We start from the raw sequence: 57671 nt of genomic DNA, 5'->3' as shown, positions 1-57671 counted from the left end.
GCGTAGGCATCTGCCACGGAGCGGCTTCATCCGCAGATGCTGGGCGTCCTTGACTAGGTACCGCACCGCTTTATGAACATTCCGCCGGATCGTTCGATCACTCCGCAGGATCATGCCGATACCACGCCCGTCTCCGTACTTTTCCTTGTCGTGGTTGCAGCTATCGAAGTAGCCCTGCCCCCTAGTGATTCGCTCCCATAACTCACCAATCTGCTGGGCCTTGTAGACGTCTCCACGCACTTCGTTGCCATTGAAGAAGTAGGCCGCATGGATGTGGTACCCCCTACCATCATTTCGATCCCCCTGTTCCATCGCACAGATGTAGCCAATGAGATGGCTGAAGATCGGGTTGCGCTCATGCTCCGCAATCAGTCGATCCAGGTCGTCGAACACGTGCTCGACGCGTAACCTAGCTTGAGCTTCCGCACGGTAGTAGAGATTGATCCTGACGATGATGGTGCGTGAGTAGCGATCAACCACAGCGTCGGAGTAGTCACAGACTCGGATCTCCTGCTTCTTAGCCTGGAGGCGGAGGTCATCCTTCCTGCGGAGATACCATCGCTCACGAGTCAACTGACGGATCCGGGCGACCAGGACGTTCATGCTGCGGTGATGGTCGAGATAGGCCGTACCCTCTTCATTCAAGCAGACAGGACCGGTAGGGCGACGTTCCAGCCCAATGTCCTGGCATGCTTCCCTAAACGCTTGCAGGTGCTCGCTGTAGCGGTATTCAACTCGGTCGTCGAACAAATCCAACATCTGGCGGATGTGAGTGAAATACCTGGAGAGCCTGGTCTCCTCAACTCGTTCATAACCTGCACGGGTTTGTCTGAACCTGAATGCTGCGCTGTCATGCTGCTCGATGGCCTGGACGAGTCGCTCGATCTGGATGGCGGTGTCGGACTGGGAAAGGTGGGTATAGGTATTGCGCTTGGTCATGATGATGTACCTGATTGGTTGTCTGCATATCAGGTAGGTGCTCTGTGTACTTTTTAACTGATGACCTATCGCTAGCTTGAGGTAGGTACTGCTTAGCCTAGATAGATAAAACACACTTAATAATTACTTATTGATAGATAATAGCTATATAACTAGAAGCACCTCACCCCACGGCGTCCGATCTCGATCAGGCTTGCCAATGCTGCTCCCCAATGCCAAGTCTGCCGAGAGATTGACCCATTTGAATCCTGGGGGAGTTAGCTGAGAAAACAGTGTTATCGCCAGCGCAAAATTGTCCTAGTCACCGAAATTCTGATGCCCAAGCTCCTACCTTGTGAGCCATTACCAGTGCTGCATTTTTGCCGATTGGTTGGATCAGCGTGGCATCGACCACTGGGTTAATTCGGCGTCAGCGCCAACACCCACCTCGGTCTAGGTCTTTCTTGCTACCATCTCGCATCCTAGATTTTAGATGGAGCATGGGTGGATGGCCGTTAGCGAGAAAACGATAATTATCGAACGGATATTCGATACGCTTTACGACGAGGGGACCAAGACGTTTTCACGCACACTCGTTAGCGCAGCTGACGTCCAAGACGCGAAACGCTACTGCGCAGAGCACCACGGCATCAAAATGAAGCTAGACGGCAACCCGTTTAATTTCATGAAGGACATTGTCAGGGGTAAAAGCGCCTCGAAGATTTGGCCGCAACGACTGAAGGATTTGGAGATCGGCGGGGTCCAAAGGACAGGTGATGGAGCAATTTTCGAGTTTGTTCACGGGATAGCTGGTGCCCTTGACAGCCTCGACGAAGATTTTCTTCCATCTGACTCTACGCCAAGCTTCCCGGTGCAAAGCCTCAGCCTACCTCTGGCGTCGAAAGCGCTAGGTCGTACAGATGAATCATGGCTGCTTCAAGTAGCCGTGAACCTACGAATCATCGAGAGCCACTTTGCTAATGCAGCGAGCAGCCAGATTGATGCGTTGGAGCTCACGCACCTTCAAATGGACATCAAACTGAGAAAGGTTCAGATAGATGCACTATTCCGAGCGCTGCGCGCCGCACCTGATGGAAAACAGTCTGAAGTACTCATTACCGTGGAAGCTAAACAAGGTAATCAACGCATTTTAACTGAACAAATTGGCCGTCAGGTGATAGCCGCTTTCGAGTCGACTGATACTGATCTCGTCATCCCTGTAGCCATTGCAGCGATCAGAAACAAAGGGATTTATGTGGTCGAATTCGCAGCAGTGACCAGGGATTCGTTAGGTCAGTTTAGCGTCCCAACATTCCATCGAGACGCTATGTTCGTGCTTCAGCCGAAGGTAAAGGGCATTTAACTACGCGGGCTGAGTGACTGACTGCCTAGGTTTTGGCGTTCCCTTGCGATCTCGCTGCTTGATTGGAACATTGATTTCGAAATGGCGAGAGGCCTGCCCCATGTCCATGGAAAGCAGTCGCTCATCCCCCATCAAAATAGCCCCGGTAGGACTGGAGGGTACCCAGCCAATAGCGTCAATGATACTTGCTGCGACTGCTCGAGCCAGTGGAGGAGGAACAGCGTTCCCGACCTGTCTCGCACCATGCCATTTCGTTACATGCGTGCGAAACCAGTCAGGGAATCCATGTAGACGAAGCATTTCTCGCACGGTGATGCAGCGCGGGTACTTATAGTGGATGGGTCTAGGGCTTGTGAATGCGCCCCGGGCAGAATCAGTGCCCGCACGAAGCGTGTTAGACACCCCGTTAGCGTGCAGCTTAAAGAATCGAGAGGTAGGCTCTACTTGGCCCATCTCTGTTGACGCAAATCGAGCACGAGATATTTCAGAATGATTCGTGCGAAGGCTGCTTGTTAGTAGCTCTTTGTTCCAGTTTCTTTTGTAGCCGTAGTAGGTCGACTCGGCAACCATGTCGCGAAGAACTTTGGCATAGGCACTCGGACGTCCCCACTTGACGGCTGTTGAATCACTTTCGATTAACGCATCGTAGTCTTCTGCATCAGGAATATCTCCCAAAGCATCTTGGCAGGACGGTCCTTCTGGCAACTGTGCATCGAGTAGCAGAGAGGATCTAGGCGATCTAGTTGTCGGCTCCGGGTACTCAGGAAGTCTTAGTCCGCGCTTGGCCCCAATCAGAATCAAGCGCTCTCGTTCCTGCGGTACGCCATAGTTTGCTGCATTGAGTACTCTCCAGGGCAGAACGTCATAGCCGTTGCTCTGAAACTCCTCGATGAGCTCAGCAAGAAACTGTTTATGTCGGCCAACCGTAATGCCTTTAACGTTCTCAAAAACAAAATATGAGGATTCCAGGCCTACGACAATACGAACAAAGTCTTTGACCAACGAGTTACGCGGATCGTCAAGGGCGCGCTGCCCCATTAGGCTAAAGCCTTGGCACGGCGCGCCACCAAAGACGATATCTACGTTTCGGCGGCCGATGTTCGCCGCATCACGAATATCCTCAGCAGTTAACGAGGATACCGACTGAGGAATCACCACACAGTTGGGGAAATTGTAAGAGTGGACGGCAGCATGGATTGGGTCGATCTCAACGGCAGCTACCACGTCAAAGCCTGCCTGCTCGAAGCCCAGGGACATTCCACCAGCCCCGGCAAAGAGATCTATTCCAATTGGTCGTGTCATCTGCATTCCTCCCTCGGCGAGAAAAACCTTCGCCTTCATACGAGGCGTGGAATTTACGCGATTCTGGATCAGATGTCGATCGGTTTTTTGCAAGGACCAAGGAACGCCGACAAACGACACCGCAAGGAGTGAAGATCCTTGAGCTCGCACTGCCATACGGTCAAAACGTCCCACCCCCTGAGACGAAGGGCATCCTCGGTACAGCGATCCCGGTGGCGATTACGATCAATTTTAGGTTCCCAGTACTCCAAGCGGCTTTTGGGTAGGCGTCCCTTTGGGCAAGCATGCCCATGCCAAAAGCAGCCGTGAACAAAAATGATCTTACTTTTTTTCGCAAAAACGATATCTGGTTTTCCGGGCAAATCCTTCCGGTGCAACCTGTACCGATAGCCCATGGCGTGGAGGACTCTACGTACGACCATTTCCGGGCCGGTGTCAACGGTTCCGACGGATTGCATGATTTTGCGTCGCTGTTCTGTGGAGCGGAGGTCGACCATTGATCCTCCAGATATCCCGCCTATGCGTAGGTTAGAAATATTTCGACGCCCCTTGGCTCGTATTTACAAGCACCCCGTGCTGCAACGGAACGTTGTGCACATAAGGGGCGCTAGCCACATCACATCAATTTGACGCCGCGCGAAGCTCCTCAAGCCCAAATATCGCATTCGGTGGAAATAGGCCCACCCGCTCAATTGCAGCACGAGCTTGAGCGACCTCTGGAGTGAAGATTACAACCGCCAAATCCTTCACTGCACGGGAACAGCAAACATAGAAGAGCCTTCGCGTACGGTCCAGGACTGAGTCAATTCCGGCTTCAATGTTCTCCTCGTCCCTCTCAGATAGGGGAACAAATCCAAAGTATTTTCCATACGAGAAATGGCTATGCGAGCCCTCCTCCTCATCCAAGATCACAAGGACACGCTCGAACTGCGCCCCCTTCACACCTTGCTGCGTCGCGAAGGGAGACTCCTCCTCGATATATTTTCGATACCCCCAAAGTTCGGTTGCTCTACATTCTAAGAAAGCGACCAAATTTTTGAATCCGCTGCTACCGTCATCGGCTGGCTCTGGCTCAAGAAATGGATTGAATCGCTCATCTAGCAAGAGCATTTCGCTCCCTCTAACGTGAATCAGGATTTCCTTGATTGTCGCGTTCGATTCTTCCCCAAGCATATCGACTAGGACATTCACACTGTGTTGAAGCGTTTGAAGAATTGTAGGGGCATCCTGGTTACGAATGCGTTCGGGTTGCAGCAATGGGCACTCTGCCTTCAGGTAATCCATAATCGTAAATTGATCACCTGCCCGTGCCGCTAGGACTATCGGGAGTATGATCTTTAGCAGCGTTCGGAGAGGCCACGCACTGCCGTCCTCAAGGCCACTTTTCAGACTATCGGGCGCCTGATCGTGCAGCGCAGCATAGAGGTTGTGGAACCCCAAGCGTGCAGCAGCCATTCGATGGACTAGAACAAGCAAACGGACATCCGCGTCAGTATTGTCACTCAACCATAATGGATCATCGGTAGCCTGTCGCAACCACCGTCGGATAGCGTCCAGGCGCTCAGTCCGGTGTTCATCTGCTGGAAGCACGAAAATCTGGGCCGACCCGACGACAGGCTGAAATACTCCATCCACTTCGATAGTCCGACCGCGAGTTTGCTCAAGGCCATCACCGGATGCGCGAATCGCATTCACAACATCAAGAACCGAGGTTGGGCATCGAAAGTTCTCAGGTTTGTTGATCTCGCGCCAGCTATGTTCAAGTACTATCGGTCCTGCGCCAGTCATGTAGATTTTCTGCATTGGATCGCCAAAAAAACCAACACAGATATTTGGTTGCTCGACAGCGATACACCTTAATGCCTCAACCACAATCGGGTTGGTATCTTGACTTTCATCCACGAAAATATAAGGAAAGCGGTTAGCGATAAGCTGGCGCAAGAGCGGATGAGTTTCGATGCAGGCAGGAGCCAACTTCAGAATATCGTCGTGGCCCAATACACCGGCAACGTAGTCACTTCCCATTCCGTAGGTAAACTGTGGCACCCGGTCTAAACAAGCCATCTCAACTTCTAGCTCAGCAATCTCCAGAATAAGGCGGTCTTTGGTTCTTTGTTGTGTTCTGGGCTTATCGTGGTGTTCTTGTTTTACCGAGATTTTTTCGCGAATTCGATCAGCAACCCAATGCCGAATATCGACCTGAAACTGACTAATTACTGACCACAAAAAGCTATGGATAGTCGAAACGTGGAAAAGTGGCGCGTTTCCCACATCTCCCCAGATCTCACACACTGCGACTTCGGTGTAGGTAACGCACGCAATTTTTTGACCCGCTCGACGTAAAGCTGATCCACGGGTGACAGCAAGATGTTGGAGCGCTTTTATTAGTGACGTGGTTTTACCAGCACCAGCGCCGGCGACCATGACGAAAGACCTCGCTGGCTGTTCATCTAGGCAATCACGGAGCTCAATGTCAGCCTGAGTGTCAGGCTTTCCTACACGGCTAGTCATGCTGCACCCTCTTCCGCAGCATCTCGTTCAACCTCATTCTGAGCGTCCTCTACTTGGGGGGCTATTTCACTTTCAAGCCAAGCGAGCCCCTCAGCAATATAGGTCGGGACCTGCCAAGTGTGAGGGTCCTGAGCCAATAGTCCGAGTGCGAAGTCGGTCTTGTTGAAACTGTCACCCTTTACGCGCTTATGTATACGTTCGACCAAAGAGTTCAAGTCTTTATCGGCGGCACGCGGAATCCTCAGCTTCAAATCGTTTCGGGACTTATCCTGGCACCAAGCAAGGTTTTCCAGAGCAAACGCCTCTTCAAGCGTCCTTCCAGCTAACGCCTTAGTCTCATCTCTCCATGTGACATTGATACGGGATTGGTAGGCCACACGAACCAATGAAGTGCTCTCGTCTACTCGCTCCTGAGTCTTATCTTCTGGACTAGCGGCAAAAAGCTCAGCAATAGTTCCGCATTTTGGTAGCCACTGAATCAACGTCTGATTTGAAGTCACTGCATCGGGATGCCCCGCGATACAAGCTTTGCCGGGTTTAGGAGCCGCGCCCTCAATTTGATCCTCCTCCTCAAGGTCTTCTACCTGATTATCTTCCGCGTCCTGATCGCCTCCATCATTGGCAGCCTCAAGCACTGCAACCTGCTCGGGAACAACCTCCTCAGCCTCAACTGCCGCAGGACCAACAACACTATCAAGATCAGTAATGATCAGTGCAGTAAGCCCTAGAAAGTCGATCAACGATTTGAACCGGTAACCAAATGCGCCGCCAATTTCGAGAATGGTGAGGTAGGTTGACTGAAGCCGAGGTGCAGCGATCTCAATCATCTGCGGGAGAAGCAAGCGTTCGACATTGCCCTCGACCAGCACTGCTGCATCGGCAAAGAACAAATCGCAATGAGTCAACTTGAGGTAGCGCTCCAGAAAATTCCGAACCCCGTCATCGGTCTGCTCGTAAAAAACCGACAGGTTCAGTACTTCCGAGCGATCCCCAGCTTGGCCCCTACGCCGGAAATATCTTATCGGTCGAAAGCCGCGCTCGTACAAAATGTGAGCCGAATGGGTCGTCACCACGACTTGGCTGTTGCAGTGAGAAGCGTCCTCTGCACTGAGTTTTAGGATATCCAGGACCTTGCGGATAAACGCCTGTTGTAGCTGTGCATGAAGGTGAGCCTCCGGTTCCTCAATGAAAACCAAATGCAATGGCGGCCGATTTTCCTCAATTGCCAACCATTGCGCATGAAGATCCAACAACTCAACGACCATGAAAATAAGGTTCTTGAAACCTAGGCCGTTGTAGCGATCTGGAAGCGTTGGTGGCTCAATACCGTTCTCCAAAGCTCCTAGGGCGTAGTGAACCCGAGCACCATCGCGGCTATTCATGATTACGGAGGGATCGAGTGCGGATTTAATAATTAGCCGCGGGTTGCTCAGGCCTGGGTAGCCTAGTTTCGATAGGCTTTCTAACGTCGGCTCGAAAACCCGCTGAAGGTGCTCATTAAGCATACTCTCGGAGTTTGCGAGTGCTCTGAGCGCATCGACATCATCCGCCTTCTGCTCAAGATTCCGACTATAGAAGCGGCTGAGAACCCGTGAGAGGTCCTCTGCCCGCGCACCTCCTGGACTGTCCGAAAGATGGCGTTGCGCATGGAGGAAGTCCACTTGGATAAGTGAGCTCAATATTTCACGACCACTCCGGCCCTTTCCAGGTATTAGCGCAACGGGTTCATAGCCTGGCTCAGCGGCCATATGTGCATCAAAACGTGCCGGATCAAGCACGAAGTAGCGCAACTCATACTCGTCATTAAGCTTATCGCGAAGATAGTCTTGCAAATCCTTGGGAAAAGGATCGAAGGGAGCCTCTACACGCTGCTCTTTGGCGACAGCTGCCAAAGCGCGTTCTCTGATCTCTCGGTACTTGGTTTGCGTTACCTCTGGATTGATCGGAACAAAGGCTACACGCAAGCCGACAAGAGAACCCTGCCATGCCAAGCTGGGAAGCAGGTCGATGACGCGGTGAACATCAGCCGCACCGATTTCAAGCCAGATATCAATCGACATTGTAGGCAGGGCCGCATTCGCACGCCCCTCGCCGAACGCAACAAAATGCGGCCAAAGATCGGAACTGAAATCGTGGAGCGAAAACTTGCCCTTACCCGTAAAAAGCTGGAGAGCGTGACCGGCCGAAGTCTTGCCGCTATTGTTCGCTCCAACAAAAATCGAAATATCGGATGCGAGATCGATAACAACGTCGTGTAACCGACGAAAATTTTTGATGCACAGCTTCTTCAAGTACATTGGTCGCCCCCTGCAACTGTTGACGGCTCGGTTTGGAGCCCTAATCCCTCAAATCGCCTTTGCTTGCGACTGTGTCAAACTAGCTGATTAGGCATGAGAACGGAATAACAGAGGTCTCAATGACTGTCGCCGAAGCACGCAGCCTGAAAGCTCAGAGTTGCAGCAAAAAAACACGCGCCCCCAGAATGGGGGGACAATTGGGGGGACAGAATAGTTAGCAGCAGGAAAACCCAGTAAAACCTAGGAAAATATCAAAAATAACGCCGCCCACAAGCCGGCTTTTTAATTGTCCGAAATAATCCTATTCCATCTGAGAATCCTGCCGATAGCCTAGCTATTACGGACGCTTCAAGCATACCCCTGTCCAATGGCGTTCAACGCCATTGGACCTCATCCGACGATGAAGTGGGGGGGACAAGAAGATCAACGTCGTTCACCGCCAGCGTTTCAACTTCCCCAAGCCCCATATAAGCTTAGCCAGCAATCGACCAATCGGATCACGCTCAAATCCGGTATGGCGCTGCGGGCGTTCTACTCTGTCGCCGCAGCCGATTTCATCAACCCGCGTCAGATGCCCACCGAGGTTTTAGCTGAAACGTCGTGCCAGATTATCGGTGCGTTTTTCTTCGATCATTCGATCCGAGGCGTCGTAGACAAATTGGTACGCGGCGGTGTTTTCATTGACCATGACGGTCAGGCGAATGGCTTGTCATACCCGTAGGCCCTTGGCGTCCCGTGGCTACTCGCCAAACCACGTGCAGTGCGTAATAACCGAGTAGTCTGGTCTTTGCCGTCAGTGTGCGTGAGGACCTGTGAGGCTGATATTGACAAATACGACTGGCCATTTAATTAACCTCGGCAATTAACATGCTCACACACGCTATTTTTGTAGCTCTCCACCTAAAAACTGCCATCTTACTTAATCGTAAGTTATGACGCCCTTCATGATAGACATCGAAAGTCTGCCCGCCGATAAGGATCAACTGATAACGTAGTAAATTCGCTTTTCTTTATCTATTGCTCTTATCATTGCGTAAATCTTCATAATTTTTTTAAAGCTGGCCATATGCACTTCTAACGCCTCCTTATTAACCTTAAACTCTTTGGAGGACCAATTAGCATCATTTATCTTCTCTTCTAGGTCACGAAGTATTTGCTGTCTCTCTTCATTCTGGGCGATGAGTAATTTGGCGACTTTGGGAAAGTACTCCGCCAGCCTATCCAACCCCCCCATAAACCGAGATGCAGACTCGGTAATTTCTCTAGCGATAGCATAGACAGGTTCGATTTCTGCGAGCTTTTTCTTTTCTATCTCTATTTGCCTGCCAAGATCCCTATACGCATCTATATCATCACTAATAATTTTCGTCGTATTTACGCAAAGAGCGATTATACCAATAACTAATATGCCAATTGCAACCTTCACTGCGAGGGTCACGACGGTTTCTTCAATCGGCGTTTCTCTCCCCGTAAACTCACCTTTCACATCTATGGGAGACGACTCATTTTCTTTTACAACCGTTTTGCCTTCGCGCAATTCTACATCAGCCCAAATCCTATGAACCATGCTGGAAAATCCCTTATAGCGCTGAGATCGAAGGGTGGCGAGCTTGTCACTTATTGCTTTTGCCTCGCTCTCCAGCTTTAAGGGAACCGTCGCCAAAAGCGAAGTCGAATTATTGAATTCTGTTTTTGCGGTTTCATATGAGTCTCTCAAGTCAACACAAATATCTTTAAACGTTTGATCAGTAAGCCTTTCCGTCAAAACATTAGACGCCTTGGACAAGAGCCTCATTTGATTTTTTAATTTAACAACATTAACCTCATTATACTTACTTTCACACAGATAGCACACATCCTTATAAACAAAATCAAGCCTCTCTGAGATATAAGTCTGATATCCGGTAATTAAGTTTTTAATATCTTTTACGTCTTGCTTATTATCCTTTACCGAAGAATTTGACCAGCTTTTAAGCTTCTCAATCTCCGCAATCATTTTTCTGATGAGAATAGGCTGCGCGCCCTCAGTAATCTGCCTTAGAGAAGCCCCAAGTAAAGTCATGGAAGTTTCAACAACCTCATTGTACCCCTCTGCAAACATGCTCAGCGCCTCAACATCAATCTCTGAACCCAACATGTCATCACCCTCGCTTAAAGATATTGCACTCACCTATTAAGCAAGCTAGCACCACTTACAGACTCAGCACTATTATATTTAATAGAAATCGGTCCATGCCTGAACGTCAAGTAACCACAATATCTGCCAGTAACCTCTGCAACCAATAGGGCCGGGCTTCGGCATTAAATAGCCTCGCGTAGTCCGGGTGACTGTGTGGTGTAAAACCTGCACGCATGTTCACTCGATACTGCTGAGGTGAAACGCCAATATATTTACGGAACATTCGAGCTAATTGCTGACCATCAAGTAAACCACCACGACGAGCAACCTTATCTACCGGCAGATTGCTGTCCATTAATGCCTGACGCGCCATTTCCAATCGTAGCAACAATAGAAAGTAATACGGTGAATAGCCAACTTCAAGCTTGAATTGTCGACGAAAATTTCGTTCGCTCATGCACAGGTTTCTCGCCGAAAGGTCCATGCTCAGGTCTTGGTCCAAATGACCCAACCACCATACACAGATCCGATAGGTAATAGAGTCAGCACGTATGAGCAGCGCACTTAACATAGTGAGGAAGCTGGACTCAGGAAGCGCGCACTGGGTGCCCAGCGTATCGAACGCCTCCCCAAAGAATTCTTCGCGCAGGAGAAGCAACGCGATGTCGCGAGTATTAATGCACTCGTCCGTAGTATGGAAACGCCCATCTACTTGCAGCCGTCTACCCGACTCCACTTTAACAGCCGGGTAGCGCACGCGTAACGTCGCCGCCAACGCTGAATGTGTCGTGACCCGCCGCTGATTCAATAGCCCCGCAGCCGCCAACCAGAAGACGCCGGCCCCCAACGCCACGACTTGACGTGCATGGGGGCATGTCCGCTGCAACCATTGGAGCACTGGCGGTGGCAGTGAGGACACTGAATCCGGCGACCCATGAGCAACGATCAACATGTCGATACCCGTGGGCACATAGTCGCAGACAGCTTGAGTTTCGACTTTTACCAACGATGTAGAGGGAGAAACCAGCGTCCCGCCGGCCAGGGAGTAAACCTGTGTGACGTAGGTGACTACACGGCTACCGATCAAGGAGCGTTCGTTGAAGAAACAAAGGGTTTCCAGCAGTTTGACTACATCACCGACAAAACAACCGGGGTACGCCAGAATGACCACTGACCGAACACCTGTATCGACCGTAGACCCCATCGTTAAATGGCTCGGCTGGATCACGCTGTGTATCAAGCTTTTATAGAGCATTCCATTAGCTCCAGATCTCTCAGGCCCAACGGGGCCGAGGTGCAAATGACCAGCCCAAACGCATGGCTGGTTAGATTGCATACCGATTGAGCTGATGTTTATCAGGACGATGAAAACTAGATAACACTCAGCTGGAAGGCCCATGCTTCAACATTGAACCATTGAAATGATAAGCCCTAGAACAAAACTAGCGAGTGGCTTTTCTCGTCATGCTCATATCAACTTATCGCGTTGATGGAGTAGTTACTCCCGCACCTATACGGTGAAACGACTGAACAGATTTATGATTACAATCATCGTCGTTACGGATGCGCTTTTAGCGCGACTCGTTTGACGGCATTCCATCATGCGCGGCCACCTCATCTTTCTTATTTCAGCCGGCACTTCATGAATGACGCTCTTGATTGTACACAGACAAAATAAAGCATATTGAGTTGTTCGGTCAAGCAGAAAAGAGCAGACAGCCAATGTACGCTCATCGTCATGAACTATAAGACTTAAGCGAGGTCCAACGATTGAATTAATAATTAACAGGCAAGGCGCAAGCCCAACACTAACATTTTCAAACAGTTAACTCACCGCATAAAAAACACCCGCATTGCATTATAGATAAATCAATTAACAAAAAACATTCCCCCTCCACCCTGTGAATAAAATCCTTCTCGATCAAGAAGCCGAATTATTCGTAGCCCACTCAGCTTATTGGCTGATCTGTTTTTTTGCAAAATCGCCAACGAACCGCGTCTTGGCTATTTATGCAGCTACCCTGGCCAGATATGCAGGGGTTTAATCCTTCCTGTAAACCCGCTCGCGCATAACATAGACGAGGGAATTGGTGGTTAACCAAATCCCTTCATCCTCCCCAGCGTTTTCAGGAAAAACCATGTCCAGCAAACTTTTCAGCAATGTCGTAGCCGTCTCGGCGCTCGGTATCAGCGCAATGCTTTCCTTCAATGCGAACGCTGCGACGGCGACAAGCAACATGGCCATCACTGCTACCGTCGCCGCAGCCTGCACCGTATCAACCGCTCCATTGGTTTTCCCTGTGTACACCGGCGTTGACGTTCCTGGTACTGCGGACTTGACGGTCACTTGTACCAATGAGGCACCCTATAACATTGGGATAGGTGCCGGAGCCGGTGCCGCTGCAACGACCAGTACTCGATCCTTGACCAACGGTGCGGACAGCGTAGCCCTGAGCTACGGTATCTTCCAAGAACTGGCTCACACGACCAATTGGGGAGAGGTTATCGGCGACGATACGCTCCTTGGCGCAGGGACCGGCACCGCACAGACGATTGCGGTCTATGCCCTGATTCCAGGCGGCCAGACCGCTACAACGGTCGGCGATTACACCGACACTGTGCTCGTCACAGTCAACTATTGATACAACGCCCAGTGCCCACGACCGGACGCGTCACCCTGTTTTGGGGGCTGACACTCGCTGGCCTGTGCAGCCTCTGTGCACAGGTCCATGCGCAAGCATTGGAAATCGTACCCATCAGTCAACAATTGGCTCCGGGGCAGCGCGCCGCCAGTTTCACCCTTACCAACCGGGCCGATAGCGAATCAATCATCCAGATACGCAGCTTCGGCTGGAGCCAAAACGCGCAAGGGGACGCACTGCACTCTATCGATCAGTTGATTGTCAGCCCGCCCTTCGCGCGAATCGCTCCAGGCCAATCGCAAATCGTGAGGATAATGTTGCGCCAGCACGTCGGTGAGACCGAACGTGCCTACCGCATCGTCTTCGATCAGCTTCCCGGAAAAATCAGCGGCGGCAAGATCGAAATGACCCTGCGATTGACCGTACCGGTATTCGCCAACGTCGTGGAAACAGCCAAGCCGGATTTGCGGTGGCGCATTGAATTACTGGCCGGCATACCCACCTTGATCGCCGTCAACCACGGCTTGCAGCACGGCAAACTGGTGGGTCTGGAATTGAGCAGCGCCAATGGGCAACACCTTAAATTGCTGAATCAGGGTTTGCCCTATGTCCTGGCCGGCGTAGAACGCCACTGGTCCATCGCCGATGCGCTGCATCAACTGAGTGTCGGTGCCAGGGTGCGATTGCGGACATCCGGCCCAGGAAGGCCTCATGAGCAATGGCTGGTCGTCGGCGGCACCATGTGAACTCAGTACGCCTGGTGGGGTTGATGCTATGTTTGGTCGGACTACTGACCACATTGCAAGCCAATAGGGCGAATGCCGATGCAGGACTCTCATCACAACGGCAGAGTCTGCTGCTTGATGTGTTCATCAATGGCAGTAGCCGCAAGAGCATCCTGGAGTTCATTCAGGTTCAAGGCAGCCTATTAGCCAATACCCAGGAGCTCCAGAGCCTGGGTTTGGTTCTGCCCGATCACGGCCAGCAGGGTCTAATTGACCTGACCCGCATTCCCGGCTGGTCTTACCAGTTGGACCTACCGGGCCAGAGCATTCAGCTCCACGTGCCCGGTAGCAATATGGTGCCACAACGCCTGACTCATGAGCAGAGCGTCTTCAGCGATCTGCCACTGCGAAGCGATTTGGGGGCAATGCTCAATTACGACACCCAAGTCACCCGTTACGACGACCAGATCAGCGCGAGCACCTTGGCGCAATTACGCTTTTTTGGTGATCGTGGCGTATTTGAGACCGGCGTCCTGCGCAACAGTACTCCCTATAGGAAAAGCACCGTGCGTTTGAACAGCACCTACACCTATTCCGATGTGGCCAATTTACGAACGTATAACGCTGGCGACTTCATCAACGGCGGTTTGCCCTGGACACGCCCCGTACGCATGGCGGGTGCACAGATAACCACCAACTTCAGCCTGCGCCCGGACCTGGTAACGTTCCCCTTGCCTGGCATCAGTGGCGAGGTGGCGGTTCCTTCATCCGTCGATGTCTTCGTCAATGGTTTGCATCGACTGACCAGCCAGATCGATTCTGGCCCTTTTGAAGTATCTCAATTGCCGGTCGCCAATGGCGGTGGCGACATTTCGCTGGTGGTCAAGGACGCCAGTGGTCGCCAGGTCAACCAGACCTTGCCGTTTTATGCCAGTACGGCCTTGTTGCAACCCGGACTGAGTGCCCTCTCGGTGGAACTGGGCCGCGTGCGTCGAAACTATGCCAGTGAATCGAATAATTATGTCGATAGCGCAGGCTCCGTCAGCTATCGACATGGCATGACCCCAACCCTGACCCTGGAGAGCCATCTTGAGAGCACCTCCGGGTTGGTCATGGGAGGCGTCGGCTCCAACGTTCTAGTCGGCAGTCTCGGTGTATTGTCCGCCACTGTTGCCGCCAGTGATCATGCAGGAAAATCAGGCTTGCAGTATGGGTTGGGCTTCTCCCACTCCGCGCCCGCTTTGAATTATGGCTTGAGTATCTTGCAGGCCGACCAACAGTTTTCCGATATTGCCTCGGTCAACGACGATGCCATGTCCCGAACGACCCTACGTGCAAACCTGGGCATTCCGTTGCCTGGGATCGGATCACTCGGGTTGGTTTATGCAAGAAAACTGGTCGATCTCTACGAGCAGTATGACTTCGAGAACGGGTTTATCGCCCAACCGGAAAGCGTCTATAGTTCCACGCTTTCCGCGAGTTTTTCAACCCGCCTGCCTTGGCGGACCTTCGGTTTTGTCACCGCGTTTCATGACTTCGAAGGCACCAGCGGCAATGGATTGTTCATCGGCATTTCCATTCCCATAGGCCTGCGAGCCACGGTCAGTGCCAGCAGCAGTGTCAGCGGCGGCAGCGCCTATCAAACCGTCCAAGCCCAACAGAGCGCCGTACAACAAGGTGATTTTGGCTGGCGACTCGCTCAACAAACCGGGGCCCAGAATCGCCAGAGCCTGGGCATGGAGTACAAAACACCCTGGGCACTGGTCGGCGCGCAAACCGAAAGAGGCAACGACGGTGATGCCTTTCGTGCCACGGCGCGGGGTGCTATCACCACCATGGACGGACATTTGTTTGCGTCCAACAGTGTCAGCGACAGCTTCGCCATTGTCGACACAGACGGCCTGGCCGGCGTGACGGTCTTGCGAGAAAACCGTCCCGTCGGTCGCACCAATGCCTCTGGATTACTGTTCGTCGAGGATCTTCGCGCTTACGAGAGCAACCTCTTGACCATCGACGCCAACGACGTGCCCATGGACTCATCACTGGCCAATGTCGACCGTCGCGTGCGACCGCGAGACCGCTCCGGTGTCGTGATCAAGTTCCCGATCTCACGCAGCTATGGCGCCACCCTGCGGCTGGTGGATGAACAACACCAACCGCTGGCACTTGGCAGTCAGGTCAGCCTAAATGGCAACGCTGCCCAGGGCGTTGTCGGCTACGACGGACTGACTTTTTTCGAAGGACTGGGTGCGCACAATGAGTTGCTGGTCCAACCTGCGGACAAGCCCTCATGCCATGTGGCATTCGAGTACCAGCCACAAACTGACAGCATTCCTGAAATCGGTCCCTTGATCTGCTTGACTGGAGCACGCCCATGAATCCTTTCGCTTGGCCAGCCGTCCTCATCATCGTCCTGTGCAGCCCGCCTGCCCTTGCCTACACCTGCTCGATTGCAGTGAGCCCATTGAACTTCGGCGTGGTGGAAGGCGTCGCCGAGCGGACCCAATTGAGCACAGCCACTATCACGGTAGTTTGTCAAAGCGACGCCAGTGCGGTGAGTGTCAATTACCAGATACTCCTCGAAGGCACCACGGGCGGTGCAGAGCGCCACATGACTTCGGCGACTGGCAACACGAACTATCAGCTTTATACCTCCAGCACCTATCAGCAGGTCTGGGGCAGCGGTGGCGCGGTCAGCGGCACAATTTCCGACGGTTATGGGCTTGGCGCCCGCTCAAGCGTCTCACGCACTTACACCGTTTATGCACGAATGCAACCAGAACGTTACGACAGCCCAGGCACCTACAGCGATGTCAAGGCGGTGCGACTCATCTACTGATTCTTGTTATTGCCTGGTATAGGCTGGGGAGCCAGGACTCATCGGCCCTCGAAAAAGCACACTCGAATTGCCAAGAAAGCGTTCATGAAACCGGGCAAGCACCGACCGCGAAAAGTACTTCCCTTGAAAGAGATCTAAACCCAGGCTCCACCAGCAAGCTTGCGCTCTGATCAATACACCGGCGTCAAAGACTCGCCCTCGTATTTAAGTCCCGCGAGCATTCAGGAGGCAGATCCTGGAGTCCTTTGAGGGCGAAACGATAGATGTTCGCCCCGTGTGGCTTAAGCTATTTTGACGGTGGCAACGCTCAAGCCCAAGACGTCATTTATTCGAGACGCTTCGCGCCAGCGCTTGGCGGTAAAAACCGAAACCAACCCTGCAATCCACCCCATGGACCCTACCGATACACTCCTGTCAACAGCGTCCCATATGGCTATCCAAGCGCCGCAAGGGCATTGAAATGAGGCTTACAGCCGGGAAGCTCGCGAGCCGGACAACCATCAGCTCCGGGTTTTGAATACCCGGTCTACTCCCCCTCTATAGTCACTTTGCTTGAGAAGTGCTCTTCGCTTTCGAACAAAAGCAGCACAATCTCCAATATCGGAACACCGTACCAAAAACAAAAAAACAGTCACTTGTTCTTCATTGAGGAACGGTGTACCGTATTTTTGCGTAAGCGCTCCACCCAAACTGAGTGCATTGGACGCCTATAAGAGGAAACAAAAATGACTGAACCGATGACCGAAGAAAAAGAAATCTCCTGGGAACGCTGGACAAAAAAAAGGACGTTCGTGCGAGGCCTTGAAGGCACCTATGGCGAACTGGTGGCCGAGCTTTTTAGCCAGCCTCGTATCTATCCGACCCAAGATCTGAAGTGGAAAGGCGGACCTCAGAATTTCGGCAAGAAAGTCATCAACCCGCAAGCTACGAAAATTGCCCAATCGATCGAAACCCATGTTGATGCCTTTTCGCCAGGGGGTCATGGTCAGAAACACGGCCATATGAATAGTGCCGTATTTTTCGTGCTAAAAGGCAAAGGTCATGACATTCATGACGGGCGCCGTATCGACTGGGAAGCCGGCGATGCACTGATCGTCGAGAATGGATGTGTCCACCAACACTTTTCCGACGACGCCGAGAATGAATCGATTTGCCTGATCATGAAAGCAAAACCATTGTTCCTGTTTATGCACCTCATCTTTCAAGAAGTAGTTGAATATCCACCAAAGACGCCTGTTCCCGGGCAAGAAAATTATGCTCCGCCAAGCTCTTTGTAAGCAGCCTATAAATAAACGCCCAATAATAATTTCGTGAGGAATAGAATGAGCACCGACACCCCTTTTGTTTCTGACATCGAACGTCAGCGTGCACGCACAGACCTTAATGCCGACTTTTACGCCAAGGCCCTGGAAGCGTCAAAAGAATTTCGCCGCGAATACAAAGAACGAAAAAACGTAGTCAAACACAATGAAATGCCCATGGAGCGCAGCGCCGACGGTCTTATTAAGCATATTATCAATGAAGGCATGAATACCAAAGAATGCGCCCTTGATATCTACATGCAATTTCTGCCTGCCAACGGTTCGACAGGCACTAGCCGCCATCTGTCTGAAGAGGTAGCTTTTGTAATCGAGGGTACAGGTTACGATCTTCACTATGACGTCCGCTTCAAATGTGAAGACGAATTCGTCTGGGAGTGGGAGACCGAACCGAAGAAATATGAATGGGGCCCAGGTGATTTTATCTATATCCCGCCTTATTGCGCGCACAAACGCTTTAACACGGACGCCAATACCGAAGCCCGAGTAGTGGTCATCAATAGTCGAATGATGAAAGCTATTGGCTTTGACTGGTTTGACCAATTGGAACCGGCAAAGGGCTTTGAAGATCTGTGGGTACCGCCGACAGAATAAACAAATAGCCATTCGGCTCCGCTGTCGAAGGCAATATGATGAAGCAGGCTCATATAAGTATAATAAGTGAGGAACGCCATCGTGTGGATGTTAACCAAAGTGCTGGCAAGCATGATTTTGCTGGCAGGCATCATCGTATCAACAGGGTGCGGTCCCGGCTCCCGTCAACGCAGCGAAGCCGATTTCTCCAAAGGTAAGAACATTACTTATATCGTCACCACCGGCCCAGGTGGAGGCTACGATGTCTATGGTCGTATGACGGGCGGTTTCATGCAGAAGTATATTGGAGCCGACCATGTTGTGATCAGAAATGTGCCGGGTGCAGGGCACATCGTCGGCACAAATACCCTTTGGCAGTCCAAGCCGGACGGCCTGACGATAGGTACTTTCGATACCGGTCTCATCTACGGCCAGATCATCGGCCGCAAGGCCCAGGAGTTTGATCTTAAAAAGTTCGAGTGGATCGGAAAAGCCTCCAGTGACGCTCGGGCAATCGTCGTTTCTAAAACGTGCGACATCAAAACAGTAGATGATTTGCTGAACGCGAAAAAACCGGTGAAATTTGCCGTCGCGGGTATTGGCTCGGCCTCTTATGTGGATTTAAAGCTCGCCGCTGAAGCGTTGAATCTGAATATCGAGCCCATCGCCGGCTACAACGGTACCGAAGGTGAGATGTCGATGATGCGTGGGGACACCTGTGCAACGCTCGGCTCCGCTAGCTCGATGGCAGACTTTGTCAGTGCCGGTAGTGCCTCTTATCTGCTGACGATCGGCGACAAGATGGAGGGAGTTGCCGATGCAATGGATTATGCCAAGACCGACGAGGCTAAACACATCATTTCGATGATCAGTTCCATGGCACAGCTCGGACGCGTTACCGCCGCCCCTCCCGGGACGTCTCCCGAACGCGTCGCCGCGCTTCGTGCTGCCTATAAGAAGTCGCTGGAAGACCCAGGGCTTTTGGCTTACGCAAAGAAGATGAATCTGCCAATAAAACCTGCGTATGGAAATGATGTTAAAGCATTAGTGACCGCGGCACTGGATCAAACTCCCGAGACCGCGGCGATCATCGCCAGAGCCGTCGAGGCCAAGTAGCTATTACATTATCAACTTTGCGGCATCAGAAATTGCCATCCGACTTATCGGTCGGCGGCGCTGGCATCTTCCCAAGCAAGTCAAGGTGAGTTATGGATATTGGCGGCATACTCAACTCGTTATGGGCATTATTGGGATCACCCCATAACCTTCTCATGCTGATAATTGCAGTCCCTATCGGTATGTTCTTTGGCGCAGTGCCGGGGCTCGGTGGCAAGCTCGGCATTGTCCTTGTGATCCCTTTTGTCTTCGGCATGGATCCAACAGCTGGAGCAATCTTCCTGCTAGCCATGCATTCCGTGGTACATACCGCCGGAGCGATTCCAAGCATTCTGTTTGGAGTGCCTGGCACTGGCGCGGACGCCGCTACGGCTGTCGATGGTTTTCCGATGACAAAAAAAGGTCAGGCAGGACGCGCTTTGGGGGCAAGCCTGGGAGCCTCCGGCCTGGGCGGTATTGTCGGGGGACTGTTTTTGTTGCTTGCCACCCCTATCGTTCGGCCACTGGTGCTGGCAATTGGTCCTGCCGAGTTTTTTCTATTGGCTCTATTTGGCATTACCTTTATCGCCATGCTCTCCGGTGAATCTCTGATAAAGGGGTTACTGGTAGGATTCATGGGCTTGATGTTCTCGTTCGTCGCACTTGATCCGCACACCGGTACGCAGCGTTATACATTCGATATGTTGTTTCTGTGGGACGGCGTCGACATCATCACCGTGGTACTGGCTATATTTGCAATTCCGGAAATGATAGCCCTGGGGGTGGCCGGTGGTTCCACCTCCATGATTGCGAAGAAAGGTCCCAGCTATGGCTTGGGCGAAGTTCTCCAAGGTGTTCTGGATGTGTTTCGCCATTGGGGCCTGGCGCTGCGCACGTCGCTGATTGGCGCCTTCATCGGCATGGTGCCAGGTTTGGGCGGCGACGCTGCTAGCTGGATCTGTTACGGGCACGCCGTTCAGTCCTCAAAAACCCCGGAGCGATTCGGCAAAGGAGCCGTGGAAGGTGTTATCGCGCCTGAGGCGGCTAATCACTCGAAGGAAGGGGGCTCGTTGATTCCCACGTTGTTCTTTGCTATTCCTGGCTCGTCTGGCATGGCCATCATGCTCGGCGCCCTGGTCATGCTGGGCATTCAACCAGGGCCTGCGCTGGCACTCAATGGGATGGGGTTGGTCTGGACACTTTTCTGGGCAATGATATTTGCCAATGTCCTGGCGTGTGTCATCTTCCTGTTTCTGGCCCCTTCGTTTGGCTATTTAAGTTATATCAGAGGCGCACTGTTAATTCCGTTTATTCTAGTGTTGACCTTTTTGGGTTCGTATCTAAGCCACCGGGCATGGGAGAACCTGGCATTACTGCTAGTGTTAGGCGTATTTGGCTACTTCCTTAAAAAATACAAATGGTCACGTCCCCCATTCGTGATTGGTCTCATTCTCGGCCCCATTACCGAAGACTCCTTTCACAAATCAATGTCACTTTGGGGGCCCAGCTTCCTGTTGCATCCAGGCCCTATATTGCTGGTGGCGCTCATTGCTTTTAGTATTTGTTATTACATATGGCGTGCAGTGAAACAAAAACGTAAGGAAAAGGAAAAAATTTATGCGCCTCAGACGGACATATAATGGGCAAGTGTTGACAGCGTTGGCTATGGCAGGGTTCTTTCTGGCAACTACTGCCATTGCTTTCAGCTTCCCGCCCCAAGCTCGCTTGCTACCATTGATGGTCGGCGTGCCAGGTTCGATTCTCGGTCTGGCGCAGTTGTACCTCGAGCTCCATAAGGTGGTTGCGCCGACAGACAACAATGCCAAAAAAGACATGCAAAAAAAGGAAGCGGAGATGTTTCTGTGGATTTTCACTTTCTTTATCGGCATTCTTTTTTTCGGATTCGTTTATGCAGCACCTGTCCTGATTTTCGGCTTTCTCTATCTTTATAAGAAAGAGAAAGTCAAGGTAGCAATCGTGAGTGCTATTGGAATCTGGCTCTTACTATTTGGTTTATTTGAAAAGCTTTTCGAAATCCCGCTTTTCCCTGGACTCATTCTAGAATGGCTCATCGGTTAACCGGATCAGGACAGGGGCAGGCGGCAGATATCTCCATCTCCTGCCCTGGGCTATATCGCTCAGGGCAGGTTTCGGCGGTATGACTACGATGAGTCCAGTCCTTTCTGGAAGCACATGACCCACCCAAGGCACCTTGCCGGTCATGGCACTGACGTGTTCGGAGTTTCCAGTGTTCCAGACCTTTAAGAAATCGCCAGGTCATCAAGACGCTATCAATCAGATAAAAGAATGGGTACGCAACACGTTCAGTCTGTCAAACCAGGCGGTGATCGCCGTGGCGGAGATCAGTTGCCAGGTTCCGGGGTGCCCTCCCGTCGAGACCATCATCGCGTTTTGGAACGATGATAATACTCGCTACCGAATCAAGCTGTTCAAACCGCTAGAAGAGGTTTTAAAAGAGGATCTCCCCCTTAGCTGGTTGCTTCCTTCTCTACAGGACGACAGTGAGGGCGGGTGTGATTGTTGTTAGGGTCTGTACGAAAAGGCCAGGCGAGCCGGCTTCAACGCCGCACGGGCGAGCGCCGATACATTTCGTACAGAACCTGGGACATCGACCGGGTATGAGACGCACATCGCGCGCGCCTACGCTGTAGGTTTCCCGAGAGGCCGACCGGGTTACCTATTTGGACTAATGTTGGTGATCGCCATGATGATGGTGATCATGCTTGTTTGCGCGCTCGACCGGCTCACTGTACCCCTCCATCAGGGCCTCGATCGTGGGCCTTAACGTGTCTGCGCCAGGAGGAAGTTGTCCCGCGAGAAAACCAGCCAGACGTGCAAAAACAATTGCCTGCCCAGCAATCACATCCATCCGCTCGCCTTCCGGCAAACTATTCGCATCGTTGATCGCTCGGGTCAAACCGGCCTGGAATAACTGGGTCATGTAGCTATTCCTTGCTTCCCGCCCCGATAGCCGCTGGGGAGTATGGGTACCGGCTTCGCCAAGTTTGACGCCGTGCTGGCTCGCCAGTTGGAGCAAGCGCGCGAACAAATACTCATCGATTAAATCTTCGTCGTCAAACTCTCCACACATCTCAAGTTCCTTATAGTTGGTGATCAATCAACGCCAGTGAGCGCAAATTTCTCCATATGATAATTCCAGCACTTTTCGTACAACCCTCGCTTAGCAAGCCCCGCTCTACAGGCGTCCGCTTCTTGCGCTGAAAAGATATAGCCACCCCCCAACGGCATCGCCAGAACCTGTCGTTCGGCATTGAGCTCCATATAGATAGCCATAACCGTGGCCTCCAGTACATCTTTCGCCACCAGGACGGAGCCGTGTGCCTTGAGCAATACCGCTTCAGCGTTCCCCAGCGCCCTTGCCACCGCATCGCCAACGGCAGGCTTGTTCACCGATACAGGAGACGGGAATATTGGCACATCGCCAACAAGCGCGCCTTGCGCTAGCACCACACGATATGGGTGACCCGCACTGGTCAGAAGGGTCGACCATTTTGGGTGACCGTGAGCGATCACCTGGACATCCGGTCGAGCCTGGTAGATCGAGACATGTAGAGGCAGTTCTGCCGGCGGACGCGCCTGACCTGCGAGGAATTCGCCATTAGGACCCACAATAGTGAAATCGCTTTCAGAAATCGCGCTACGCACCGAGTCGCCGCTATTAATCAGAATACGACCATCACTTAGACGGGCACTGAAATGGCCGTTGAAGTCGATGATACCCAATCGCTCAAGTATCCTTATTCCATTGGCTAGCTGACGGCGCAGTTCAGGTTCGGTATAGACGAGATCGCTCATGATAAATCCTGTTTGACTGGAATAAAGCCATCCTGGCTGGCCGATAAGACCTATTACGCAATGAATGCGCTCAAGCTCGTATAGCGCCTAAAGTTTCAGCCAGGGACGTTTCGTCGAGGCCAATGACCAGGGAGAGCACAAAAGGACGAATTTGATTCACTGTCCGCCTGATGACTGCTGGGTCTGCCACTGTTTCAAGCACGACTCCCGCAGTCATCAGGTTTCTCTTGAAGCATCCATGCCCAATAACTTTAGCCACTTCGGCAAAAGCCCCACTTTGAGCAACCATGACTACAACATCAACATCATCAAGCTCATCGGGAAGATGGCTGCTATCGCCCTCGGGAGACATCAGCAGCAAGTCGCTTTCTACCAACCCACCCTCTTCCACTTCAAATTGGCGGACACTTCGGAATCGAGCTCCATTCCATTGCCGCCTGGAAAGTATCGCCAGAGACAACTCGCTGGGTTCATCCAATGCAATAACCAAACAAGAGCGCGGTCTGGAGTTGGGGCGGTTGATCCGAAACTGGCTTTCGACCGTTGTTGTCGCCTTGGAAGAAAGGCTAACCATAGTCACCTCGTCTCTTGATTCGTTAAAGACCGGGAGCGGCATGACTGACAGCGGCTAGTGGCCTGTGTGGTCAGTTCTATGAGTCAATTTCGGCGCCCTAAATTCCTGGCCTGCGTTGCTGTTGCGCGCCATAGCCCGGCTATGACTCGTCACAGCGCCTTGGCCATGGACTTATGGCATCCGAACTTGAGCTAACGAACTCACCGTACAGGCCACTAGACCGAGGTATGCGCAACCCCTGCCCTGGCTTGCAAATACTCTTTGCAGGCCTCGTCAAACGCCTCATCCGGAGGCAATACGACGGCCACAGAGCGAACCCGATGATGGACCGGATCCACTCCAGGCGGCTGAACACCTTTTTCCGTCAGGGCGGTGACCGCCTTGCGGAGCATTTGCCGCGCCATGATGATGCCGTTATCCGTCGAAACCAGATTCTCTTTGGTGCGGTCGACAAGCGGTCCCATACTTTCCTGCAATGAAGAGTCCTGAATAGCAATCCCTTCCACACCGCTATAAGTTCTACCCTCCTTTTGGGCCAGACGATCAATCAGGTAGTCATTATCTTTATTGGCCTTAGGCCGGAAGGTGCCTTCCTCATATTCACAATGAATACCCTTGCCGGCTTCCATCGCTCCACGTTCCTCCGGGGTCAATGCCCTGTTGGGGTGATAATCAAAACTCCAGGCCCAGCAGTTTTCATTGTCAATCGGGATCCAGAAGTGGCCATGTAGCGGATGATCACCACGTGGTGGAACCATCGTGAAGCAAGGCATCACCCATGGGGTGATGCGCCAATAGTATTTTCCCTCCTCAGCATTTCGGCGGGCGCCGATATAGAGCCCTCCGTCATGTTTGACCACTTCGAAGAAGGGCATTCTGTCGCTCAGGTTGTACTGGTTTCCGCGGGCGCCCTTGAAGAGGGGGTCTGTATTCAGATTTCCACTGTGAAGGAACGAGACATGACTTGAGTCGATACCGCCCTCCATGGCCTGCAGCCAATTCGACTCTTGGAGCCGCTTGGAGGTAAAGGTCTGGTCGGCAGGTACGTTGGCGAACTCGAATTGAGGAAGAGGCGGCTGATGCTCCTTGGGACCCATATAGGTCCAAAGAATGTCACCGACCTTCACCATGGGATAACTTTGCAACTTGATCTTTTGGCAAAATCCGCTCGATTCGGGCTCGGAAGGTACGTCTACACACTGGCCGGTGGTGTCATATTTCCAGCCGTGATAAGGACAGCGAAGGCCACCCTCCTCGTTGCGACCGAACCACAGCGAAACGCCGCGATGAGCGCAAAACTCATCCATCAGACCATACTTGCCTTGCGTATCGCGAAACGCGATTAGCCGTTCGGAGAGAAGCTTGACCCGCACGGGCGGGCAGTCATCCGCAGGCAACTCGTTTGCCAGCAACGCCGGAATCCAGTACCGACGAAACATATCTCCCATTGGTTTGCCAGGGTCGGTTTGGGCCAGCAGGTCGTTTACTTCCTTACGCAGCATGTCTTCGGTCTCCGAGTGAGCGCTTTTTCTATACCGACGATTGATGAGCCTCTCCATCAGTCCATCGGCCTCTCTTGTCTTGCTGACTTGGCATTACGGCGATGCAGTCGGGCGATTGGTTTTGTTTTGTCATGCGGAACGCCGTTCTTGATTTTTTAAAATTTACATGGCAAGAATAGCGCCGTCAACCAAAGGAGCAGCCGATGAGCGAAACCCCTACAAAACGCGTCCGGATCTGTCGCACCGATGAGGTCGAGCCAGGGAACGCGCTTTACGTCGAAGCCGGCGATCTAGAGCTGGCAGTGTTCAATATTGACGGAGAGTTCTACGTCACCGATGACCGCTGTACGCACGGACCGGGCTCTCTTTCAGAAGGATATTTGGATGAGTGTGTGATTGAGTGTGACTTCCATAACGGTAAGTTTGACGTGCGCACGGGCGAAGTGCTCGCCCCTCCCTGCATGGTGCCACTCAAGACTTATCAGGTGGTCGTCCAGGGCGACGTTGTGCTGATTGAACTCTAGATACCCTCAGGTCAGTGTTTCGATATTTTGGACGGTTCATGCGTGCTTGGTTTATGATTATCGTTTGTTTCCATAGTTTTACAGGATGTCCCTGTGGAACATTTTTTACGGTAATCACTCATGAACCCACTACACAACATCAAACCAACCACTGGGAAAAGCGAAGGCGAAAAAGAGGTTGAAGGTGAAAAAGAAGGCACGCGCTTGTCTTCCGTTACCGCGGCTATTCGCCTTCTAAAACAATTTTCCGAAGAGAATTCAGAGATGGGCATCAGCAGACTTTCCCGCAGTCTAGGAGTCTCGAAGAGTACAGTTCATCGTTTGGCCTCAACGCTTCTGGCTGAGAATCTTCTTGAACAAGATCCTGCTACTGAACGCTACAGACTGGGGCTTGGTTTGTTTTCTTTGGGGGCACTGGTTCGGCAACGGCTGACAGTTACTGGCGTATCAAAGGAGTTACTGACGGAACTGAGAGATGAAGTACGTGAAAATGTCGAGCTCGCCATACTCAATGGACGAGACATTACGTACCTCTATGATTTCGAAAGCCCGCAAGCCGTTCGGTTACGCTCGCGCCTTGGTGTTTCCGTACCCGCCATAGATGGCGCATTGGGAATGGCTATAACAGCTTTCCAAAGCGATGAGACAATCAATGAATTCATCAAGAACTCACAAAAACCACTCTCGGCTGCAGAAAAGAAAGCCATTAAGGATGAGATTCAGCTAATTCGCACGAAAGGGTTTGCCGCCGAGAAAACAAACAGCAAGATCGGAGCAGTCTGCGTTGCAGCACCTGTCCGTGACGCGATGGGCAGTGTCACAGCGTCGATTGGTGTAACCGTGCCACATCAGCGGACCGATGCGAAGACGATGAACATGCTCTCCCGTAGAGTGCTTGAAACAGCCGCGGAAATCTCGCTGCGCCTGGGTTACATCTCGGAGCAGGCCAGTTTATATACCTAACCTGGAGAAAATATAACGATGCCAACAATAATAATCGAGGGGCAGAACAAAGACTCATTCGCTTGCCAACCCGATGACAGCATTTTGCGGGCCGCATTGCGTGCAGGTATGGGTTTTCCCTACGCCTGCAATGTCGGGTCTTGTGGCAACTGCCGATTCGAGCTTTTGGAGGGAGAAGTAGAGCATGCGCGAAAGGACTCTCCCGCGTGGTCAGAGCGCGACCTTAAGCGCAACAGATATCTTGGATGCCAGGCCCAGCCCAAAAGTGACTGTCGCATCAAAGTCAGGTTGGATAAGGCTTATGCTGGCGCAATCAGGCCGGTAAAAACATCGGCGACCTTGATTGGTAAATTTGAAATTATCCACGATATCACCGAATTCGTATTTTCCCTGCGGTCTGCCAAGCAATTCCTGCCGGGACAATATGCTCTCATCAGCCTGCCGGGTGTCGCGGGTATCCGAGCTTACTCTATGTGCAACACTCCTCAAGAGGGAGGTGAATGGAGATTTCAGATTAAACGCGTGCCCAACGGCGTCGCCACCACCACCCTCTTCGACAAAATCAAGATCGGCGAAACAGTTGAAATCGATGGCCCATATGGCACCGCTTATTTGCGAGAGGATGCCCCCCGTGACATTCTTTGCATAGCGGGCGGTTCAGGACTCTCACCCATGATTTCAATTACCCGCACGGCAGCCATCAGCGAAAAGCTTCGTGACCGTCAGATCGATTTTGTATTTGGTGGGCGAGCGACACGCGATCTTTGTGGCCAGGAAATGCTGGCGGAGCTGCCAGGCTTTGGACAACGGTTGCACTTTCATCAGGCTATTTCCAGCCCAGGCCTTGATGATGCCAACTGGGATGGACATATCGGCTTTGCTCACGATGTTGCGCATAATATTTTCGGACTTGGAATTAAGCAGCGCGAAATATACTTTGCTGGGCCGCCCTTAATGTCACAAGCCATGCAAAAATTACTATTTGAATTAAACGTTCCTCCAGAGCAAATCCACTTCGACGAATTTTACTAAGTCCGGCACCCTGCTCGAAACATATTAGATTATTGAGCTGGCGTCCATACGCCGACGCTTTCTTTCAATAAGCCCGATTTTCTGTTAGAGCCCGACAGCTAAATTAACCTATACACATAAACGTGGGCCAACCAATAATATCCTTAGTTAGCCCACGAGGTATATTTAAACGCGGCAGCTATAGAGTTAAGCCGTCAGGCCAAGGGTCGATCGAGCAAAGACGTCCTCCAGCTTTATCGTTTTACGTAGAATTTGCTGACGAGTAGCGTGCGCGATCAACTCTTCAAGTACTGCCCTATTCGGCTCGACACCATAAGGCAGCGGGTCGCCGATGATCGCCATCGCGCTTGCATGAAGTCGGTCCACAGTGGTCATTTTTTCAATCTGCCCGGCTTTCAACTGCTCGAGATACTGTTGTTTGGCCCGAGCAAAAGCGTCGAATACCGAAACGGCGACATCAGGATGAGCCTCCAGCACATCATCTCGGACCACAATCAAGTGATTGATTGGATAATGATTCGATTTGCGCAACGCCTCCAGCCCTGCTTCCGTGGCATTGGCAATAAGCGGGGCCACATTGACATGGTCTGTCTGTACACCGATTGCCGCCGAAACAGCGCCGCTGGCCAGCATGTCCTCCATATTCTGCCCCGGTTCCAGATGAATGACATTTCGAGGCGGTTGCCAGCCTTCGACGTGCTCGTCACCGGAAAGCACCCAGGTGATCCGGTCGAGATCCACTCCGTATTGGTCCTGCAGGATAGATCTGGCCCAGACTCCCGTCGTCACCGTATAACCACGGTTGATTCCTACTCGCTTGCCTTCAAGGTCCTTAGGGTCATTGATCCCTGAGTTGATGTTGTACAGGATGGCACCATGATGAAAGCCGCGAACCAGAAAAATCGGCAGCGCAGTAAAGCGGACACCCTGCTCACGAGCACAAAGATAGGTAGTCAGCGCCATCTCACTGACATCGTACTCCAGCCCTCGTACCATGCGCCGGAACGCTTGAGGCAACACGGGCACCTCTTCAAACTCGAATATGAAACCTTCTGGGGTAACACGACCATCCTTGAGTGCGGCATTATTACCTTGTGTTCGCGTAACGGTTTTTAGAATACATGAATCCATACCCGTTTTCTCCCACGCCATTATTCCCAGAGGCTGGTCGTCAGTGTCCAGCCTCGTCTATAGGCGGCTAGATTACAAATGACTCGAACGTTTCCGGAACGAAGAGATCTTCCGGGGATAATAGGCATTTAGACAGACCCTGCTCATGGTGATATCGCAGGAAAGTAGCGATCGTATCCCTGTTTTCGCTGAGTCCATAAGACCAGAAATCATTGCCCAATTCACGCAGGGCTTGTTCAACGTGCACTGAAAGCCAGGGCAGCGTCATTTTATGTGCGGCTGTTTCGTGCATATCCTGATAGGTTTTTTCCTTGGCTTCCTTGAATGCCTTAAACAGCGATTGAGCTACCCAGCGATTCTGTTCGTATACCTCGCGTCGAATGACAACACAATGCATTATCGGGAAGATTCTAGTTTTACGATAATAATCAAGTTCAACCTTGGAGTAATCTTCGAACAGCCTGAGAACTCGTCCACTGCCATCATAAAACGAAGAAGGCGCACGGGCGGTGTAAAGAGCATCGATTTCTCCCTCCAGAAGCATCTTTGCCAACGTCTGATCAGGCCTGATGCGCTCTGTCCTGATATTCTCCGGAAGGTCCAGTCTCAGTTTCTCCGGTCGATTTGGCGTCTCTTCTCCTCCGATAAGATAAAGTGCGCTGTCGATCGGCACCTGATACTCGTCGGCTAGCATACCGCGAATCCACAACGGCGCCGTCATCTGGTACTCCGGAGTACCTATTCGCTTCCCTATCAAATCCTTGGGGGTCTTGATACCGGACCTAGCGTTGATATAGATGGAAGAATGTCTGAAATAACGCGACGGAAAAACAGGAATGGCAACAAAAGGCCGTGTTTCAGAAAACAGCGACATCGTGTAGGAGGACAATGACATCTCCGCCACATCGAACTCATGGTGACGTAACATTCTAAAGAAGGTCTCTTCGACCGGCATGTTCAGATAATTAAGTTCGATGCCACCTGGCCGGACAGTACCGTCCATCAAGGCGCGAGTCCGGTCATAGTCCCAACATGCGAGCGAAAGATTGAGCTTGGACATATTTCATCTCCTTCAAACGCCAAGGTGCTAACCTTGGAGTCAGGCGGTCAAAATACGAATTGGAAACGGGTCATGACAGCATTGCCATCATCATCGCCGACAGCGTTTTCAAGTGCTTTGTCATTAACTTTGGCGTAATTATAATCTACCGATATTTTGACATTATTATTGGCATACCAATTGACGCCAAAGGTATGTACCTTCGCCGAGTTACTGCCGTTGGTATTCAGGCCTATGACACTTCCGGCGCCATCCTCCAGAAGATCGGTATTATCAGAGCTGACTCCAGCATAGCGATAGAAGATCTCCCAAGCGCCGAACTTGGCGTTTTCAGGTCTGACAGCACCAAAGGCCCCCGCATTAAGCTTGTAATCACGAGGTTCACCCGTCAGTGTATAAGCCACCTGACCATAATAGCCCTTGGATTTAACATCTGCATAACCACCGTCATCGGAGTTCAAGGTGGAATGTAGATATTCGCCTTGCAAGGAAAGTGCTCCAAAGGCCCAGGCAGCCTCAGCGCCCCAGATTGACTGGCCTTTATAGGGGCTACCGGAAATACCACTCAGTTGGCTCAGTACTGGATCATGATCGTTATCACCCGCATCGCCATGCACACCGAGACCATTATCTATATCGTAATTGGTGTTACTGAGATCAACCTTATTAAGGTCGCGATAAGCATAATCAAGAGCAAAATGCAGTACATTACCGCCTTTGTGGAAAGGTGCGAACACAACGCGCCCATTGAACTGACGGGAAGCATCCCCGTCCCTGTCATCATTTTTAGTATCACGATTGGTGACGCTGGCGGAACCAAAGAACATATCTCCAAACGTACCGTCGATATGGGCTCCCAAGTCATCCGAGGAACTGTTGATCCATGAGGCCAGATCATAACCGATATTACGCTCGGTTGCGGTCACCCAGTTGGAGCTGGTGGCCTTCTCCAAACCAAAATCGGGAGATGCCATTCCGACGGTCAAGTTAATCGGCTTAAAGCCTTCATAAGTGATTGTTGCAGAGTGAATAGTATTACCGGACGGTGCCAATTCAGGGGTGATTTCAAATGCCCAGTCGCGATAGTTACCGGACATTTTTGGCCTGAGACGGCGAAACTCAGCTTCGTCGCCGGCATTGCCATTATTGGTATAGACGCCATTAAATCGATCGTAGTCGATTTGCATGGCCCCATGGAACGCGAAAGAGAAGGTGCCGTCTTCAGACTCAAGACTTAACCCGCCTTTACTGGTATCCAGAATAATGTCCTGGTCACCGGCTGTTCGCACAACGCCCGCTAAAGTGCTAGTTGAAACGCCAACAAATACAGTAAAAGCCACTGCCTGGATAACAGGCATCTGTCGCATATGGTTCTTCATGGGTCTTTCCTTATTGTTATAAATTTACCCTGAAACGTTTCGACCCCACCGTACAACTACGCCCTATAACCTCTGGTAAGGGCGCTGGTATGTTTTCTCGAATGAAGCTCAGCTATTGATCGGTCAGAGAACTGACGGAAAACCACAGGCCTCGCTTGGCGTCCATGGGGTTTCATTTAAAGGAACAGCGTTCCTTCATGTGGAATATTTCACGATCCTTTACCCTCGTCAAGTCGGACGAAGCGATTATTTCGATGTGCTCTATTCAGATTTTGGCAACGCGAAATAAGATGGTTGTTCGATCTGTTCAGCGCCGTACAAGGGTTTCCTTCAACAACCGTCCAATCAGAACGGCAGTGAACAGACCGCTGAAACCCATAATGCTGAAACCCAATGCATAACCGTTCGGTAGCGCTACGGCAGAAACCGCCGCCGCGAATACCACAGGATTCGCTAGGGAACCGCACTCCCCTAGCAGTCGTCCGATACCGAAGAATTTGCCGCGCGCGCCGACAGGCGCAATGTCCGCGCCAATGGTCTGCAGGGAACCCGCCATAAAGGAAACGGCAAGGTTGATCAGTACGAACGCCGCAACAAATATGGCGACCGAAAGATGGAAGGCCGCAGTCGCCGCCAGCAACCCCAGTCCTACTCCCAGTACAGCGCTGGCCGGGACCACCGTTTGCTTACGACCGAAGCGGTCCATGATGTAGCCGGAGAGAAAGGTCACTGGAATGCCCACAGTCCCCGTGACCAGGCTGATCGTGCCTAACTGGATAGCGTCCAGCCCATACGCATAGGCAGCAAAGATAAAGGGCGGGCCGGTATTGCCGACGGCGCCGCCACGGGAAAGGTTGGCGGTGAACTGGGCGATAAATAGAACGATGATGGAAGGTGTCAGCAGATTGCCCCAGGAGTTGTCGACCGCTTCCTGTGGCGGCTCCCCCCGACGCTTTGCCAGAATTCCCGGAGCGCTTTCCTTGACGAACATAAACATCGGAATGGCGGCGAGCAAGGCCAGGATGCCGCAAAAAACGAACGGCATTCGTAAGCCGAAAAAGCTCCCGACGATGCCGCCGAGAAATGGTCCCAACATCGTGCCGGTTCGCTGGACGCCAGCCATCCCGGTCATCATGCGCCCGGTCCGCCCCTTGTTATTCGTGTCGGCAATGGCGGCGAGCCGTCCCATCTGCCACATCTGCAAACCGACGCCATTAATGAATAGGTAGACCAACAACTGCGTATAGCTGCCGGCCACAAGCACAAGCAGTGAAGAAACTGCCGTGAGAAGAGGCCCGGCGATGAGCACCTTACGGCGCCCGATTTTGTCGACCAGATAGCCGCAAGGAACTGTAGAGCCGGCAGACCCCAACATGATGGCAATAAATGTCAGCGCGGCGCCGGCGGCGCCGACATGGAACTCATCGCGAGCGATGAGGGGTAATACCGGAATGGTAAATCCACGGCCCAAGCCTAATAAGAGCGCAGGCAATAGCAGGGAAAGCATGACACTATAACGTTCGCGGAAACTGGAAGTAGGCAGCGCCGCACTTTCTTTTAAGACTGGGTCGATTTCTCGCATGAGTCGCCTCGCGGGAAAGATAACCAACAGGTGACTGCGCCCCAGACCGAACGTTTAACGCAGGCCTGGAGTCCATCAGTCGCTGAGTCTGCGGATAAAAGAATCAACCTTAGAGCGGTGGCAAATGCTCTTTCTCGCCCTCATAAGCAGCATTCATCTGCGGCTTTAGTCCTCTCTGGGCTAAAGCGTCCGCAAACAATGTCCGTACAGTCTGGCTCTCATCGGCATAATCGATCTGATGTCCGCCAACGCGCCGGCTGATCCATGCCTTTGGAACACCTTGAGCGTTCCTGAAAGCCACGCCCTCATATTTGAAGGCCAGATAACGCGCAGGCGTGTCGCCCGTATTAAAGTGCTGGTGAAACCACATATTTGGCGGAACGATCATAGTGCCTGGCTTCCAGTCGTAGCGCTTGGGCTCTTCACCCTCAGGCCACATTAACGAATAACCTTCGCCAGCAAGAATAATCACATGAGCACCAGGGCCGTGAGCGTGCGCCTTTTTATAAGTACCCACCGGAAACTGCGAGATATGCGCATTCATGGAACTCTTTGCCAGATTGAAACGGATATGCCCGCCTCCGGCACCACGCTCCTTGGCTTCGACTAACGGTAGATTGACCGCATCGGCGACAAAATTGGTTTCCAATTTCAAACCATTTAGCTCGCTTTTCGGCGCAAAGTAGTCTGACTCTCCCGAGAAGCGGCTAAGAAAATCGCGATTCGTATGGAAAATAAAATCGGGATCCTCATAGAGATTCAGGATTGGCGGCATATTCGTGACCGATACAAATCGTGCTCTTTTCTGCCCCGAGCCATTGAAATGCTGGTAGCAGGCATTAAGCGGAATCGCGAATAAAGCACCGGCCTCCCACTCGAAGGTGACCTTTTGCCCCGCGTCATTCCACACCGTCGTAGAGCCACGACCGTCCAGAATCATGATCAACTCTTCATAGAGTTGCCGCTGAGCAACGAGCTTTTGGCCCGGATCGATTTCACAGACATAGCAATCGTTCGTCGTTCTTGATGCGTCGTGGTTGATGAAAACGCCTCGTCCTCCCCGACTTGCCCATGGCTTCAACTCTACGGTATTCAGATCTTCGACATAGATGCCATCGATGATGTCCAGCCCTTCATTTGCAACCCAACGGGTATAAGGAGTCTCCTTTTCCGTCGCGAATTTGTTGGCTGTTTCGTTAGAAACAAGTGCATCTTTCCTCGCCATAGTTCGGCCTCGTGTCTTGTTGTGGTGTGTTGTGATGACTCGCTGAAGAGACCTATGGAGCAGACCGTCGCGAGGGGTCTACTGGCCTCTGAAAAATGGAACGCCGGTCCTCCATGCGGAATATCCCACGACATTCTCCCCCCCGTCAAGCTCAGAGCCCCTACGCAAATCCAGACGTTGCAGCACACCGCCGGCCACCCTGACTTGACAATGCAATTAAGAAAAGGGAAGAATCTTTTTCACATAAAAGAACGTCGTTCCTCTATTCTGGATGATAAAACCGGCAACGGCCAGACAAACGAAGGACTCAGCGAGCGGGAGTTTTATTGATGCACAACCACCACGGGGCCAATGGCGACCATGCAGATTCCGAGCATCCAGACCAGCCGGATACTGATCCTCATCACCGCCACCACGGCGCTCACGCCCGGGAGCATGGGCACACTCACGAGCATGCCCACGCCCATCATCATGACCACGACCATGAACACTTTCCGCAGGACGAAGCGGGGCCGGCAGAAGACAATCCCCTGTGGCAGAGAGACAACGTCACGTTATGGAGCGTCGGGATCGACATCGGCTCAGCGGGTACTCAGATCTTGTTCTCCCGCGTTCAACTTCAGCGACAGGCCGTCGAACTGTCGAGCCGATACATCATTGTTTCGCGCGAAACCCTTTACGAATCCCCAGTGAGCCTCACCCCTTACGAGAGTGAGACGTTGATCGATGGCCGGGCGCTGGGACAGATTGTCGACGAGGCGTACCGCATCGCCAACGTCCTGCCCTCCGATATCGATACTGGCGTCGTCATTCTTACCGGAGAGGCCTTGCGTCGTGAGAATGCCGCGCGCATAGCACGGATTCTTTCCGAGAAATGTGGTGATCTGGTTTGCGCGACCGCCGGCCACCATATGGAAGCTCGGCTTGCTGCATTTGGATCAGGCGCTGCTCGTGCTTCATTCGACCGCAAGGAGTGCATTCTTAATATCGATATCGGCGGCGGTACCACCAAGCTCAGTGTGCTGGAGGGAGGGAAGTTATTGTCGACTGCCGCTATCCATGTCGGCGGCCGCCTGCTGGCGATAGATAACGATCTGAAGCTGACCCGCCTCGATCCGGCAGGACAGACCCACGCTCTGCGGGCCGGATATTCCTGGCATGCGGGCGACCAGGTCCAATCGACAGAATTGGATAAGGTCGCCGACACTATGGCTGATACATTGATTGCTGCGCTGACTCAATCGCCCATTTCGGCTGAAGCGGCTGCCTTCTATTTGACTGAGCCGATTCCTGGCCACCTCCTTCGGCGGGCGACGAGCATGATGTTTTCCGGCGGCGTGGCTGAATTCGTTTATCAACGCGAGGAGCGCGACTTTGGCGATCTGGGTGGGCGGCTCGGTCAAACGTTACGTCAGCGAATCGATAGCGGCCTCCTGCCCTGGACGTTGCTGCGCGATAGCCAAGGTATTCGCTCAACAGCATTGGGGGCCTCGGAATATACCACCCAACTGAGTGGTAACACGTGCTATGTCACCGATCATGCACAATTGCTGCCGCAACGTAACATCCAGGTTCTACGACCTGAATTTATCTTCACTGACGAATTCGAGGCCGAAGAACTTGCCAGCAGTATTCGCCAGCACTTAACGGCTTTTGAAGTGAGCATGGACAGCAGCGAATTGGTTCTGGCATTTCATTGGCAAGGTACTCCTGAGTATTCCCGGATAAAGGCATTGGCAGAAGGCATTCAACGCGGGGCCAGCGAACGGCTCGCCCGGGGTAAAGCCTTGTTCGTGGTTCTGGATGACGATATAGCGCTTAACCTCGGGGCTACTCTTCGAGAAGACCTTCATATAGACAACCCATTATTAGTCATCGACGGTGTCAGCCTGTCAGACTTTGATTATATTGATATAGGCAAGGTCAGACATCCCTCTAACACCATGCCCGTCACTATCAAGTCCCTGATTTTCAACGATACGCTGATATCCAAAAGAGCACATACTCAGGCGATATAATTGCCCAGTAACATTGATAACCATTCTCTGAGCAGTTCAACCTCTCCGACCCAATAGGCAGCCAAGGCGGACACGCCTGCAAAAAGCTACTCCCAGGCAACGAAACGGATACGCCATTAAGACTTTTTTGTCCTGCTTGAAACATACCTACCCAAGGACAAGGAAGGATTTTCCGCATTCCATTAGTGGAGTGCAAAGCATGAGTGTGCACAAAAAATCCAAAAAAACTCATTGATAAGGGTAAATAACATAATGGATAAAATAAGAAACAAGCTACTGCTATCTAGATCCATACTGGGCGCCGCCTCCGGCCTGCTACTGGCATTGAGTACGCCTTTAGTTCAGGCCCAGGATGTCAATAGTATCGCCAGTTACGCCGGTGCCGATCGCCAAGATCGCTTAATTGAGGGGGCAAAGAAGGAAGGTTCGCTGACCCTGTATACGTCTGTCCCTATAGACGACATGATGGTAGTCACCAAGGCGTTTGAAAAAAAATACGGCATCAAGGTGCGATTGTGGCGTGCCGGATCGGAAAAAGTATTGCAGCGAGCCGTGGTCGAAGCACAGGGTAATCGTTTTGATGTCGACGTCATAGAAACCAATGGCCCCGAACTCGAATCGCTACACAGGGAAAAACTGCTGCAAGTCGTCCAGTCGCCGTACCTGGCCGATTTGATTCCCCAGGCAATCATGCCACACCGAGAATGGGTCAGCGATCGACTCAATATCTTCACCCAGGGATACAACACCGATCAGGTCAAGCAAGCCGACCTGCCGAAAACCTATCAAGAGCTGCTGGACCCGAGATGGAAAGGCAAGCTGGGGATTGAAGCGGAAGATATGGATTGGTTCGCCGCAGTGGTGACTGAATTAGGTGAAGAGAAGGGATTGCAGTTGTTCCGCGATCTGGTGGCGAAGAATGGCGTCTCGGTGCGCAAGGGCCATACATTACTGGCGAATCTGGTTGCTTCCGGTGAGGTGCCACTGACACTGACTATCTATAACTATAAAGTCGCGCAACTTGCCCAAAAGGGTGCACCGATTCAATGGTATGCGATTCCCCCGGCGTTCGCGCGGCCAAACGGCGTTGCCATGGCCAACCATGCGCCGCATCCTAATGCTGCGGTTCTTTTCTTCGATTTCATGCTGAATGAAGCGCAGCCCCTGCTGTTGGGACGCCAGTTCGTGCCCACCAGTAAAAAGGTTGAAACACCGCTAAAAGATGTTCCATTGAAGTTTATTGACTCGAAAATCATCCTGGACGAACAACAGAAATGGAGAGCCCTTTACAGCAAGATCTTTACCGAGCAGGCGCAGTAGCGGGGATACAGTAGTAGCTGGAGCATCGATCGAAATAAAAGCGCCGCGTTCCTTTGGAAGGCGGCGCTTTTATTTGCGACTTAAGCTGCGCTCTTCAGCACCGCATCGTGAATCGTAAGGCACTTCTCTGGATTCATGCGGACATAAATCTTCTGGCCCACCACGGTTTTCAACGATGGATGCACGCGTGCGAGCAATTGCTGACTGCCGACCTTCACTTGGAAATCCATATACTCGCCAAGAAACACCTTGAAATCGACAATACCCTCCAACACATTGAGGCCTTCCGGTCGCTGTTCGAACAGTTCGACATCTTCCGGGCGTACCGAAATCAATACTTTGTTTGCGCGTTCCAGCGGGTCCAGCGAGGTAATGTTCAACTGGCCGACGGTCGAGCTCACTCGGTAGCCGCTATTAAGATTATCTGCCACTTCGACAGTCGCCTCAAGGAAGTTGGTGAGGCCGACAAAATCGGCAACGAACTTGTCGCGGGGTCGTTCATAAATATCACGCGGAGAGCCGATCTGTACGATCCGCCCTGCATTCATGACCGCAATCTCGTGCGACAGCGCCAATGCCTCGCTCTGATCATGCGTGACGTAAATGGTCGTCAGACCAAGTTCACGCTGCATCCGCTTCAACTCAAAGCGCATCCGCTCGCGCAACTTGGCATCCAGATTGGAGAGCGGCTCATCGAGTAGCAGCAACTTCGGCTCCATCACCAGGGCGCGGGCGAGCGCGAGGCGCTGCTGCTGGCCACCCGACATTTTGGTCGCCTCGCGGTCGGCGACATGATCCAGACCGACTGCGGTCAACACTCGCATGACCTTTTCTTCGATTTGCCTCTTGGTGAATTTGCGAGTGCCGACTTCGAGCGGAAATGCCGTGTTCTGGAATACATTCATGTGCGGCCAGATGGCATATGACTGAAATACCATGCCGAAATTTCGTTTGTTCGGTGTGACGAAAATCTTCTTGGACGACGAATAGACGGCCACATCACCGACCAGGATTTCTCCGGAGTTCGGGCGTTCGAGGCCGGCAATCGAGCGTAGGGTGGTGGTCTTGCCGCAACCGCTGGGACCAAGCAAGGTAAACAGTTTGCCTTGGGGTACTTCGAAACTGATATCTTGCGCGGCCTTGACGATTTCGCCTTTCTCGTTTGGATACTCGGTACATAACGCTTTTACGTTGAGCATGGTCATCTCCTACTTGTTGTTATTGGAGTTGCTTATCAGGTTTCCTTGACGCCGAACTTTTTGCCGACGAACTGAGCCAACATCACCAGCATGAACAGGACGATGATAAACATCACACCCAATGCGGATAACTCGACATATTGCCCGTTTTCCCATAGCTCCCAGATTTGGATGGATACCACTTCAGTGCCGGGGCTATACAGAAGAATGGAAGTTGAAAGTTCGCGGATCGAGACGATCATGATATAGATCCAGCCCGCCATCAGTCCCGGCTTCAACAAGGGCAAGATAATGCGCCAGAACGTGGTGCTCCAGGAGGCGCCACTCATCGCCGCCGACTCCTCCAACTCCTTATGGATCTGCAACATCGATGTAGTGTTGTAACGCAACCCATAGGGTAAAAAACGGGTCACATAGGCGAGAAACATGATCCACATAGTTCCGTAGATACCGATGTCCACGTTCAAATAGAACACCATGATCGCCAGGCCCAGAACCAGTCCGGGAAATACCATCGGTAGCGACGCGAGGTTATCCAACATCCAGCGGCCAGGCAGTTTGGTTTTGACGACGATCCAGCAAATCACCGAGGTCAACAACATGATCAGCGTTGCACTGCCTACCGCCAAAATCAGGCTGTTCCATACTGCATCGATCAGCGTCGGATAGTTGATGATAAACTTGTAAGCATCGAAGGTCAGGTTATGCAGCGCGGCTATCGACGGAACACTGTAATACTTCTGAAGCGATGACCAAAGGAGAACCAGAAACGGCAGTACGACAATCAATGCGAAATACAGGATAAAAAGACCAGCCGTCACATAGCGCCATTTGCCCAGGTCCATCGTGCGTGGCCGAAATCCCTTGCCTGTCACCGTCGAGTACTTGTTACCCTGGCTGGAAAGACGGGACTGGAAATAGACACCCACAGTGGTGATCAGCAACAGCGTGACCGCATAGGACGATGCCAGGCCAATTTGGCTCGGATATTGGTGAATCGCATCGTAGATCGATGACGTAAACACCTGAATACCCACCGGAAGGCCAATAAGCGCAGGCACCTCGAAGGACTCGATCGAACGCACGAACATGATAAGTAGTGTCGCAAAAATCGCCGGCCATGCGAGCTTCAAGGTAATCCGCCAAACAATCTGGAGAACGCTGGCGCCACTCATCATTGCTGACTCTTCGAGTGAAGGGTCCATTGAGCGGAAAGCGGCCGTCATGATCAGGAAGGTCATTGAGGAATAATGCAAGCCATCAACCCAAATCATTCCCCACATCGAGTAGATGTTGAAAAATATGTGTTTGGTTTGAAACAGATCCTGCAACATCAGATTGAGAATACCGATCTTCGGGCTAGCCAGCAGAATCCAGGACACTGTAAACAGAATGCCCGGGATAATCAGCGGGATGATCGACAACGAAAAGAACAGGGATTTGAGCGGTGTGTTGGTCCGTTCATTCATCCACGCGAGCGCAGTGCCGACGATAAACGCAAAAATCGATGTACCGGTTGCGAATTGGATCGAGTTGACGAACAGGGTAAATGTCTCGGAACTCGTGTATGCCTTGATATAGTTTTGCAGCGTAAACTGCGCCGCGCTGGCCGCGGTTTGCGGAGTAAAGAAACTTTGCCATAGCAAAAAAATGAGCGGCATAAGTGCCAGATAGGCCACAACCAATATGCTGACGCCGATAACGACCCATTTGAGATCAATACGCCATCGTCTGGGTTCGCTTAACGGCGAAACGGAGCTCCGTTCTACAATATCCATTGGAAATACCTCCCTTTCTGAATAGCGTTGATGGTTAACGGGTTTTGTGATGTTTTCATGATTTCCTCAGCTTCTGCGGCTGTCGCTTGTTATCTAATAAATCTGAAAATTTATTTTTCAAAAAAGAGCTTCTTCACCTTTATCTTTTCTTTCGTCGAGGCAGGACTAAACCGTGATCCACGAAAGCGGGTCAAAGTGCTATCTGCTTTGCAACTGAAAGACACCCGGCTCATCAGGGCCGGACAATTGTTATCTTTGCCGGCAATACAAATCGGCAAAATAGCAACGCACCATGTACATGCAGCGCGCACTGTCTTTTATCGATGAAGTACAAAGCGATAGGGTCTTTTTATTCGCCAGGCGGATAAACCAGACCCGTCACGCTTTCCTATCGATCTTGTTCAGAAACTCCAAAATACGCGCTGGGGCCGTTTGCTCCGTCTGGTTTTCCGGCAAAACCTCCCAATATTCCGCGCCGGGCGAACACTCTTCCAGATAGCGTGCCGCCGACACGGAGTGGGAAGCATCCCGCCCCGGTATGATTAAGGTAGGGATATCCAGACACATCAGGTCTTCAGGCTCGGCACCGGGCGCAGTGTCACGGTCAAATAAAGTCCTCGATAGCCCGGCTATAATCAGCTTGTATTTCGCCACGCCCATGTTCCTATAGTGGGCGGCGAACTCAGCGGAACTTCGTATCACCGGGCCCCACGGACCGGAGCGTGGGTCTTTGCCGAAGCCCTGCGTTGTGCTTTTCGCTAAGCTGACGACACCCTCAAGTCCATGTTCCTCGACATAGGCAAGATGAATGGCAAACCGCCGATGCGCGTTGAGGCGAAAGCCAGGTCCACCCACGGGCCAGTACTGAACCATGCTCAGCGTCTTCGCGGGATAGGCCGTGGCAAAGGCCGCTACCGGGCAACAGCCCATGCACCCACCCAGCAGATGGGCTGCCTCATAACCCAGATGGTCGAGTAGGCCCTTGCCTTGCGCGGCATAGTCAGCCCAGGTGATTCGCTCGACACGACCGCCGGAATTTCCGGTTTCCCGCCGATCAAAAAGTATGCAGGTATATTGGTCAGGCAGGTGGTCGAGCAATTTAACTTTTGCATAGATGCCCAGTGTCGACCACTTATCCATCGTTGCGTCAAAACCACCGGGGGCAAACATCAACAGTGCCGGGCCGCTGCCGACCACTTTATATTCGGTTTGAATTCCATCAATGATAACTGAAGGCATGTCGCTCTCACTTATTAACAGGCGGCGCGCCCTTGATTTGGCGGGCGGCGCGCACGTCCTCGCTAAAGGCGGTAATGGCGTCGTAGGTGATCCGGGCTACGTTGGCGTAGGTTTCGATCTGCTCATCCAGATGCTTGGCGGCATAACCGATTGCCGCATGCCCCATACGCACCCGGCCATCCAGCCAAGGCCCGCCGCCGAACCCGCCGATGACTGGTATCTCGACGGCGGCAGCGGCGGCAGGGCCGACGATCGAGCCGGAGTTGGTGAAATCCAGCATGACGGCACCGGCTTTCTCCAGCATCTTCGCCTCGGCAACCAATCGGTCGAGCATGGCGGCCGGCACTTGAGCCCCCGCTTTGGACATGGCCGAATATTCCATGCCATATTGGAGCGCGGTCTGCGGTGTGATGCCGAACTGCGCCCAGACAGGAATGCCGGCCCGGGTCAAAGCGGTGACAGCCTCAGGAAAGTCCGCGGCCCCATCGAGCTTTATCATGTCGACGCCCGCTTCTTTTACCAGCCGGATCGCGGCACGAACCGCCGAGTCCACGCCCTCCTGCAGAGGACCATAAGGAAAGTCGCAACTGACCAGCGCCCGCCGTGTGCCGCGCCGTACAGCCTGGGCGACAGTCAACATCTGATCCATGGTTATCTCCAGCGGATTGGCCTGGCCCCAGAGATTGATGCCCACGGTATCGCCTACCGAGACAATATCGACCCCGGCCCGATCCACGATCTGCGCCATTTGATAGTCCCAGGTCACCACGCCTACTATTTTTGTCCCTGACTTCTTCATCTGTTGCAGTCGCGGGATAGTCATCTTCTCAGTCATCTGCCTGCCTCCTTATTCTCTTTGTTATTGACTTGTATTATTTTCCCCTGGCCTTCAACGCAGCATCCAGGCGTGGATATACACGGCGAGCATTACCTTCGAAGACTTTATAGCGGTCGGCCTCGGACAACTCCAGCGCGTCGATATAACGTTTGGTATCGTCAAAATTAAACCCGCTCAGGGGATCGATGCCCTTTACCGCACCGAACATTTCCGAAGCGAACAATATGTTCTCTATGTCGATAACCCGAAACAACAGATCTATTCCCGCCTGATGATAAACGCAGGTATCAAAAGACACATTACGCATAATATGTTCGGTTAATGGCGGTCGTTCCAACATATCGGCCAGTCCGCGATAACGTCCCCAGTGATAGGGCACGGCACCGCCGCCGTGCGGAATGATCAAACGTAAATCAGGAAAGTCGTGAAACAGGTCACCTTGCAAAAGCTGCATGAAAGCGGTGGTGTCCGCGTTAATATAATGGGCTCCGGTCGCGTGAAAATTCACGTTACAAGAGCCGGAGACATGGATCATCGCCGGGATATCGAGCTCCACCATCTTTTCAAAAAACGGGTACCAGGCTCTGTCCGTCAATGGCGGACCTTGCCAGTGCCCACCAGAGGGGTCCGGGTTCAGGTTACAGCCAACGAAGCCTAACTCCAGCACACAGCGCTCCAACTCTTCTATCGAGTTTTTGATCGGCACATTGACTGATTGTGGTAGTTGGCATACACCAATGAAATGGTCTGGAAAGAGCCGGGTAACTCGGTGAATCAGGTCATTATTAATGCGCGTCCATGCTTTTGAGACTGTCTCATCGCCAATATGGTGCGCCATGGTCGAAGCTTTCGGAGAGAATATCGTCATATCGACCCCACGCTCGCGCAGCGCCTGAAGTTGATTATTCTCTATGCTTTGACGCACTTCATCGTCCGAGACATTCTTCAGGCTCGGCAGCGACCTGGAGGGGTCATTAAAGTGCTCAATCTGAGCGTCGCGATAATCCTGCAACTGCGGAGGGGCGGTGGTGTAATGCCCATGACAGTCGATGATCATTCCGGTGGTCCTTTATATTATTAATAATAATCAGGCTTTTGGCGCCCGATCCAGATACCTCAGGCCTTTTGCCGCCAATGCTGGCCGCATATTATTCATGTCCAGCCCTAGTTCGCCGGCGGCATAACGGCGGCGAATATCTGCTTCTCTTTCTTCTCGGGCCTGAGATTTAATCAAGATTTCGGCAGCCTCGGATCGGGCCACTACGACCACACCATCATCATCCGCCACGATAATATCGCCGGGGTTGACTAACTGGCCGCCGCATACCACGGGAATATTGACACTGCCTAAGGTTTCCTTGACCGCGCCTTGAGCCGAAATGCATTTGGACCAGACAGGAAAACCCATTCGAGTCAGGTCAGCAATATCGCGACAGCCCGCATCGATAATCAGACCTTTGACGCCGCGCGCCTGCAATAATGTGCCTAACAGGTCGCCAAAATAACCGGCATCGGAATAAGAAGTAGGTGCGACGACCAGGATATCTCCCGGTTGGCATTGTTCTGCGGCGACATGGATCATCCAGTTGTCGCAAGGCGGCACTGAAACCGTTACCGAAGTGCCGGCAATATGTGCCCCGGCATAAATCGGCTTCATATAGGGAGCCAATAACCCTTTGCGCCCTTGCGCTTCATGCACCGTGGCGACACCGTACTGGGCAAAAGCCTCGGCTTGCTCGGCGCGGTCGATATTTTGAATCACTACAGGGTTATTCACAGTGCCTCCCTCCAGAGCTGTTCTTATCCAGCAGGTCCATGGCCGGGCTGGCAGCGCCGACGGCACAAGCCTCCATCCCGGCACGCAGCCGTGCGGTGTCAAGGTTACGGCCGATAAAGACCAACTGACTGTGGCGCTTTTCGCCAGGCGCCCAAGGGCGCTGAAAGTCGCCTTCGAGCATCATATGCACCGCCTGGAACACCAGCTTGCGACTCTCTCCGGCCGCGTCGATAATGCCCTTGGCGCGCAAAATATCCTGGCCGTTTTCCGTCAGATAGACGGTTAGCCAATTAGAGAGCTTCTCTGCGTCCATCGGTCGCTCACTCTCCAGTACCAGACTTTGTATCGTCCGGTCGTGGCGATGGTCGTGTGGATGGTGATCGCAGTGCTCGTCATGCACATGGTTTGCGTGACCCTGCTGATGAGGGTCGAGAAAATCGGATTCGAGCGCGGTGATGCGCTCAAGATCGAAACTGCCTATCCCTAATATGGCGTGCAAGGGAACATCTGCGCGATTTGCCCGATGTATCGGACTAAACGGATTGATTCTTCGTAACCTTGCTTCAATAGAGGACAGATCGGCCTCTGGCACCAGCGCAACTTTATTCAAGATAATCTGGTCGGCAAAAGCGATCTGCTCTTCTGCTTCAGCACTGCTCTCCAACGTTTGCAAGATATGCCTGGCATCCACCACGGTGATAATACTGTCGAGTGAAAGCTGTTCCTGCAGGATAGGATCGATGAAAAATGTCTGGGCCACCGGGCCGGGATCGGCAAGTCCTGTCGTCTCGATAATGATGGCATCAAAATTCGATTGCCGCTCCAACAGGCCATGCAAAGTACGGATCAAGTCCCCTCGAACCGTGCAGCAAAGACAACCGTTGTTCATTTCGAACAACTCTTCGTCGGTCGAGACGATTAAGCTTGCATCAATACCGATTTCACCGAACTCATTAACGATCACCGCATATCGTCGTCCGTGGTCGCCGGTCAAGATACGGTTAAGCAATGTGGTTTTACCGGCACCCAGAAACCCAGTGAGTAATGTCACCGCAATACGCTCAGTCTTCATCGAGGAGCTCCCGGCCCGGCGCCTACTTCCACGGCATCAAAGAAACATGCACCACACCTTCTTCGCCTTTACCCGCAACCGATTGAATAGCCAGATCGGTATCTTCAAGGCCAAATCGATGGGTAGTCAGCAACTCCAGCGGGAAACGCTTGGAGGCCAACTGCTCCAGCGCCAACTCGCAGGATCGGTAGTTATGACCGCGAGCGGACTTGATCGTAATGTATTTGGTCGCCACTTTACCCAGCGGGAAATTCGGGAAGTCGCTCATCTCGCCCTGAATAAGCAATGTCCCGCCCTTGCGCTTCATGGCTTCAATACCGAGAAGCACGGGAATGGTGCCCGCTCCCGCGGTGCAATCCAACGACACATCTACGCCTTCGCCATGGGTGATATCCCTGATACGCGCCAGCGGATCTTCCTCATCAACAATGATGGTGTAATCGGCGCCCAACTTCTTCGCGATCTCCAACCGAGCCCTGTCACGCGAAGTACCAGTGATGATAATCAGCGAAGCACCTGCCTGTTTACAGGCTACGACTTGCGACAACCCCTGCTGTCCAGGCCCCTGGATCAATACGCGGGAGTTATAACCGACGTTGCAATCGAAGAGCGCCCACTGAATGCCATTGGCCATCGGTGTCACAATGCCTGCCAGCTCAGCCGAAACACCTTCCGGCACTTTATGAATGACCGCATTCCAAGGCAGGTACATATATTGGGCAAAACCACCCCATAAATGCGGCGCTCTCGCGGCAGAGGTGTAGCCATAGCGAATCGCATCGGGATTGCTACGCCAGTCGGTGGCCGGGCAAAGACGGTATTCGCCCGCGTGACACCACTCACATTTAAAGCAGGGCACATAGTGCTCGACGAATACCAGATCCCCTTCTTTGACCCCTTTGCGCTCCATGAACTGCCGGCCCGCACCGCAAATGTAGCCGATGTTCTCATGACCCATTATGACGGGCTCATCGGATGGGGGTTTGCCATACAGCTTGACGTCAGTCCCGCAGATCCCGGCCACCTCGACTCTCATCAAGGCACCGTCATCGGGTACGACGGGCATGGGATATTCGACGATTTCGGTTTTGTTGGCACCTGTACGGACGGCTGCTTTTACCTGCTCTGTCATAGCGTTCTCCATTCCCCGGCGGATGTTATTTTTTGGCATCCTAGCAAGCCAATCGCCTTAAATCAAAACAATGTTCCACATAAAGAAACACTCTGACGGCAGCCTGCCCTGGTGGAGGTGAACGAAAACCGCACATTGGCACCCCTGAAACCCCAGCGAAATCAAGCCTCACGGTCGTATGACAAGCGCGTATGCAGATGTAGGACGTCGCCCAATGGAAGCGTCAGACCAAAAATATCCAAGACACCACCCACTGCTGTCGTGCGATGGCTTGACTGAGTGGGGACGCCCTGCCACTATTCCACATAACGGACATGCGTTCCGCATAAAGGAAAGCCATGAGACGCAGAAAGTCATCGACCAGGAGGTCGGGCGCCGTCGGTCTGTACAACTACAAGAAATTTACTTCGTTTGGCCGCCACTGCCGCTTAGGGGATATACATGCCGATCACTGATCATTTAGCACTACCGCTCAAAGGAACAGCCACCTCTGGATCAAGTCAAACCCATCTTTCCTTCACACGTAGCGAGTGGAAACGTCTATCTGGTTTATATGGCGTTATCATTTTGCTGCATGTTCTGGGCTGGGGCCTGTATCTCTATTATTCGGTCCGGTATCCGGCATTGGTCGGCCTTGGATTTGTTGCCTATGTATTCGGGCTGCGCCATGCCTTTGATGCGGACCATATTTCCGCAATCGACGACACCGTCCGCTATATGCTGCAAAAGCAAAAGAAACCATTGGGTATCGGTTTTTTCTTTTCCCTGGGCCACTCGACAATTGTTGTCTCGCTTGCCATAGCCATTACGCTCGCGGCGGCGGCCATTAAGCAAGACTTGCCGCAAATGGAAAACCTGGGGGGGCTCATCGGTGCGGGTGTATCCGGTACATTCCTGTGGATTATCGGAATAATCAATCTCTTGGTGCTGCTGGATATTTTCAAAGTCTGGGGCCAGGCCAAAACCGGAAAACACAGCCACGCGCATCTTGAAGAACTGTTGATGCGGCGCGGCTTTATGAACCGGCTTTTTGGCGGCAAGTTAACCAAGGTCATAAACCATAGTTGGCAGATGTACCCCATTGGCTTGCTGTTCGGTTTGGGGTTCGATACCGCCTCTGAAATCGGTCTGTTGGCGCTGACCGCGGGAGCTTCCGCGGGCGATCTGCCTGCCCCTGCGGTACTGGCGCTGCCTATCTTGTTCACCGCTGGCATGACAATGATGGACACCACGGACGGAGTTCTTATGTCCAAAGCCTATAATTGGGCATTCCTTAATCCACTTAGGAAAATCTTCTACAACATCATCACCACCAGCCTGTCGATCACCGTGGCGCTAATCATCGGGACCGTGGAACTGTTACAGGTTTTCACAAGCATGCTGGATCTGCATGGGTCTTTCTTCGACTTCATTGCCGATCTTAATTTCGGAAAACTCGGCTACGTGATTGTTTTCCTGTTTCTGGGCGCATGGGGACTTTCAGTGGTGGTGTGGAAGCTTGGCCGTATCGAAGAACGCTTCAAGACCGTTGCCCACTCACATGAGCATGCCCATGAAGGCGGAGAAGTTCATAAACATGGACATAAACATGAGTAAGTTTTTTATCAACTGATGTTAGGGTTCCAGGCATGGAGTGGCGGTGCAGCGGCGCGAGGCCCTTGGCGTTCAGGCGACCCATGCTCCAGGTGACTTCGGTATCACCACGAACCATAAGGGACTCCATATTTCTCGATGTATTCCTTGGAAGTTGTGGATAGTGGTCGATGCCTGCCGCCTGACGTACCGTCATAAGGCCCCACTTTCACCACCCAGCCCTGCACCCGTGCCACGTCGATGGGTTTCAGGCATGCTCCCCCAAGCCAGACCCTGGCAATGCCGCCTGGAGCCAGGCCAACCGTCAGCATGTTCCGATAATCCGTGATCCATTTTCCATCGGCGGCGCAGTACGCTTTCTCACCGACAAGCATGGCTTGCCGGGTGGTCTCGGGAATAACGATATAGGCCTCATAGGTCTGCGGCTCCACCAGCGATTGCCAGCGCACATAAATCAGCCGCGGTAAATCAGCCCCCAGGACGCGCTTGGTTGCACCGGCCCCTGGATGCTGAGGCCAACCACGCGGATTGCCCTTGAAGTGCTTCGGCGAGTTTCCGGCCACGCCGCTCATGGCGCGACGGTAGGCCCGGTCCCGGATATCCACCGCATCGGCGGTTTCGATCCACACCTCCATGTAGTTGGGGGCAAACAATCCCAGGTACCACGCGTCATACGGCAAGCGCCCGGTACCATGGACGCAGCCGCTCAACCACAACAGCACGCCGCACAGCAGCAAGCCTTTAAGTGGGTTCATGGGTGGTACTTCGCCCGTTGATTACCCTCGGCGGGACGGTTGATGAACACCGCCTCCAGATCGCTGTTATTCCATCCTTTGGCGGCATTCCAATGGGCCGAGAGATGAATGTAATGGCGGCGCAACAACGCGAGGTCCTCGGCGTTCAGGAGAGTGAAGGGCTCATGTAAGGCATAGGCCTGCAACTTGGCGGCGATGGGCTGGAGTTCGGTAGGCAAGGCGAGGGCTGGTGTATCTGGAACGGGATCAAACGCCACCCCGGCACGCACGCCCAGCTCACGCATGATCCGCAGGTACACCAAGGAGAGTTCGCCGCGCACCTGACGTTCGCCCGCGATGGCCGCATAAACCCGCTTTTGTGCTGGGGTATCGCGGCGCCGGTGTTGGGTTCCCGTGTCCCAGGTGACAATGCTCAACCCCTCGTGCGGGATGTAATGCTGCCAGTAGTCTTGGCTACGTTCGAGGCGCTGCTGGGTACGGCGATAAGCCTCGCTATGTTCGTTGGGTTCCTGGGGCGGGCTGAAGCTGCTGTCGGGTTTGCTCAGCAACAGGTTTTCCGTGGACAACGGCAAGGTAACCGCCGCCAACATCGGAATGGCAGCCCGGTACAAACAAATCAGTGTCGGTACGGGTGAGCGAGAAGTTGTGACGATGCTCGTCGTTGGCCACCAGTTGCACCACCTGACGAGCACTGCCTGGAGCCAGGCGTAGATTCACGCCAGGATTAAGGGCGTTGTGCGGACTGAAATCATTGCTCAGCGGGGCGACGATGCCGGCCACGGTATCGAACAGGCCGATAAAATTGAGGATAACGTCGCTGCCGGCACGCTAGGCGAAGTTGGTGTTAAGCAGTGGCGAGCCCACTGGCAAGGCTCGGGCCAGCAGGCTGCCTGCCCCTTTGAGCAGGTCATTGGCGCAGTGTCGAGCTGCCGCCGCGTCGCGACTAAAGCCAAACGCTAGTGGCCTGTACGGTGAGTTCGTTAGCTCAAATTCGGATGCCATAAGTCCATGGCCAAGGCGCTGTGACGAGTCATAGCCGGGCTATGGCGAGGAACAGTAACGCAGGCCAGGAATTTATGACGCCGAAATGGACTCATAGAACTCACCACACAGGCCACTAGACCCTTGCATTTGCCCCGAAACCTGCTGTCTGCTAGTGTCGCGAGGGTTTAACGCCTATCGAGATCGCCGCCATGGCCCGCAAAAAAGTTTCCCTGGATTTCGAACAATCCCTCGCCGATCTGCAAACGCTGGTCGAGCGCCTGGAAAACGGCGAGCTGTCGTTGGAAGAATCGCTGACCGCTTTCGAACAAGGCATCCGCCTGACGCGTGAGTGCCAGGGCGCCTTGGCCCAGGCCGAGCAGAAGGTACAAATCTTGCTGGAGCGCGATGGCGAACTGGCCGAAGAACCCTTCGACACGGAACAGTCAGAATGATCAAAGCCTACTATGCCCGCAGCCAGCAGCAGGTTAACGCCGCGCTGGACACTTTGTTCGTCGCCCCGAGCGCCGAACTCGCCCGCCTCTATGAGGCCATGCGCTACAGCGTGATGAACGGCGGCAAGCGTGTGCGCCCGCTGCTGGCCTATGCCGCCTGCGAAGCCCTCGGCGGCCTGTCGGAACAGGCCCACGGCGCAGCCTGCGCGGTCGAGCTGATCCACGCCTACTCACTGGTCCACGACGATTTGCCGGCCATGGACGATGACGATCTGCGTCGCGGCCAGCCGACCACCCACAAGGCCTTCGACGAAGCCTGCGCGATCCTCGCTGGCGACGGTCTGCAAAGCCTGGCCTTCAGCGCCCTGCTCGACCCACGCCTGGGCGATCTGAGCGCCGAGACCCGCCTGACCATGGTCAGTACCCTGGCCCAGGCCGCAGGTCCCGCCGGCATGGTTGGCGGCCAGGCCATCGACCTCGGGTCGGTGGGCCTCAAGCTCGACCAGAAAGCTCTGGAATACATGCATCGGCACAAGACCGGAGCACTGATCGAAGCCAGTGTGATCCTCGGCGCCCTTGCCAGCGGCAATGCGCAGAAAGATGCGCTCAAGTCCCTGCGGACCTACGCCCAGGCCATCGGCCTGGCGTTTCAGGTGCAGGACGATATTCTCGACGTCGAAAGCGATACCGCGACCCTCGGCAAGCGCCAGGGCGCCGATATCGCCCGGGACAAGCCCACCTACCCGGCTCTGCTCGGCCTCGACAACGCCAAGGCCTACGCCCTTGAGCTGCGCGACCAGGCGCTGCACGCCCTGCAGCCGTTTGACGCGGCCGCCGAACCGCTGCGTGAGCTGGCTTGTTATATCGTCGAACGCCGCAGCTGACCTGGCGTTGTCCCAGGTCCTTCGCACGCTCAAAGGACCATCATCCGACCTGTCGATGCGACAGCGCGTGGGCAGCACGCGCTCCATAAGGTAAACTGCCGCGTCTTCATACCTATAACGATTCGCCTGATGCCCACGACGTTCCATGAGATTCCCCGCCAGCGCCCGACCACGCCCCTGCTGGACCGCGCCGATACGCCGGCCGGTCTGCGCCGGTTAGGTGAAGCCGAGCTGGAAACCCTGGCCAATGAGTTGCGCCTGGAATTGCTCTATTCAGTCGGCCAGACCGGTGGGCATTTCGGCGCCGGTCTCGGCGTCATCGAACTGACCATCGCGTTGCATTACGTTTTCGACACCCCGGATGACCGGCTGGTGTGGGACGTGGGCCATCAGGCGTATCCGCACAAGATCCTTACCGGTCGTCGCGAGCAAATGCGTACCCTGCGTCAAAAGGATGGCCTGGCCGCTTTCCCGCGCCGCTCGGAGAGCGAATACGACACCTTTGGCGTCGGCCACTCCAGCACCTCCATCAGCGCCGCCCTCGGCATGGCGATTGCCGCCCGGCTGCAGGACAGCGACCGCAAGGCCATCGCGGTGATCGGCGACGGCGCGCTGACTGCCGGCATGGCGTTCGAGGCGCTGAACCACGCGCCGGAAGTCGACGCCAACATGCTGGTGATCCTCAACGACAATGACATGTCGATCTCGCGCAATGTCGGCGGTCTTTCCAACTACCTGGCGAAGATTCTTTCCAGCCGCACCTACGCGAGCATGCGCGAGGGCAGCAAGAAAGTCCTTTCGCGCTTGCCCGGTGCCTGGGAAATCGCTCGCCGCACCGAAGAGTATGCCAAAGGTATGCTGGTCCCCGGCACCTTGTTCGAAGAGCTGGGCTGGAACTATATCGGCCCCATCGACGGCCACGACTTGCCGACCCTGATCGCCACTCTGCGCAATATGCGTGACCTCAAGGGCCCGCAGTTCCTGCATGTGGTCACCAAGAAGGGCAAGGGCTTCGCCCCGGCGGAAGTCGATCCGATTGGCTATCACGCGATTACCAAGCTCGAACCCCTGGACGCTCCAGCAACAACGCCGAAGAAGGCCAGCGGACCGAAGTATTCCGCGGTGTTCGGTGAATGGCTGTGCGACATGGCTGCCGCCGACTCACGGCTGGTGGGCATTACCCCCGCCATGAAGGAAGGCTCCGACCTGGTGGCCTTCAGCGAGCGTTTCCCGCTGCGCTACTTCGATGTGGCGATTGCCGAGCAGCACGCGGTGACCTTTGCCGCCGGCATGGCTTGCGAAGGCGCCAAGCCGGTGGTGGCAATTTACTCCACCTTCCTGCAACGCGGTTATGACCAGTTGGTGCATGACGTCGCGGTGCAGAACCTCGACGTACTGTTCGCCATCGACCGGGCCGGCCTGGTGGGCGAAGATGGTCCGACCCACGCTGGCAGTTTCGACCTGTCGTACCTGCGTTGCATTCCCGGCATGCTGGTGATGACCCCAAGCGACGAAAATGAACTGCGCAAGATGCTCAGCACCGGCCATCTGTACAACGGCCCCGCAGCCGTGCGTTATCCACGCGGCACCGGTCCGAACGCGACCATCGAGAAAGGCCTGGAACCGATCGAGATCGGCAAGGGCCTGGTTCGCCGTCAAGGCCACAAGGTCGCCCTGCTGGTGTTTGGCGTGCAATTGGCCGAAGCACTGGTGGTCGCCGCAAAGCTCGATGCGACCGTGGTCGACATGCGTTTCGTCAAGCCGCTGGATGAAGCGCTGGTGCGCGAGATCGCCGGTCGCCATGACCTGCTGGTGACTATCGAGGAAAACGCCATCATGGGTGGTGCCGGCGCGGCGGTCAGCGAGTTCCTGGCGCGTGACAACCTGCTTAAGCCGATCCTGCACCTGGGGCTTCCGGATGCCTATGTCGAACACGCGAAGCCGGCGCAGATGCTGGCCGAGTGCGGGTTGGATGTGACGGGGATCGAAGCGTCGGTCATCGCACGAATGCAACTGCTCGACCTGTAGAATTGCTCTCCCCTGTAGGAGTCGGCTCACCGCCTCCTGGCAGGCGGCAATTGCGTTGGGCCGCCCCGACACTGACCGCCCATGGCCCGGCGCTCGCCGATATCGCGACGACCCGCAGCAAAATCGCCAACCGGCGATGCGTCAGCCGAGTTGACGCGGAATCCGATAGAGGTAGAACACCACCACGGTGGACACCACCAGTAATACCAACGGCACTGCCTCCAGGCCGACGAATACCGCCAGGGCGCCGATCCAGGCAGGCAACGCCGCCACCACCAGCGCCTTGCGTCGAACATTCGCCAGGGCAATCCAGGCTGCCGGCTCTTCGGGGGTATCCAGGACAGCCTGGGTCGCGATCAGCGAACGCTTGTAGGCACCGAAAAACCGCAGACTGATAAACATCGAGGCTACGCCGGCAATGAACAACGGCATCGCCAGCACCGGCAAAAGCGGCGGCGACTGACCGAACAACCCGTTGGCGACAACCAGAGGCAACACACTCAGTACAAGTTGCTGGTACCAACTGATCGCCAGCCGGCGCTTCGCTTGCCCACGGGTCACGCCGAATCGGCCTCGCTCTGATGTTCATTGCCCATCATGTGACCGAGCTTGTCGGCCTTGGTGGCCAGGTAGAGTTTGTTGTGCGGGTTGTGCCCGGTGTGCAGCGGCACCCGCTCGGCGACAGTGATGCCCATATCGGTCAGCGCCTTGACCTTGCGCGGGTTGTTGGTCATCAGACGCAGGGATTGGATGCCCAGGTGCTCAAGCATCGGCAGACAGATGGCGTAATTGCGCAGGTCGGCGGCAAAGCCCAGGCGCTCGTTGGCCTCCACCGTGTCGGCACCGCCATCTTGCAACTCATAGGCACGGATCTTGTTCATCAGGCCGATACCACGGCCTTCCTGGCGCAGGTACAACAGCACCCCGCGCCCCTCGCGGGCAATCGCCTGCAAGGCAGCTTCCAGCTGGGAACCACAATCACAACGCTGGCTGAACAAGGCATCGCCAGTCAGGCACTCGGAGTGCACGCGGCCAAGAACCGGTGCACCATCAGCCACATCCCCAAGCGTCAGCACGACATGTTCACGATTAGTAGCTTCTTCGAGAAAGCCGTTCATGGTGAAGGTCGCAAAAGGGGTGGGCAATTTAGAAGCGGCGACGAAGACGACAGGCACCATATGCTCCTGATCAGTATGAGGACTGGAGATTCGCGGAGGTTGCAGTGTAGCAGGAGCATCCTACAGAAGCTTAAGTGGAATTATCCATGATAACTATCAATAAGTTTGATCGGTCGCGGCGGGTGCGCCGCTCTCGAACGGATAAGGCTGTTTCCAGCGTTCGAACAACTTGCGTAACCGAGCGCCCTTGACCAATTCATCCATCCGTCGGTCATACAGGGCCAGCAGCGCCCGCCCTCGCTCGCTATCGGAAAAGCCCAGGTACAACGGCAGCTCTACCAGGTGGGTACGGCGAAACACCGAAGGGTCCGGGGCCTGGCTGAGAACATAATCAACCTCGGTCAGGGCGTCGATGTAATAGTCGGCGCGGCTGTGCCGCAACATCGAGAGAATACCATCGCGGCGACGGATCTCGTTGAAGTGGTGCGCATTAGGCAGATAGTTCTGGTACTTGTAGCCACGCACCCAAGCCAGACGATAGGCACCCAGGGTCTCCAGACTGGGCGCAGGGTTACTGGCCAGCCCCAGGGCGTAGATATGGTCGGTATCGAAGTTCCAGCGCGGGTACAGAACGCCACTGATTTCCTTGCTGTAGGAGCCGACCCAGGCATCCGCTTCACCGCGCTCCACCAGGCCGACCGAACGGAGGTAGGGTTCGCTGCGGGTCTCGACCTTGACACCCAGCGGCTCGAATACCTCGCGCAGCACGTCCCAGGCCAACCCGCTGCCATCGGCATTGGTGTAGTCCAGCCAGACCTCGCTGACCAGGCGGATTTGCCCAGGCAAACCGGGTGTTTCAGCGGCCCAGACCAACGGGCAGAACCACAACGATAAAAACAGTCCCCACAACCGACAGCCAGACATACCCAATTCCTCAGGCAAGGAAATGAACCAATCCCTGCATGGCAAGCCAGGCGAACACCCCGGCCAGCACATCGTCCAGCATAATCCCCACACCGCCCCGCACATGTCGGTCGATCCAGCGGATTGGCCAGGGTTTGAGGATATCGAAGAAGCGGAACATCACAAACCCCGCTAGCAGCCAGTACCAGCCTTCCGGTACCAGCCACAGCGTGATCCACATGCCGACCATTTCGTCCCAGACGATGCCTTCATGGTCATGCACCCGCAGATCGTCAGCCACCTTACCGCACAGCCAGAAGCCGAACAGCATGGTGATGCCGAGCATCAACCAATAACCCCAATCCGGCAATATCTGCCATAACGGGATAAAAGGCAGCGCCACCAGCGAACCCCAGGTTCCCGGCGCCTTGGGCAACGTGCCGGAACCGAAACCGAAGGCGAGGAAATGCCAGGGATTGCGCCATACCGAGGGCGGCACGAATTCGGCCGGGACCTGTTGGGGATGATCTGTCACGGTGTCTCCGGAAAATGTTGGTAGCCCCGGACTTGCGGGGTAATGTCCTGGCCAGCGGCATCCAGCAGCGCCACGCCCTGCCCGGCGACCACTCGCCCGACCGCCCGTACCGACGCATGGCCGAGCAACAACCCAGGCAATTCGGCGGGTGGCAAGGTAAACGCCAGCACATAATCGTCACCGCCACTCAGCGCAGCGTCCCAGGCTGAAGTCTGGCCGAGAAACGCCAGCAATGCCGCAGACAATGGCAGCTTTTCCCGTTCAATCAGCAAACGCACCCCGGACGCCATCGCGATATGCCCACAATCGGCCAGCAAGCCATCGGATATATCCAATGCCGAGTTCGCCTTTCCACGCAACGCCAGGCCCAAGGCGAACTGTGGCCGAGGCGACCAGTAGTGGGCCAGCAGCGGTTCGGCAATCATCGGGACGGCGCTCCGCTGGCCCAGCACTAACGGCAAAGCGCCAGCAGCATTGCCCAGGTCGCCCCCCACACAGAGCAGATCGCCGACCTGGGCACCGCCACGGGTCAGCGCCTGCCCGGCTGGCACCCGACCAAACACCGTTAGCGTCAGGCTCAGGGGCCCGCGTGTGGTATCGCCGCCTACCAGCCGCAGATTGCAATGCCGCGCCATCTGGTTCAAACCTTGGGCGAACGCCTGCAGCCAGCTCGCTTCGTTGTGCGCCAGGGTCAGGGCGAGGGTAAAGGCGATGGGCGTGGCGCCCATCGCGGCCAAGTCACTCGCGGCGACGGCCAGCGCACGTTGCCCGAGCAGGAAAGGATCGCAGGGGTCAGAGAAATGCACACCCGCCACTAGCGTATCGGTGGAAATCGCCAACTGTTCCCCAGGAGGAACACTGAGCAGGGCGCAGTCGTCGCCGATCCCCAGTTCAACACCTTCGCCGGTCCGCGCACAGGGCGCGCAGGCAAAGAAGTTACGGATCAGTTCGAACTCGCCCATGGGAAGTGCAAGCGCCGATCAGCGCTTGAAGGCCTTCACTTCAGCTTCACGCAGGTTCGGCGCCAGCTTGTCGAGCACACCGTTGACGAACTTGTGACCGTCGGTGGAACCATAGACCTTGGCCAGCTCGATCCCTTCGTTGATCACCACACGGTACGGCACGTCGACGCGTTTGAGCAGCTCCCAGGTGGACAGGCGCAGGACCGCCAGTTCGACCGGGTCTAGTTCCTCGATCTCGATGTCCAGGCACGGCGTGAGCGCGGTGTCGATCTCGCTCTTGAACTGTGGAACGCCGTGCAGGATGTCACGGAAGTAGGCACCGTCGACGTCGCTAAAGTCGTTATCGACCCGGAACTGCGCTTCGATTTCGTTCAGCGACTGCTTGGCCATGTGCCATTGGTAGAGCGCCTGAGTCGCGAGCTGACGGGCTTCACGACGCTTGGCACTCTTGGATGGTTTGCCATGGCCCTCGGGCTTCGGATCGCGCGGGTTGAAACGATCGCTTTCGTCGCTAATCACACCGCCTCCAGCTGCGACAGCAGGCTGACCATTTCCAAGGCGGACAGGGCAGC

Annotated in this window: 56 protein-coding genes and 1 pseudogene (2 of these 57 cut by a window edge); 22 read left to right on the top strand and 35 right to left on the bottom strand. The window is 53.8% G+C overall.

The window, feature by feature from the left end:
- On the bottom strand, window positions 1-939 hold the 5' portion of the coding sequence (locus BMX68_RS07765) for a YagK/YfjJ domain-containing protein (RefSeq protein ID WP_017131372.1). 18 nt of this gene lie to the left of the window's left edge; the window shows 939 of its 957 coding nt (coding positions 1-939); its start codon is at window positions 937-939; its stop codon lies beyond the left edge, outside the window.
- Between the two features lie 487 nt (window positions 940-1426).
- Here BMX68_RS07765 and BMX68_RS07760 point away from each other — a divergent pair, with 487 nt between their 5' ends.
- A complete protein-coding gene (locus BMX68_RS07760) occupies window positions 1427-2281 on the top strand; it encodes a hypothetical protein (RefSeq protein ID WP_017131371.1) in 855 nt (284 codons plus the stop codon).
- On the opposite strand, the gene BMX68_RS07755 is transcribed toward BMX68_RS07760, so the two are convergent.
- The 7 genes and pseudogenes from BMX68_RS07755 to BMX68_RS07725 all read right to left on the bottom strand — a co-directional run bounded on the left by BMX68_RS07755 (window position 2282) and on the right by BMX68_RS07725 (window position 11765).
- Window positions 2282-3703 (bottom strand): DNA cytosine methyltransferase, encoded by a 1422-nt coding sequence (locus BMX68_RS07755; protein ID WP_256218769.1) that lies wholly within the window; start codon window positions 3701-3703, stop codon window positions 2282-2284. It abuts the gene before it with no gap.
- Window positions 3652-4080 (bottom strand): very short patch repair endonuclease, encoded by a 429-nt coding sequence (locus BMX68_RS07750; protein WP_017131369.1) that lies wholly within the window; start codon window positions 4078-4080, stop codon window positions 3652-3654. The genes BMX68_RS07755 and BMX68_RS07750 overlap by 52 nt, the downstream gene beginning before the upstream one ends.
- Before the next feature lie 124 nt (window positions 4081-4204).
- The gene (locus BMX68_RS07745; RefSeq protein WP_017131368.1) at window positions 4205-6094 is read right to left on the bottom strand and encodes a UvrD-helicase domain-containing protein; all 1890 of its coding nucleotides are present in this window, start codon (window positions 6092-6094) and stop codon (window positions 4205-4207) included.
- Window positions 6091-8391 carry an ATP-dependent nuclease gene (locus BMX68_RS07740; protein WP_017131367.1) on the bottom strand — a complete coding sequence of 767 codons (2301 nt, stop codon included), beginning with the start codon at window positions 8389-8391 and terminating at the stop codon, window positions 6091-6093. Before BMX68_RS07740 ends, BMX68_RS07745 begins: the two co-directional genes overlap by 4 nt.
- A gap of 469 nt (window positions 8392-8860) precedes the next feature.
- Window positions 8861-9141: pseudogene (locus tag BMX68_RS07735) on the bottom strand (hypothetical protein); the annotation flags it as partial.
- A gap of 229 nt (window positions 9142-9370) precedes the next feature.
- Window positions 9371-10528: a hypothetical protein gene (locus BMX68_RS07730; protein ID WP_074862005.1), complete on the bottom strand. Its 1158-nt coding sequence runs from the start codon at window positions 10526-10528 to the stop codon at window positions 9371-9373.
- A gap of 106 nt (window positions 10529-10634) precedes the next feature.
- A complete protein-coding gene (locus tag BMX68_RS07725; RefSeq protein WP_017131364.1) occupies window positions 10635-11765 on the bottom strand; it encodes a GlxA family transcriptional regulator in 1131 nt (376 codons plus the stop codon).
- Window positions 11766-12648: 883 nt separating this feature from the next.
- Between BMX68_RS07725 and BMX68_RS07720 the strand changes: the two genes are divergently transcribed.
- The 10 genes from BMX68_RS07720 (at window position 12649) to BMX68_RS07675 (ending at window position 22251) form a co-directional block, all read left to right on the top strand.
- Entirely contained in the window at window positions 12649-13152 is a 504-nt protein-coding gene (locus BMX68_RS07720) for a Csu type fimbrial protein (protein ID WP_026013107.1), read from the top strand.
- An 11-nt stretch (window positions 13153-13163) separates the two neighbouring features.
- Window positions 13164-13898, top strand: coding sequence for a fimbrial biogenesis chaperone (locus BMX68_RS07715; protein WP_017131361.1), 735 nt, complete (start codon window positions 13164-13166; stop codon window positions 13896-13898).
- The gene (locus BMX68_RS07710; RefSeq protein ID WP_248672796.1) at window positions 13895-16255 is read left to right on the top strand and encodes a fimbria/pilus outer membrane usher protein; all 2361 of its coding nucleotides are present in this window, start codon (window positions 13895-13897) and stop codon (window positions 16253-16255) included. Before BMX68_RS07715 ends, BMX68_RS07710 begins: the two co-directional genes overlap by 4 nt.
- A complete protein-coding gene (locus BMX68_RS07705; RefSeq protein WP_017131359.1) occupies window positions 16252-16716 on the top strand; it encodes a Csu type fimbrial protein in 465 nt (154 codons plus the stop codon). The genes BMX68_RS07710 and BMX68_RS07705 overlap by 4 nt, the downstream gene beginning before the upstream one ends.
- A 725-nt stretch (window positions 16717-17441) precedes the next feature.
- Window positions 17442-17993, top strand: coding sequence for a cupin domain-containing protein (locus BMX68_RS07700; protein WP_017131358.1), 552 nt, complete (start codon window positions 17442-17444; stop codon window positions 17991-17993).
- Between the two features lie 45 nt (window positions 17994-18038).
- Window positions 18039-18629, top strand: a complete 591-nt coding sequence (locus BMX68_RS07695) for a cupin domain-containing protein (RefSeq protein WP_017131357.1) — start codon at window positions 18039-18041, stop codon at window positions 18627-18629.
- Between the two features lie 87 nt (window positions 18630-18716).
- A complete protein-coding gene (locus BMX68_RS07690) occupies window positions 18717-19724 on the top strand; it encodes a Bug family tripartite tricarboxylate transporter substrate binding protein (RefSeq protein ID WP_017131356.1) in 1008 nt (335 codons plus the stop codon).
- Between the two features lie 92 nt (window positions 19725-19816).
- Window positions 19817-21343 carry a tripartite tricarboxylate transporter permease gene (locus tag BMX68_RS07685; protein ID WP_017131355.1) on the top strand — a complete coding sequence of 509 codons (1527 nt, stop codon included), beginning with the start codon at window positions 19817-19819 and terminating at the stop codon, window positions 21341-21343.
- Window positions 21321-21782, top strand: coding sequence for a tripartite tricarboxylate transporter TctB family protein (locus tag BMX68_RS07680; RefSeq protein WP_017131354.1), 462 nt, complete (start codon window positions 21321-21323; stop codon window positions 21780-21782). The genes BMX68_RS07685 and BMX68_RS07680 overlap by 23 nt, the downstream gene beginning before the upstream one ends.
- Before the next feature lie 169 nt (window positions 21783-21951).
- Window positions 21952-22251: a hypothetical protein gene (locus BMX68_RS07675; protein ID WP_143063254.1), complete on the top strand. Its 300-nt coding sequence runs from the start codon at window positions 21952-21954 to the stop codon at window positions 22249-22251.
- Between the two features lie 159 nt (window positions 22252-22410).
- On the opposite strand, the gene BMX68_RS07670 is transcribed toward BMX68_RS07675, so the two are convergent.
- The 4 genes from BMX68_RS07670 to BMX68_RS07655 all read right to left on the bottom strand — a co-directional run bounded on the left by BMX68_RS07670 (window position 22411) and on the right by BMX68_RS07655 (window position 25616).
- Window positions 22411-22842 (bottom strand): hypothetical protein, encoded by a 432-nt coding sequence (locus BMX68_RS07670; protein ID WP_211208470.1) that lies wholly within the window; start codon window positions 22840-22842, stop codon window positions 22411-22413.
- Window positions 22839-23540, bottom strand: a complete 702-nt coding sequence (locus BMX68_RS07665; RefSeq protein ID WP_017131351.1) for a class II aldolase/adducin family protein — start codon at window positions 23538-23540, stop codon at window positions 22839-22841. Before BMX68_RS07665 ends, BMX68_RS07670 begins: the two co-directional genes overlap by 4 nt.
- A 70-nt stretch (window positions 23541-23610) precedes the next feature.
- The gene (locus tag BMX68_RS07660) at window positions 23611-24114 is read right to left on the bottom strand and encodes a hypothetical protein (protein ID WP_026013105.1); all 504 of its coding nucleotides are present in this window, start codon (window positions 24112-24114) and stop codon (window positions 23611-23613) included.
- 215 nt (window positions 24115-24329) lie between these two features.
- Entirely contained in the window at window positions 24330-25616 is a 1287-nt protein-coding gene (locus BMX68_RS07655; RefSeq protein ID WP_026013104.1) for an aromatic ring-hydroxylating dioxygenase subunit alpha, read from the bottom strand.
- A 203-nt stretch (window positions 25617-25819) separates the two neighbouring features.
- Between BMX68_RS07655 and BMX68_RS07650 the strand changes: the two genes are divergently transcribed.
- From BMX68_RS07650 to BMX68_RS07640, 3 genes are all read left to right on the top strand, one after another.
- Window positions 25820-26140 (top strand): non-heme iron oxygenase ferredoxin subunit, encoded by a 321-nt coding sequence (locus BMX68_RS07650; protein ID WP_017131348.1) that lies wholly within the window; start codon window positions 25820-25822, stop codon window positions 26138-26140.
- A 120-nt stretch (window positions 26141-26260) separates the two neighbouring features.
- A complete protein-coding gene (locus BMX68_RS07645) occupies window positions 26261-27103 on the top strand; it encodes an IclR family transcriptional regulator (protein WP_017131347.1) in 843 nt (280 codons plus the stop codon).
- A gap of 18 nt (window positions 27104-27121) precedes the next feature.
- Complete coding sequence (locus BMX68_RS07640; RefSeq protein WP_017131346.1) at window positions 27122-28135, top strand: FAD-binding oxidoreductase; 1014 nt, start codon at window positions 27122-27124, stop codon at window positions 28133-28135.
- 186 nt (window positions 28136-28321) lie between these two features.
- Here BMX68_RS07640 and BMX68_RS07635 read toward each other — a convergent pair whose 3' ends face one another.
- From BMX68_RS07635 to BMX68_RS07615, 5 genes are all read right to left on the bottom strand, one after another.
- Window positions 28322-29266: an ABC transporter substrate-binding protein gene (locus tag BMX68_RS07635; RefSeq protein WP_039792397.1), complete on the bottom strand. Its 945-nt coding sequence runs from the start codon at window positions 29264-29266 to the stop codon at window positions 28322-28324.
- A gap of 67 nt (window positions 29267-29333) precedes the next feature.
- The gene (locus BMX68_RS07630) at window positions 29334-30326 is read right to left on the bottom strand and encodes a substrate-binding domain-containing protein (protein ID WP_017131344.1); all 993 of its coding nucleotides are present in this window, start codon (window positions 30324-30326) and stop codon (window positions 29334-29336) included.
- Window positions 30327-30373: 47 nt separating this feature from the next.
- Window positions 30374-31705 carry an OprO/OprP family phosphate-selective porin gene (locus BMX68_RS07625; RefSeq protein WP_017131343.1) on the bottom strand — a complete coding sequence of 444 codons (1332 nt, stop codon included), beginning with the start codon at window positions 31703-31705 and terminating at the stop codon, window positions 30374-30376.
- Between the two features lie 307 nt (window positions 31706-32012).
- Window positions 32013-33287, bottom strand: a complete 1275-nt coding sequence (locus BMX68_RS07620; RefSeq protein ID WP_017131342.1) for an MFS transporter — start codon at window positions 33285-33287, stop codon at window positions 32013-32015.
- Between the two features lie 109 nt (window positions 33288-33396).
- A complete protein-coding gene (locus tag BMX68_RS07615; RefSeq protein ID WP_017131341.1) occupies window positions 33397-34512 on the bottom strand; it encodes a cupin domain-containing protein in 1116 nt (371 codons plus the stop codon).
- A gap of 54 nt (window positions 34513-34566) precedes the next feature.
- Between BMX68_RS07615 and BMX68_RS07610 the strand changes: the two genes are divergently transcribed.
- The 3 genes from BMX68_RS07610 to BMX68_RS07600 all read left to right on the top strand — a co-directional run bounded on the left by BMX68_RS07610 (window position 34567) and on the right by BMX68_RS07600 (window position 37850).
- Complete coding sequence (locus BMX68_RS07610) at window positions 34567-34842, top strand: hypothetical protein (protein WP_017131340.1); 276 nt, start codon at window positions 34567-34569, stop codon at window positions 34840-34842.
- Entirely contained in the window at window positions 34842-36530 is a 1689-nt protein-coding gene (locus BMX68_RS07605; RefSeq protein ID WP_017131339.1) for an ethanolamine ammonia-lyase reactivating factor EutA, read from the top strand. Before BMX68_RS07610 ends, BMX68_RS07605 begins: the two co-directional genes overlap by 1 nt.
- A 252-nt stretch (window positions 36531-36782) precedes the next feature.
- Entirely contained in the window at window positions 36783-37850 is a 1068-nt protein-coding gene (locus BMX68_RS07600) for an ABC transporter substrate-binding protein (RefSeq protein ID WP_039792382.1), read from the top strand.
- Window positions 37851-37930: 80 nt separating this feature from the next.
- Here BMX68_RS07600 and BMX68_RS07595 read toward each other — a convergent pair whose 3' ends face one another.
- From BMX68_RS07595 to BMX68_RS07560, 8 genes are all read right to left on the bottom strand, one after another.
- Window positions 37931-39049 (bottom strand): ABC transporter ATP-binding protein, encoded by a 1119-nt coding sequence (locus tag BMX68_RS07595; protein ID WP_017131337.1) that lies wholly within the window; start codon window positions 39047-39049, stop codon window positions 37931-37933.
- A gap of 35 nt (window positions 39050-39084) precedes the next feature.
- Entirely contained in the window at window positions 39085-40827 is a 1743-nt protein-coding gene (locus BMX68_RS07590) for an ABC transporter permease (RefSeq protein WP_017131336.1), read from the bottom strand.
- A 378-nt stretch (window positions 40828-41205) separates the two neighbouring features.
- Window positions 41206-42066, bottom strand: coding sequence for an alpha/beta fold hydrolase (locus BMX68_RS07585; protein ID WP_017131335.1), 861 nt, complete (start codon window positions 42064-42066; stop codon window positions 41206-41208).
- Window positions 42067-42073: 7 nt separating this feature from the next.
- Entirely contained in the window at window positions 42074-42901 is an 828-nt protein-coding gene (locus BMX68_RS07580; protein ID WP_017131334.1) for a 3-methyl-2-oxobutanoate hydroxymethyltransferase, read from the bottom strand.
- Window positions 42902-42938: 37 nt separating this feature from the next.
- The gene (locus BMX68_RS07575; protein ID WP_017131333.1) at window positions 42939-43961 is read right to left on the bottom strand and encodes an amidohydrolase family protein; all 1023 of its coding nucleotides are present in this window, start codon (window positions 43959-43961) and stop codon (window positions 42939-42941) included.
- 30 nt (window positions 43962-43991) lie between these two features.
- Entirely contained in the window at window positions 43992-44681 is a 690-nt protein-coding gene (locus tag BMX68_RS07570) for a 4-carboxy-4-hydroxy-2-oxoadipate aldolase/oxaloacetate decarboxylase (RefSeq protein WP_143063253.1), read from the bottom strand.
- A complete protein-coding gene (locus tag BMX68_RS07565) occupies window positions 44674-45753 on the bottom strand; it encodes a CobW family GTP-binding protein (protein ID WP_017131331.1) in 1080 nt (359 codons plus the stop codon). The genes BMX68_RS07570 and BMX68_RS07565 overlap by 8 nt, the downstream gene beginning before the upstream one ends.
- 22 nt (window positions 45754-45775) lie before the next feature.
- Complete coding sequence (locus BMX68_RS07560; protein ID WP_017131330.1) at window positions 45776-46885, bottom strand: zinc-dependent alcohol dehydrogenase; 1110 nt, start codon at window positions 46883-46885, stop codon at window positions 45776-45778.
- Between the two features lie 441 nt (window positions 46886-47326).
- Between BMX68_RS07560 and BMX68_RS07555 the strand changes: the two genes are divergently transcribed.
- Window positions 47327-48481 (top strand): HoxN/HupN/NixA family nickel/cobalt transporter, encoded by a 1155-nt coding sequence (locus tag BMX68_RS07555; RefSeq protein ID WP_074862002.1) that lies wholly within the window; start codon window positions 47327-47329, stop codon window positions 48479-48481.
- A gap of 101 nt (window positions 48482-48582) precedes the next feature.
- Here BMX68_RS07555 and BMX68_RS07550 read toward each other — a convergent pair whose 3' ends face one another.
- From BMX68_RS07550 to BMX68_RS26295, 3 genes are read right to left on the bottom strand one after another with little or no spacing between them, the layout of a single operon-like run.
- A complete protein-coding gene (locus tag BMX68_RS07550) occupies window positions 48583-49233 on the bottom strand; it encodes a DUF2931 family protein (RefSeq protein ID WP_074861999.1) in 651 nt (216 codons plus the stop codon).
- A complete protein-coding gene (locus BMX68_RS26300) occupies window positions 49230-49823 on the bottom strand; it encodes a hypothetical protein (RefSeq protein WP_256218774.1) in 594 nt (197 codons plus the stop codon). Before BMX68_RS26300 ends, BMX68_RS07550 begins: the two co-directional genes overlap by 4 nt.
- Entirely contained in the window at window positions 49726-50013 is a 288-nt protein-coding gene (locus BMX68_RS26295; protein WP_074861995.1) for a hypothetical protein, read from the bottom strand. The genes BMX68_RS26300 and BMX68_RS26295 overlap by 98 nt, the downstream gene beginning before the upstream one ends.
- Between BMX68_RS26295 and BMX68_RS26290 the strand changes: the two genes are divergently transcribed.
- From BMX68_RS26290 to dxs, 4 genes are all read left to right on the top strand, one after another.
- Window positions 49969-50193, top strand: coding sequence for a hypothetical protein (locus BMX68_RS26290; RefSeq protein ID WP_256218773.1), 225 nt, complete (start codon window positions 49969-49971; stop codon window positions 50191-50193). The two genes, BMX68_RS26295 and BMX68_RS26290, sit on opposite strands and share 45 nt — an antisense overlap.
- Before the next feature lie 233 nt (window positions 50194-50426).
- On the top strand, window positions 50427-50669 hold the full coding sequence (locus BMX68_RS07535; protein WP_017129933.1) for an exodeoxyribonuclease VII small subunit: 243 nt from the start codon (window positions 50427-50429) through the stop codon (window positions 50667-50669).
- On the top strand, window positions 50666-51553 hold the full coding sequence (ispA, locus tag BMX68_RS07530; RefSeq protein ID WP_017129932.1) for a (2E,6E)-farnesyl diphosphate synthase: 888 nt from the start codon (window positions 50666-50668) through the stop codon (window positions 51551-51553). The genes BMX68_RS07535 and ispA overlap by 4 nt, the downstream gene beginning before the upstream one ends.
- Window positions 51554-51682: 129 nt before the next feature.
- The gene (gene dxs / locus BMX68_RS07525) at window positions 51683-53581 is read left to right on the top strand and encodes a 1-deoxy-D-xylulose-5-phosphate synthase (RefSeq protein WP_017129931.1); all 1899 of its coding nucleotides are present in this window, start codon (window positions 51683-51685) and stop codon (window positions 53579-53581) included.
- 141 nt (window positions 53582-53722) lie between these two features.
- Here the strand turns inward: dxs and BMX68_RS07520 are convergent, their stop codons facing one another.
- The 7 genes from BMX68_RS07520 to ribH all read right to left on the bottom strand — a co-directional run.
- Window positions 53723-54142: a hypothetical protein gene (locus tag BMX68_RS07520; RefSeq protein WP_017129930.1), complete on the bottom strand. Its 420-nt coding sequence runs from the start codon at window positions 54140-54142 to the stop codon at window positions 53723-53725.
- Window positions 54139-54756 (bottom strand): GTP cyclohydrolase II, encoded by a 618-nt coding sequence (gene ribA, locus BMX68_RS07515; RefSeq protein WP_026012965.1) that lies wholly within the window; start codon window positions 54754-54756, stop codon window positions 54139-54141. Before ribA ends, BMX68_RS07520 begins: the two co-directional genes overlap by 4 nt.
- A 99-nt stretch (window positions 54757-54855) precedes the next feature.
- Window positions 54856-55623: a substrate-binding periplasmic protein gene (locus BMX68_RS07510; protein ID WP_017129928.1), complete on the bottom strand. Its 768-nt coding sequence runs from the start codon at window positions 55621-55623 to the stop codon at window positions 54856-54858.
- Window positions 55624-55633: 10 nt separating this feature from the next.
- Window positions 55634-56137, bottom strand: a complete 504-nt coding sequence (locus BMX68_RS07505; RefSeq protein ID WP_017129927.1) for a phosphatidylglycerophosphatase A family protein — start codon at window positions 56135-56137, stop codon at window positions 55634-55636.
- Window positions 56134-57099, bottom strand: a complete 966-nt coding sequence (thiL, locus tag BMX68_RS07500; protein WP_017129926.1) for a thiamine-phosphate kinase — start codon at window positions 57097-57099, stop codon at window positions 56134-56136. The genes BMX68_RS07505 and thiL overlap by 4 nt, the downstream gene beginning before the upstream one ends.
- Window positions 57100-57117: 18 nt before the next feature.
- Window positions 57118-57618: a transcription antitermination factor NusB gene (gene nusB, locus BMX68_RS07495; RefSeq protein ID WP_017129925.1), complete on the bottom strand. Its 501-nt coding sequence runs from the start codon at window positions 57616-57618 to the stop codon at window positions 57118-57120.
- A protein-coding gene (ribH, locus tag BMX68_RS07490) for a 6,7-dimethyl-8-ribityllumazine synthase (RefSeq protein WP_017123284.1) crosses the window boundary here: on the bottom strand, window positions 57615-57671 show its 3' portion. 420 nt of this gene lie beyond the right edge of the window; only the last 57 of its 477 coding nucleotides appear in the window; the start codon falls outside the window, past its right edge; its stop codon occupies window positions 57615-57617. Before ribH ends, nusB begins: the two co-directional genes overlap by 4 nt.

This window comes from Pseudomonas agarici (assembly GCF_900109755.1).
Taxonomy (GTDB): Bacteria; Pseudomonadota; Gammaproteobacteria; order Pseudomonadales; family Pseudomonadaceae; genus Aquipseudomonas; species Aquipseudomonas agarici.
This window is presented reverse-complemented; position numbering and strand designations above follow the sequence as displayed.

Coding starts and splice junctions, on each gene's coding strand:
- BMX68_RS07760 (WP_017131371.1), top strand. CDS start 1,427: ATGGCCGTTAGCGAGAAAACGATAATTATCGAACGGATATTCGATACG.
- BMX68_RS07550 (WP_074861999.1), bottom strand. CDS start 49,233: ATGAACCCACTTAAAGGCTTGCTGCTGTGCGGCGTGCTGTTGTGGTTG.
- BMX68_RS07685 (WP_017131355.1), top strand. CDS start 19,817: ATGGATATTGGCGGCATACTCAACTCGTTATGGGCATTATTGGGATCA.
- BMX68_RS07640 (WP_017131346.1), top strand. CDS start 27,122: ATGCCAACAATAATAATCGAGGGGCAGAACAAAGACTCATTCGCTTGC.
- BMX68_RS07725 (WP_017131364.1), bottom strand. CDS start 11,765: ATGCTCTATAAAAGCTTGATACACAGCGTGATCCAGCCGAGCCATTTA.
- ispA (WP_017129932.1), top strand. CDS start 50,666: ATGATCAAAGCCTACTATGCCCGCAGCCAGCAGCAGGTTAACGCCGCG.
- BMX68_RS07555 (WP_074862002.1), top strand. CDS start 47,327: ATGCCGATCACTGATCATTTAGCACTACCGCTCAAAGGAACAGCCACC.
- BMX68_RS07695 (WP_017131357.1), top strand. CDS start 18,039: ATGAGCACCGACACCCCTTTTGTTTCTGACATCGAACGTCAGCGTGCA.
- dxs (WP_017129931.1), top strand. CDS start 51,683: ATGCCCACGACGTTCCATGAGATTCCCCGCCAGCGCCCGACCACGCCC.
- BMX68_RS07730 (WP_074862005.1), bottom strand. CDS start 10,528: ATGTTGGGTTCAGAGATTGATGTTGAGGCGCTGAGCATGTTTGCAGAG.
- BMX68_RS07560 (WP_017131330.1), bottom strand. CDS start 46,885: ATGACAGAGCAGGTAAAAGCAGCCGTCCGTACAGGTGCCAACAAAACC.
- BMX68_RS07630 (WP_017131344.1), bottom strand. CDS start 30,326: ATGTCCAAGCTCAATCTTTCGCTCGCATGTTGGGACTATGACCGGACT.
- BMX68_RS07615 (WP_017131341.1), bottom strand. CDS start 34,512: ATGGCGAGGAAAGATGCACTTGTTTCTAACGAAACAGCCAACAAATTC.
- BMX68_RS07680 (WP_017131354.1), top strand. CDS start 21,321: ATGCGCCTCAGACGGACATATAATGGGCAAGTGTTGACAGCGTTGGCT.
- BMX68_RS07610 (WP_017131340.1), top strand. CDS start 34,567: ATGGAGCAGACCGTCGCGAGGGGTCTACTGGCCTCTGAAAAATGGAAC.
- BMX68_RS07625 (WP_017131343.1), bottom strand. CDS start 31,705: ATGAAGAACCATATGCGACAGATGCCTGTTATCCAGGCAGTGGCTTTT.
- BMX68_RS07645 (WP_017131347.1), top strand. CDS start 26,261: ATGAACCCACTACACAACATCAAACCAACCACTGGGAAAAGCGAAGGC.
- BMX68_RS07700 (WP_017131358.1), top strand. CDS start 17,442: ATGACTGAACCGATGACCGAAGAAAAAGAAATCTCCTGGGAACGCTGG.
- BMX68_RS07605 (WP_017131339.1), top strand. CDS start 34,842: ATGCACAACCACCACGGGGCCAATGGCGACCATGCAGATTCCGAGCAT.
- BMX68_RS07600 (WP_039792382.1), top strand. CDS start 36,783: ATGGATAAAATAAGAAACAAGCTACTGCTATCTAGATCCATACTGGGC.
- BMX68_RS07740 (WP_017131367.1), bottom strand. CDS start 8,391: ATGTACTTGAAGAAGCTGTGCATCAAAAATTTTCGTCGGTTACACGAC.
- BMX68_RS07720 (WP_026013107.1), top strand. CDS start 12,649: ATGTCCAGCAAACTTTTCAGCAATGTCGTAGCCGTCTCGGCGCTCGGT.
- BMX68_RS07665 (WP_017131351.1), bottom strand. CDS start 23,540: ATGAGCGATCTCGTCTATACCGAACCTGAACTGCGCCGTCAGCTAGCC.
- thiL (WP_017129926.1), bottom strand. CDS start 57,099: ATGGGCGAGTTCGAACTGATCCGTAACTTCTTTGCCTGCGCGCCCTGT.
- BMX68_RS07510 (WP_017129928.1), bottom strand. CDS start 55,623: ATGTCTGGCTGTCGGTTGTGGGGACTGTTTTTATCGTTGTGGTTCTGC.
- BMX68_RS07585 (WP_017131335.1), bottom strand. CDS start 42,066: ATGCCTTCAGTTATCATTGATGGAATTCAAACCGAATATAAAGTGGTC.
- BMX68_RS07565 (WP_017131331.1), bottom strand. CDS start 45,753: ATGAAGACTGAGCGTATTGCGGTGACATTACTCACTGGGTTTCTGGGT.
- BMX68_RS07620 (WP_017131342.1), bottom strand. CDS start 33,287: ATGCGAGAAATCGACCCAGTCTTAAAAGAAAGTGCGGCGCTGCCTACT.
- BMX68_RS07745 (WP_017131368.1), bottom strand. CDS start 6,094: ATGACTAGCCGTGTAGGAAAGCCTGACACTCAGGCTGACATTGAGCTC.
- BMX68_RS07535 (WP_017129933.1), top strand. CDS start 50,427: ATGGCCCGCAAAAAAGTTTCCCTGGATTTCGAACAATCCCTCGCCGAT.
- BMX68_RS07690 (WP_017131356.1), top strand. CDS start 18,717: ATGTTAACCAAAGTGCTGGCAAGCATGATTTTGCTGGCAGGCATCATC.
- BMX68_RS07595 (WP_017131337.1), bottom strand. CDS start 39,049: ATGCTCAACGTAAAAGCGTTATGTACCGAGTATCCAAACGAGAAAGGC.
- BMX68_RS07750 (WP_017131369.1), bottom strand. CDS start 4,080: ATGGTCGACCTCCGCTCCACAGAACAGCGACGCAAAATCATGCAATCC.
- BMX68_RS07650 (WP_017131348.1), top strand. CDS start 25,820: ATGAGCGAAACCCCTACAAAACGCGTCCGGATCTGTCGCACCGATGAG.
- BMX68_RS07660 (WP_026013105.1), bottom strand. CDS start 24,114: ATGGTTAGCCTTTCTTCCAAGGCGACAACAACGGTCGAAAGCCAGTTT.
- BMX68_RS07655 (WP_026013104.1), bottom strand. CDS start 25,616: ATGCTGCGTAAGGAAGTAAACGACCTGCTGGCCCAAACCGACCCTGGC.
- BMX68_RS07590 (WP_017131336.1), bottom strand. CDS start 40,827: ATGGATATTGTAGAACGGAGCTCCGTTTCGCCGTTAAGCGAACCCAGA.
- BMX68_RS26300 (WP_256218774.1), bottom strand. CDS start 49,823: ATGTTGGCGGCGGTTACCTTGCCGTTGTCCACGGAAAACCTGTTGCTG.
- BMX68_RS07580 (WP_017131334.1), bottom strand. CDS start 42,901: ATGACTGAGAAGATGACTATCCCGCGACTGCAACAGATGAAGAAGTCA.
- BMX68_RS07635 (WP_039792397.1), bottom strand. CDS start 29,266: ATGGATTCATGTATTCTAAAAACCGTTACGCGAACACAAGGTAATAAT.
- BMX68_RS07705 (WP_017131359.1), top strand. CDS start 16,252: ATGAATCCTTTCGCTTGGCCAGCCGTCCTCATCATCGTCCTGTGCAGC.
- BMX68_RS07575 (WP_017131333.1), bottom strand. CDS start 43,961: ATGATCATCGACTGTCATGGGCATTACACCACCGCCCCTCCGCAGTTG.